This is a genomic window from Pedobacter sp. Leaf132, from assembly GCF_920984695.1.
Taxonomy (GTDB): Bacteria; Bacteroidota; Bacteroidia; order Sphingobacteriales; family Sphingobacteriaceae; genus Pedobacter.
The window spans coordinates 57,672-115,342 of the sequence record NZ_CAKLBO010000002.1; the positions used below are offsets into that span (position 1 = coordinate 57,672).

Genomic DNA, 57,671 nt, shown 5'->3' on the forward strand with positions numbered 1-57,671 from the left:
GTTACAATGATATTATTGGCAATTAGAGGCTTTAAATCTTTATCGATTATTGAATTTGTTTTAGCCCAATCTACCTTTCCTTCGCGGTATGTGTTATCGGTTTTAATGTAATTTCTGGCGTCAGTCCAAAGTGCCTTATTTCCGGTTTCGTTTAACCAGGCTGCAACAATTTTTGTTGAAACCACCTCGCCGATTGATACGATTTGATCGTAAATGTAATCCGGATCGTTATCGGGTTCATCTTCTAATAACCAATCAATTTCTACAAAAGTATTTGCTATATCATCATAAACGGGATTTTGTTTTCCTTCGAATAAAGCTTCAATAATCTCAAAATGGAAATGCTTAACCTCATCAAAAATTGAATGAACGTTTTCACTCTGATTTAAATATGCTGTATTAAGTTCTTCTAATTTGTTAGTGATTTTGCCCATTGCAGAAACTACAATCAATAATTCACCCTTTTTATAATCGCGAACAATACCTGCTAAATTCTTAACACCTTCTGCATCTTTTACAGATGCACCACCGAACTTAAAAATATCCATGGATTATAAATTTTTAAGCTGGTCTTCAGATAGGGCTACGTTTAACCAGCCAGCTTCGTAATTTGCAGCGTACTTATTGTAAAAATTAATGGCAGGTTCGTTCCAATCTAATACTTGCCAAACCATACCGCTATAATTACCATTTTTAGCCTGGTTAATAACGGCCTCAAAGAGGATTTTTCCAATTCCTTTACCTCTAAAGCTTTCAGTTACAATAAAATCTTCTAAATACAATCTGCAACCTTTCCAGGTAGAATAACGGGTGTAATACAGCGCAAAACCTACAATAATGCCATCAACTTCGGCAACAAAGGCTTTCCAAACCGGGTTTTTACCAAAACCTGCATCTATAAAATGATCCAATTTTACGGTAACCTCTTCAGGCGCCTTTTCATAAACGGCAAGCTCGTTTATTAACTCAAGGAGCCTAATACAATCATCTGCAACTGCAACTCTAATGTTTACTTCCATATTTAATTTTCTGATGGATTGGCTTTAAAATGTTTTATAATTCTTTTGCCAAAAATGCCGCTTCCTATTCTTACCATGGTACTGCCTTCTTCGATGGCTATTTTATAATCGGCACTCATTCCTGTCGATATTTCTTTAAAGTAAGCATCATCTTTAAAAAAGCTGTGTTTAATGCCATCAAAAAGCACTTTTAGCTCATTAAATTCGATGGTAATTTGTTTTTCATTCTTTGTATTGGTTGCTATAGCCATTAAACCGGTAATGCTTACGTTTTCTAATTTAGAAAATTCCTCCGAACGAAGAATTTCAATAATTTCATCGTAAGCTAAACCAAATTTGGTGTCTTCATCTGCTATGTAAACCTGCAATAAACAATCGATTACCCTTTTGTTTTTCTTTGCTTGTTTATCAATTTCCTGAAGTAATTTTAAGCTATCTACTCCGTGTATGAGTGAAATAAATGGTGCAATATATTTAACCTTATTACTTTGCAAATGCCCAATCATGTGCCATTCGATGTCTTTTGGTAATTCTGCTTCCTTATCTGCAAGCTCCTGAACGTGGTTTTCGCCAAAAATTCTTTGGCCGGCATTATAAGCTTCTAAAATAGCTTCATTAGATTGTGTTTTTGAAACGGCAATCAGCTTCACGTTATCTGTTTCTACCTCTGTTTTATATTTTTTAAGATTATCAGCTATGCTCATTTATACCTATTTTTGTGTAAAATTAACAACCTTGTCGCAATTTTGGCAAAAAATAACAATTAATTAAGCGTGAGAAATTTAATCTACTTTGTATTGGCATCAGCATTTTTATTGGCCTGCAAAGAAAAGAGACCAGAAAATATAACTCCTCCAGAAAAACTGCAGCGTATTTTGTATGATATTCATGTTGTAGATGGCTACATTTCAACAATAGCGAATTCAGATTCATCAAAGAAAGTTGCTTCAGCTTATTACAAGGGTATTTTTAAAAGGTACGGAACTGATTCTGCAAAACATGCTCAGAGTATGGCTTATTATTATGCACACCCAACAGAGTTGGCTGAGGTTTATAAAGTAATCTCCAATAAATTGGAGCGACAAAAGAAAGTAATGGAAAAGGCCGATTCTACCAGAAAAGCAAAATTGGGTATAGGATTGGAAGTGAAATAAGTATGTTATATCCCGAAAATTGTTTAGAGCGCTTAGGCTTTTTAGAAGTTAAGCAATTAATTAGCAGGCATTGCTTGAGTATCATGGGGCAAACTATGGTATCGAAAATGCAGGTTATGAATCGTTTTGACCAGATTGATAAATTTTTGCGTCAAACGAATGAGTTTAAAAGTATTATCCAAAACCAGGAGCCACTTCAAATTAATACCTTCTTTGACATCAAATCTTTAATTGAAAAAATTAGAGTTGAAGGCACTTATCTTTTAGAAGAGGAGTGGTTTCAGATTTATACCTCGTTGCAAACTGTTTTTTCTGTTTTAAGGTTTTTTGAAGAAAGAGCAGAAGTTTATCCAACACTCGAAGCCTTGTTTGAACACTTGCCAATTGAGAAAAATATACTTCGTAAAATTGAGCAGGTGATTGATGCGAAAGGAAAAATCAAGCCAAATGCTTCAAAAGAATTGCAGGATATTACTGCATCCATCGCCAAAGCAGAGCAAGATGTAAGAAAAAGAATGGATTCCATTTACAAGCAGGCAATTGCAAACAATTGGGTTGCAGATGGAAGTTTAACCATTAGAGATGGGCGGATGTGTATCCCTGTTCTTGCAGAAAATAAGCGCAAGCTGAAAGGTTTTGTGCACGATGAATCGGCCACTGGGCAAACCGTTTACATAGAGCCTGAAGAAGTTTTTGCTTTAAATAATAAGTTAAGAGATTTAGAATTTGATAAGCGTAGAGAAATAATCAAAATTTTAATTGCCTTAACGGATGAATTGCGTCCGTATTCTCCTTTGCTATTATCGTATCACGGGTTTTTAACGAAGTTAGATTTTGTTAGGGCAAAAGCATTATTCGCCATAGAAATTGAGGCAGAAATGCCGGGTTTATTAAAAGAGCCAAAGGCGAAGCTTATCAATGCCAGACATCCTTTATTGCTTTTATCCTTTGCAGTTGATAAAAAAACGGTAACACCATTAAATATTCATATTGATACTGAAACCCGAATTGTGTTGGTTTCAGGACCGAACGCTGGTGGTAAATCTGTGTGTATGAAAACGGTGGGTTTGCTGCAGATTATGTTGCAAAGCGGTTTGCTAATTCCAGTAGATGCGAATAGCGAGGTTGGTATTTTCGATAATATTTTTGCAGATATTGGTGATGATCAATCTATTGAAAGTGACTTAAGTACATACAGCGCCCATTTAACCAAGATGCGTTATTTTGTAGAACACGCATCGCCAAAAACGATGGTTTTAATTGATGAGTTTGGAACCGGAACCGACCCGCAATTTGGCGGGCCGATGGCAGAAGCCGTTTTAGAAGTTTTAAATAACAAAAAAGTTAGAGGTGTTATTACCACGCACTACTCAAATTTGAAGCTATTTGCAGGCAATACAAATGGTTTAGAAAATGCTTCAATGCTTTTCGATAACTCAAAAATGAAGCCTTTGTATATTCTTGAAATGGGTAAACCGGGAAGTTCTTATGCTTTTGAGATTGCTCAAAATATTGGCTTACCGAAAGAAGTAATCCAACTGGCGAGAGAAAAAACAGGCTCTAACCAAAACCGGATTGATACGATGCTGGTTGATTTGGAACGTGAAAAGAAAACCATTTACGATGCAAAAGTTAGTCTGGCTAATCAACAAAATAAAGCCAAAAATCTTGTCGCAGAAAACGAAAAGCTAAAGGCTTTCTTAGATGAAAACCGAAGAGTTTTGATTAAAGAAGCCAAGCAAGAGGCGCAAAACATCATCAAAAATGCAAATAAACTTGTTGAAAATACCATTGCTGAAATAAAAGAAAAGCAGGCAGATAAAGTTGCAACCAAAGAATTAAGGCAGAATTTGCAAAAAGAACTGGTAAAACATGAGGTAAAAGTTGAAAAACCTAAACCTCAGCCTGTGGTGTTAGGCGGCGAGATTGAAGTAGGAGATTACGTAAAATTTAATGATAGCGAAACCACGGGCCTTGTTTTAGAGATTAACAGAAACGATTTGGTTTTGGCTATAGGCGATTTGCGATCCAATGTAAAGAAGAGCAGGGTTCAGAAAATTAGTAACCGCGAAGCTAAAAAAGCAGTTCAAAGCTCAGGTAATTCTTTTGCCGGCAGAATGAACGATGCCGTTTCTGGTTTTAGAGCAGAATTAGATTTAAGAGGTAAGCGAACTGAAGATGCCCTATTTGAAGTTGAAAAATATTTAGATAAAGCAATAATGCTTGGTTTCCCATCTATTAAACTTATTCATGGAAAAGGTGATGGGATTTTAAGGAAAATGATTCGTGAATATTTACGTAAATATAGCCAGGTTGATAGGATGGAAGATGAACACGCAGATAGAGGTGGAGATGGAATAACCTATGTGTATTTAAATTAAGAATATTAAAGCTTTATTTTTTCTTGTTGCCTGGGCACTTTTTACAGCGTTTGCCTTTCTTAAATTTTTCGCAGCACTTTTTATGATCTGCCATGCAGCTAAAAATAAAGCCAATGCCCTTTTGAATTTCAGGATCTGTTGGAATAAAGGTGATGTCTTCTCGCTCGTAAATCATTGCGCTACAAAAATAGTTCTTATTTAGATTAATTCCAATTGATTATTCCATTATGGTGTCTTTATGTCAAAATGTAGATTTAAATTTATGTTTTGTAATTTAGCGACCTAACCAAAAATTCATAAAATGATAAACAAAGTTGTATCAGGCGCTGAAGAAGCAATCCGGGATATATCTGACGGTTCTACAATAATGCTTGGCGGATTTGGCCTTTGTGGTATTCCGGAGAATTGTATTAATGCATTAGTTAGCAAAAAAGTTAGTGATTTAACCTGTATTTCTAATAACGCTGGGGTAGATGATTTCGGAATTGGCTTGATGTTAAAGCAGCGTCAGGTAAAAAAAATGATTTCTTCATACGTTGGTGAAAATGCTGAATTTGAAAGACAACTTTTAAGCGGTGAACTTGAGGTAGAACTTATCCCTCAAGGAACACTTGCAACACGTTGTTTAGCGGCTGGTTATGGTATGCCTGCCATTTTTACGCCTGCAGGTGTGGGTACTGAAGTAGCTGAAGGTAAGGAAATCAGAAATTTTAATGGAAAAGATTATTTAATGGAATTTGCTTTTGATGCAGATTTCGCAATTGTAAAAGCCTGGAAAGGAGACACCGCTGGAAATTTAATTTTCCGTTCTACAAGTAGAAATTTTAATCCGGTTATGGCAATGGCAGGTAAAATTACCATTGCCGAAGTAGAGGAATTGGTTGAAGCCGGAACTTTAGACCCAGATTATATTCATACACCGGGCATTTACGTTCACAGAATTTTTCAGGGAAAAAATTATGAAAAGAGAATTGAACAGAGAACAGTGAGGAAGAGTTAATTTGAATCTTTATTCAATCATACTTTAATTCAAAATTCAATTATTCTAAAATTATGTCATTATCAAAAGAACAAATTGCACAGCGCATAGCTAAAGAAATAAAAGACGGATATTATGTTAATCTTGGTATTGGTATACCTACGTTGGTGGCAAACTACATTCCTGATAACATAAATATTGTACTTCAATCTGAAAATGGATTGTTAGGTATGGGTCCGTTTCCGTTTGAAGGCGAAGAAGATGCTGATTTAATTAATGCAGGTAAGCAAACCATAACCACATTGCCTGGTTCATCAATATTTGATTCGGCTATGAGTTTTGGAATGATTAGGGCACAAAAAGTTGATTTAACCATTTTAGGTGCGATGGAAGTTTCTGAAAACGGCGATATCGCCAATTGGAAAATCCCTGGCAAAATGGTTAAAGGTATGGGCGGTGCTATGGATTTGGTTGCCTCGGCAAAAAATATAATTGTGGCCATGCAGCATATCAATAAAGCGGGTGAAAGTAAATTGTTACCAGCTTGTACATTACCTTTAACAGGTGTTAAGTGTATAAAAAAGGTTGTTACCGAATTAGCCGTTTTAGATATTTTACAAGAAGGTGGTTTTAAACTTTTAGAGATTGCTCCTGGTGTGAGTGTAGATTTCATCAGGCAATCTACCTTGGGCAAACTTATTGTAGAAGGGGAAATTCCTGAAATGAAATTAGATTAGGTATTAAACAAAGGGCTTTAAACTAAATTGTTATCCTACCATTTCCTTGTCACGCTGAGCTTCCCGAAGTATCGGAAAAAGTCGTTGAAACGCCGTAAATAAAATTACGGTAAGTCCTTCGACAAGCTAAGGATGACAGGTCTTGATATCTCCCTTAATTATCAATTAATATTCTATTCCTTAAATCGACAGATATTTCCTCTGTAATCGAAATAATTTCATCGGGTTCATCGCTATTGTTAAATACGATTTTATTACAGTTATCCTTATAAGGCAACAAATATTCTTTGTAGGCTGGTAGAACATGATTGTGCCATTTATACAGAACGTCATCTTCAGGGTATCCTCTTTCCAAACCATCGCGTTTAATGCGTCTATCTAAAGCAACTTGTTCATCAGCATCAATAAAAATCATGTGGTCTAATAATGCTGCAATTTCTTTAAAATGTAAGATGAATAATCCCTCAACGATAATAATAGGGGCAGATTTTATTTCAAGTATTTTAACAACCGCTAATGGATTATTAAAATTATATTCCTTTTTATAAACAACTTCACCATTCATCAATTGTTTAATGTCCCGTAAAAATTGTTCACTATCAATGGTAGAAGGTAAATCAAAATTGTAAAGCTTGTTTTCTTCCTGGGTCATTTCTCCTGCCGGGATGTAATAATCATCCTGAGAAACCAATGTTACTTCATCTTGTTTAAAATGATGGAGAAAACAGTTTAAAAAGAAAGTTTTTCCGGAACCGCTTCCTCCGGCAATACCAATTATAAAGGGTTTTTTATTCAAGCTCATGCACACCGTACGTTAAATTGCAGTAAAATCTTTTATCTAATGCGCCTAAAGAATCTGCTACTGCTTTAGTCATTACAATGATAACATCTTTTGTCGATTCGTTCTCGGTAAATTTACCAACAACCTTGGCTAAGGCTGTACGGTTTGTCATAGGGTTAGTTAATTTTATTATCGTGCCAATTGGCGCTGTACGATGTAGAACCAACATTTTACTTGCGTCTAAATCCGGGTCAGAAATTGAAACAGCAGCTCCTTTTTCATCAATTTGGCTCAAGCCATATTTACTTGGAGCTCCGCGAAGTTTTGGGTCTTTAAATGAAGTGCTATCCGGGTTACTATCCTGATCTTCTTTTGCTAACTCTGCAACTGATTTAGGCTCCGGTGCTTTTGGAATTAGTAATTTTTGGCCAACAGTAACCGTATTATCATTCAGCTTGTTTGCAGTTCTGATTTGATAAGCCGTAAGATTGAATTTTTTTGCAATAGAAAAAATCGTTTCGCCAGCACTTACGTTGTAAATAAAGCTTTCTTCTTTTGGTGTTTCTTTAACGATTGGCGGTGCAGTTGTTTCTTTAACCGGAGGAATATCTGTAACAATATCAGATGGAATTTTTAAAACCTGACCCGTTGACAAATTATTATCCTCGAGATTATTATTTCTCCTGATTTGATAAGCTGTTAAGCCATATTGTTTTGCAATGCTGAAAATGTTTTCGCCTTGTTTAACGGTATGCGTGCCAACCGCATCTTTAATAACTGGTGTAACTTTAGTTATTGGCGTTTCAACTTTAGCTACAGGAACTTCTGCTGATGTAACTACCTTATTTTCGTCGATATTTTTGGTGGCAGGTATTTTTAACTTCTGGCCAATGCGTAAATTTATGCTACTTAAATTATTTAATCTTTTTATTTCATCAACGGTGGTGCCATATTTCTCAGCAATTTTGCCTAAAAATTCTTTCGGTTTAACCTCGTGCTCAATTAATGTTTCGCTGTTATTGTTTACAGGTTCTGCAGCAGCAGTTGCGGTTTCTTTTTTAACAGCAGAAACATCTGTTTTTTGAGCTGGCGTTGCTCCGTTTTTAACCGGAATTTTTAAAACCTGTCCAATTCTTAAATTTGTACTGGTAAGGTTATTCAGTGATTTTAATTCATTTATAGTTGTACCGTATTTTTCGGCCAGCATATTTAAATTATCCTTTGCCACTACAATATGTTCGCCAGTATTGTTTGGCGTTGTTTGTGTAAGGGTTGAAGGGTTAGTGTTTGTAAAAGGAACATTGGTTGGCACCTTAATAATTACACCTATCTGAAGATATTTATTATCGTTAAAGGCCATTATCTCTTTTGGAGCAACATTATAACGCCTGCCTATTGAGTAATATGTATCTTTTGCTGCAGCTTGATGAACAATTAACTTTTTTCCGTTGTTGTTTTCTACGCCTATTGAATCGATAACGATATGATTTGCCTTTGCTTTAGATGCATTTAGAGCAAGAAAAAGCAGTGCTGATAAACCTATTTTATACATTTATTTTTATCTAAATTTTTATAAAGGGTAGCAATTATACGAATAATATTAAAACCAACTGAACTTAGAATAGGTTTTTTGCGGTTTGAAATACGATTAAGTAATGCTTTTCCCAGATTTTTTATGAATTATATTTATGTAACAATGTGCTGTTTTTAGCAGCCATGATTATTAAACGAACATATAATTACGGTATTGTTTAAATTAAACTTTACGCGAAACTTTTAGTTTATTTGTTTGTTAGAGAGACATTAAATATAAATATAAAAATGGACGCTAAAGAGATAAGTTTAAATGAAAAAGAAGTAAAACCTGTGGTTGATCTTCTGAATGATTATTTGGCAAATTATCATATCCACTACCAAAAATTAAGAGGTTGCCACTGGAATGTTAAAGGTCAGAATTTTTTTACCTTACATGTAAAGTTTGAGGAGTTGTATACAAATGCGCAATTAACTATCGATGAAATTGCAGAACGTGTTTTAACCTTAGGCAAGCCACCTCATAGTCGTTTTGCCGATTACATCAAAGAATCGCAAATTAAAGAGGTAAACACCATTGGCATGAAAGACATGGATATGGTTGATGAAATTTTACAAGATATGGCAACTTTAATAGATATTGAGCGCCAATTATTGGATGAAACTGATAAAGCAGGGGATGATGGTTCAAACGATATGGTAAACCGCTTTATGCAATTTAAAGAAAAAAATACCTGGATGCTTCGCTCGTTTGCAGGTAAAAAATAAGATAATAGTATTTCATGCCACAGATTTGTAGATTTCGTTTTAAATCTGCTAATCTGTGGCTTTTTTGTTCTTCAGCATTTATCTTTGTGCATGGCGTATAAAAGTTTAGCAGAATGCATTACCGATTTAGAAAAGCATGGTCATTTACTTAGGATAAAAGAGGAAGTCGACCCATATTTAGAAATGGCTGCAATCCATTTACGCATTTATGAAAATAATGGTCCGGCTATATTCTTCGAAAAAGTTAAGGGAAGTCCTTTCCCGGCAGTTTCTAATTTATTCGGCACTTTAGAACGCTCCAAATTTATCTTTCGAGATACTTTACCGAAAGTTCAACAGTTGGTTGGGTTGCGTTCAGATCCAATGAAAGCGCTTAAAAAGCCTTTCAAATACGCTGGTTCGGCCCTTACAGCACTATCTGCTTTGCCAATGAAAACGCCTTCGGCAAAACGTAATTTCCTGAAAACAGATATCAGCAAATTACCTCAAATTGTAAATTGGCCAATGGATGGTGGTCCGTTTGTTACTATGCCTCAAGTTTACACCGAAGATGTTGATAAACCTGGTGTTTTAAATGCTAATCTTGGCATGTATCGCATTCAACTTGGTGGAAACGATTACATTCAAGACAAAGAAATAGGCTTGCATTATCAAATTCATCGTGGTATCGGTGTTCATCAATCTAAAGCTAACGCATTAGGGATTCCACTTAAAGTAAGCATTTTTGTAGGTGGGCCACCTTCGCATCCGCTTGCGGCTGTTATGCCATTGCCAGAGGGTTTATCTGAAATGACATTTGCAGGTGCACTGGGTGGAAGAAGATTCAGATACTTTTATGATGATGAAGGTTTTTGTATTTCAGCTGATGCAGACTTCATCATCACCGGAACAGTTTATCCAAATGAGAATAAGCCCGAAGGGCCTTTTGGCGACCATTTAGGTTATTATAGCTTAACGCATCCTTTTCCTTTAATGAAAGTACATAACGTTTACCATAAAAAGGATGCGATTTGGTCGTTTACCGTAGTTGGTAGACCGCCTCAGGAAGATACAAGTTTCGGTGCCTTAATTCATGAAATTACTGGTTCTGCCATTCCTCAGGAAATTCATGGATTGAAAGAAGTTCATGCGGTAGATGCCGCAGGTGTACATCCATTACTTTTTGCTATCGGTAGCGAAAGGTATACTCCATATCTGAAGGAGCGAAAACCTCAAGAAATTTTAACGATTGCGAATCATATTTTAGGTAAAAACCAGTTAAGCTTAGCTAAATATCTCTTTATTGCGGCGAAGGAAGATAATGAGGCGTTAAGCACACATCATATTGAAGAATTTATTCAGCATGTTTTAGAACGAATAGATTTAAAAACAGATTTGCACTTTTATACCAATACTACGATAGATACTTTAGATTATAGCGGCGCCGGATTAAATAGTGGTTCAAAAGTTGTTATCGCGGCAGCCGGGAATAAAAAACGAGCACTTTGGAATGAACTTCCTGACTTAGTTCTCGCTGAAGGATTTTCTAAGCCTAAAATTGCAATGCCTGGTGTTTTAGTTTTACAGGCTGATAAATATCAAAACGCTGAAAAAACTGCAGCAGAGATTGCCAAATTAAATATCTCTTTAATTGATAAAGATTTATCAGGCTTGCCGTTAATTGTAATTGCCGATGATTCTGAATTTACAGCTGCAACAACAAATAATTTGGTTTGGGTAGCATTTACAAGAAGTAATCCGGCAGCAGATATTTATGGTATTAATGATTTTACAATCGATAAGCACTGGGGTTGTAAGGGTTCGATGATTATTGATGCCCGTAAAAAACCACACCATGCGCCAGAATTGATTAAAGATGCAACTGTAGAAGCTAAAATTAATCGCATGGCAGAGCAGGGCGGCATTTTACAAGGACTTATTTAGTTTCCATTTATAAAATAATATGAGCATTTTTAAGCAACATCCAATTATTATATGCTTAAGAAATTACCTGTTTTTTTTATCATTTTACTATTTTCAGCAAAAATAAATGCTCAGGTAAATAAGGCCGATAGTATTGCAAATGTTTTAGATAGGTATTCCTCAAAAAACATTTTATCAACTCTTTTTATCCACTTTGATAAAAATGTATACACCAATAATGATCAGGTTTGGTTTACGGGTTATCTGCTAAAAACTGCGACCGATTTAAGCAATTACCACACTTTATATTTATCGCTGCTTAGCGATGCAGACAGTTCGATAGTGGTACAAAAGAAGTTTTTAATTGAAAAGGGCTTCGTTTTAGGTAATTTGAGGTTGCCAGATTCTATCCTCAACGGAAATTTTAAGTTTATTGCACACACTAATATAAAACTTAATGGCAAGCCAGATGTGGAGTTTGTACAATCCATTGCTATAAAATCTAATAAAGTAAATCCTTTAACCGCTAACTTGTCTGTTTTTAAAACTAAAGATGAAAAAACCGGCAATGGATCTGTTTTGCTGAAGGTACTAAGCGGTGATAATCGTTTTATTCCAAATGCAGAGGTAAGTTATGTAATTGGAAAGCAGCATCAGATTTTGCTTAGCGGAAAATCGAAAACCAGCATAATTGGTGAGGTTATGATTGATTTTCCCGCTGATAAAATTACTGCTGAAAATAATATCATCTCAGTTACTGTTAAAAAGGACAAATACATCCGGTATGCAAAAATTGAACTTCCATTTAATCAGTCGGTTCAATACAAGGTAAACTTTTATCCGGAAGGTGGATACATGGTTACCGGAATTCCAGGCAAGGTAGGGTGGGAGATAACTGATATTGAAGGTTCTGCCATCAGCGCAAAAGGTGTTTTGTTTGCCAATGATAAAGTTCTGGATACGATTGTAACTAAATCATCAGGTATGGGTTGGTTTTATTTATCGCCCGAAAAAAATGTAAAGTATATTGTTAAACTTATAAAAGATAAAACTCTGATTGGGAATTTTGAACTACCGCAAAGCTTAAATTCTGGTGCGATTGTTAAATTTCCTGCCGCATTTGGAAATGATGAGCTTAAGTTTTTTATCGAAAGTAATGTAAAAACCCAAGCGCATGTAGTTATCCATAATTATGAGCATCTATATTCGTTAGCCAAAATAAATTTAAGCCCTACAAAACCATCTAAAATTACTATAAAACTCGATTCTGTTCCTAAAGGCATTAATGTACTCACCTTATTAGATAGCCTGTATCGTCCAATTGCTGAACGGATTTTCTTTGCTCATTATGATAAAATAGAAAAGCTGGATATCGATGGGGCTAAAGAACAATATTTAACAAGGGATAGTGTTAAGCTTAATTTGAAACTAAATCCAACGGATAAAAGTCGTAATAAAGGATTAGTTTCTATTGCTGTTGTACAATCAAACAGGGTTAATCTCGCAAACAAGAAAAATATTGTTGATTATAATTATTTAGAAAATAATTTGGGTTTATTGCCTGTAAATGTTTCAGGCATAAAGCTTAATGACTTAAATTATCTGGAAGATGTTTTATTAATTAAAGGCTGGCGTAAATATAAATGGCCTAATGAAAAAGATATCGAAATAATGGCAAAAAACGATGTTTCTTCTTTAGAATATTCTGGTACGATTTCCAAAGGCAAAAATGTAATAAAATCTCCTATGCAACTTACCACAATTGCCGGAAGTAACATAAATCAAGTTTTTACCGATAGTTTAGGCTATTTTAAACTGCCTTACAATAGCTTGATTACTGAGTCTGCACAGAAAATTTGGTTAAGCTACGGAGGTAAAAATCCGGCTTTGTACAATGTTAAAATCAGCGACCCTTTTGATGAGATTAAAACCTTTTTAAAGCAATTTAAATTTGAAAATAGCTTCAATAAGATGGATGTTTTAGCATCGGCAGAAAATATATCTTCTTTTGATGGAATTAAATTAAATGAAGTAACCATTAAAAAATCTAACGATAATTCGATTGGTTTTCAAAATATAACAGGTGTAAATGAATGTGGCGATTATGTATGCCAATACGGAATTTTAAATTGCAATAATCATTCTTTTGGTACATTACCCATAAAAGGAAAAACTTATCCATCTAATGGCAGAACGGTTATTTATGCCGGGTGTTTGCAGAAAGAAACCAGTCCAAATTTTTTAGTGTTAAATGGCATAGAATTACCGAAAGAATTTTATGTTTCGGATATCACCAATAAAAATGAACCCATAAATTTTGCCACAATTTACTGGAGCTATCAAACTGTAATAGATAATAAAGCCGAAACACCATTAATTTTCACCACTGGTGATTTAACAGGCGATTTTAAAATCATTATTCAGGGTGTAACAGAAAATGGACCAGTATATAGCGAAAAGCTAATTTCTGTTAAAAAATAAAAGTCCTGATTTTCACCAGGACTTTTAAACTCAAATTTTATTCTTTTAAAATCTTACGCCGAAAGTTAAGAAAACATTATCTGCAGTGTTTTTCAAGTTTGCGGTCGGTCCGGCTCCTGTAAAACTATAATCAGGATAATCTGCTGAAATCGTGTATGGAGAATTTGTAGAATCCCATTTAGTATGTCTGTAAGTAACATCTAAATAATAGTTATCGAAACGATATCCTAAACCACCGCTATAGGCTTGCGTTGTAAAATCTAAATTTTTGTATGGGCTACCTGAATAAGAATATCCACCTCTAATCATAAACTGATTAACCAATTTAAATTCTAAACCTGCTCTGTAGTTAAAATTGCCTTTGTATAAAGCTTGAATATCACGATTTGTATTTATTGTTTCATTACTGAAGTTAGAAGAAAAATGAATACTGCTGTAATCAACATATTCAGCATCTGCTGTAATTAATCCGCTATTACCCAATATATAGGCTATACCACCATTAACACGGTAAGGCGTTCTAAGCGTGTATTCAGAATTATAGTTAGATAAAGGATTTGTGTATTCAGGTACATTCGTTCCATCAGCTCTCTTGAACCTGGTATTTAAGTTTTCTGAAAAATTATCAGTTAAGCTATACCACGTTGGTGTAATCAAACTTAAACCTAATCTTAATTCGTTTACTGGTTTGTAAATCACACCAAGTTTCGCGTTTATACCATTACCTCTGGTTTGTTGGATAGAGTTATAATTTAAACTGTAAGTTCCATTTACAAAAACAGGATCTTGACCGGCATATGTTAAATTATTACCATTTTCAGAGAATGCAATATCAGAATTGTAATTAACGTTTGTTAAACCTAATGATAAACCCAGATAAAGTTTATTGCCATAATTACCAGCCATACCAATATTTACTTCAGATTGAGAACCTGAGCGGGTAATGATATTTTGTTGATTATTATTTAAAGCAGTTGTTGGGAAATAGCCGGCAGGGTCATATTCAATTAAGAAATTATCATAAGCCATTTTTTCTAATGAGCCAGATGCTAAACTTGCCTCTGGTGTAGTGCCTGCAATGTTTGCGAAGTAATCAGCCATTGAGCTTTTTGTATTCCTACCACCATAGGTGATGTTTTGATTGAAATTATTGGTTTTGTTATAAGCAACACCAAAATTTACGCTAACCCATCCATCGTTCAAATTAGAACCTTTTGATTTATTTGTTGGAGAATAAAATACTAAACCAACCTGGTTAATTCCAGCTTTGCTTTTCTTATCAGATAAATTATTGCCTAAATATTCAGAACCGGTTTTAAAATTGTTAAATTCTGGAGTAAAGGTAAATTCAGATTTAGTGAAAAAACCTAAACCTGCAGGATTTCCTGATAGTGAACTAACATCGCCACCAAGAGCAGTTTGTGCACCACCTAAGCCTTTAAATCTTGAAGTTGTACCAAATTCTGGTTGCGAAAAGCGTAGCACATCACTTGTGTATTGGGCATATAAAGAATTGCTGGCAAGAACTATTCCTGCCACAATAAAAATTGATCTAAGTTTCATCTTATAAATTGTGTGAATGTGTTAATATTATCTGCCGCCACCTCTTGTTGGTCTGCCGCCGCCACCGCCGCCGCCGCCACTAGAACTACCGCCGCCACTGCTTCCTGATGATGATGGTGGAGGACTGTAACTTCCACGGTCTGGTCTGCTTTGTGGTTGTGGTTGAGATTGTTGAATTTGCGGTCTGCTGAAACCTTCATCACGAGATGGTCTTGAACTTGTACGTCCGCTTTGACCATTATTTGTAGTATTGCCATTGTTTCCGTTAGACCATCTTTCCGGGCGACCTGAGTTATTTGTAGAAACTGCTGGTCTGCCGTAATTGCCACCACTGATAGGCGTTCTTGAACCTGTACTTCCGTAAGAGCCACGGTTATCACCATCTCTATTTGGTCTTGGTCTGCCATTGCTAGAGTAACTTCCGCCACCGTAATAGCCGCCTCCAACACCAAACCAACCGGCACCACCGTACCAGCCACCGCCGCCCCAACCAAAGCGATCATAATAAGAGTTCATACCCCAGCCCCAACCAGAATTCCATCCCCAGTAAGGGTTGTAGCCAAAGTTGCCGAAGTTATAAGGATTGTTCCAGATGCTGCCATAGCCCCATCCGTTTCCATACCAACCACCGCCCCAGCCAAGGCCATAACCGTTATTCCAGCCCATGTTACCATAACCTAAATAATTGGTTATTCCATAACTACTGCCATACCCGAAGTTGTTTCCGTAAGCAAAGTTATCATAGTAAGGGTCATAGTATCCTCTAAAAGTAGAGCCATTATAAAAGCGATTTATTCTTGAAGAATAATCCATATCATAATAAGGATTACTTGTTCCATAATATTCATCGTAATCCTGATCGCCTTGAGCATACTGCTGTTGTTGCTGCTGCTGCGATGGTGCAGGTGCACGGTATTCAACTTCCCGAGCTTTCGCTACGGTGTTGTAAACATCATCATCAGCTGAAGAATTTTGAGCCAATTTTGGTGTAGAGCATGATGCAACCAACCCAGCGGCTGCAATCATTACAATGGGTAAAAATTTAATTGGTTTCATTGTGTTTATATTTAGTTGTGTGTGTGCTATAATTAATAAACGATATTTTCGATAAAAGGTTAGTCACTTAATTAACATTATAATTAATGCTTCATCTCAACAATCGTTTTGTAGGCATAAATTTATAAATTTGTAGCTTAATTTCACATTATTTAACACACAATTTACGTTCCAAATACATAACATGAGCAAAGAAATTACAAGCAGAGAAGCAGATTACTCACAATGGTACAATGATATCGTTATAAAGGCAGATTTGGCAGAGCATTCTGCTGTACGCGGTTGTATGGTAATCAAGCCAAATGGCTACGCAATCTGGGAGAAAATGCAGGCCGTTTTAGATAAAATGTTTAAAGATACGGGTCATCAGAATGCCTATTTCCCTTTGTTCATTCCAAAGTCATTTTTTTCCAAGGAAGCCTCTCACGTTGAGGGCTTTGCAACAGAATGTGCTGTAGTAACACACTATCGTTTAAAAAATGATGGTAATGGAAATATTGTTGTTGATGAGAGTGCCAAACTCGAGGAAGAATTAATCGTTCGCCCAACTTCCGAAACCATTATTTGGAACACCTATAAAGGCTGGATTCAATCTTACAGAGATTTACCAATTTTAATAAATCAATGGGCAAATGTGGTGCGTTGGGAAATGCGTACTAGATTGTTTTTACGTACAGCAGAATTTCTATGGCAAGAGGGGCATACGGCGCATGCAACATCAGAAGAAGCTATCGAAGAAACGGAACGTATGCTTCATATTTATGCTGATTTTGTTGAAAACTGGTTGGCGGTACCTGTTGTTAGAGGAAGAAAATCGCCGAACGAAAGATTTGCCGGTGCTTTAGATACTTATTGTATTGAAGCTTTAATGCAAGATGGTAAAGCTTTGCAGGCAGGAACTTCACACTTTTTGGGTCAAAATTTTGCTAAAGCTTTTGATGTTAAATTTACGGGTAAAGATGGTAAACTGGATCATGTTTGGGCTACTTCATGGGGCGTATCAACACGCCTGATGGGTGCATTAATTATGGCACATAGTGATGATTCTGGATTGGTAATTCCTCCTAAATTGGCGCCAATTCAAGTGGTAATCGTTCCCATTTATAAAAACGATGAAGACTTAGCTAAAATAACAGCTTATGTTAATGAGCTAAGTATGAGTTTGAAAGGCTTTGGTATTTCTGTTAAATATGATGATAGAGATACGCAGCGTCCGGGTTTTAAATTTGCAGATTACGAAATGAAAGGTGTGCCGGTTCGTATTGCAATTGGTGGTAGAGATATTGAAAACAAAACGGTAGAAATTGCCCGCCGGGATACAAAGACCAAACAAACTGTTCCGCAGGAAGGTTTAGATATCTATATTGCTAAATTATTGGAAGAAATTCAACAGGCAATGTTTGATAAGGCTTTAGCTTACCGCGATGCGCATATTACTGAAGCAAATAGTTACGATGAATTTAAAACGCTTCTTGATGATAAAGCCGGTTTTATCTCAGCACATTGGGACGGAACTCCAGAAACAGAACAAAAAATAAAAGAAGAAACTAAGGCTACAATTCGTTGTATTCCTTTAGATAATAAGTTAGAAGATGGAATCTGCATTTATTCTGGTAAGCCATCTACGCAACGCGTATTATTTGCAAGAGCCTATTAACAGATTTTAGAATTTAGATTTTCGATTGTTTGATTAAAACGTTAGTCTTAATACTTTATAATTATATCTTGATACTACTACAATAATGAAATTCGGAACAAAAGCTATACATGCAGGTCAAGAGCCTGACCCAACCACAGGTGCCGTAATGACACCAATTTACCAAACCTCTACTTATTGGCAAAAATCGCCTGGAGACAATAAAGGTTATGAGTATTCGAGAGGTACAAATCCAACACGTAAAGCCTTAGAAGATTGTCTTGCTGCATTAGAAAATGCGAAATACGGTTTAGCCTTTTCAAGTGGAATGGGTGCAACAGACGCGGTTTTAAAATTATTGCAACCTGGCGATGAAGTGATTACGGGTAATGACCTATATGGTGGTTCTTATCGGATTTTCACTAAAATTTTTACTAAATATGGTATAAAATTTCATTTCCTGGATTTATCTAAGCCAGAAAATATGCTGCCATACATCAATGATAAAACCAGGTTGGTTTGGATTGAAACACCTACAAACCCAACTATGCAAATTATCGATATTGAGGGTGTAGCGAAGATTACTAAAGAGAAAAATCTTATTCTAACGGTAGATAATACTTTTGCATCTCCATATTTACAAAATCCTATCGATTTAGGTGCAGATATTGTAATGCATTCGGTTACAAAATATATTGGCGGCCACTCTGATGTGGTTATGGGTGCTTTGGTAACCAATGATGAGCAATTGTACAAAGACCTTTGGTTTATTTATAATGCTTGTGGCGCAACTCCAGGTCCACAAGATTCGTTTTTAGTTTTAAGAGGTATAAAAACACTACACCTTCGTATGAAAGCACATTGCGAAAACGGTGAAAAAATTGCATATTATCTAAAAAATCATCCAAAAGTGGATAAAATTTACTGGCCTGGTTTTGAAGATCATCCAAATCACGATGTTGGTAAAAAACAAATGCGTGGTTTTGGAGGCATGATTTCCATCTCTTTAAAAGACGCAGATTTGCAGGAAACTTTCAGAATTTCTTCCAATTTTCAGGTGTTTACTTTGGCCGAATCTTTAGGTGGTGTAGAATCTTTAATAAACCATCCGGCTACGATGACACATGGTTCTATTCCTAAAGAAGAGCGTGAAAAAGTTGGTGTAACCGATAATTTATTACGTTTGAGCGTTGGTGTGGAAGATATTGATGATTTACTGGAAGATTTAGAAAATGCACTAAAATAACCAGCATATAATTTTAAGAATCCGGTGATTGAGGCTAAGCCTTGGCCACCGGATTTTTTTTAATCAAAAGAAATGGATTTTTTAGATCTCAAAAATTTTCTTGATGCAAAAGTTGAACAGTACAATCGACCAGATTTTATAGAATTTGATCCAATTTGTATCCCTCACTTATTTGCTAAAAAGCAAGATATAGAGATTGCAGGTTTTTTTGCTGCAATTTTAGCATGGGGACAAAGAAAAACTATAATAAATAAATGTAAAGAGCTTTTAGTTAGAATGGACTATGCACCACATGATTTTGTTTTAAATCATAAGGATAGCGATTTGAAGCGCCTGTTAAACTTCAAGCACAGAACATTTAACGATACCGATTTACTATATTTTATAGCATTTTTTAAATCTCATTACCAAAACTATACAAGCCTCGAAATGGCTTTCGTACCTAAGCAAAATGAATTTCTTAACGAGTTTTCATCAACAGATACCTCGTTAAATAGCATCGCTCCAGATTCTGAAAATTGCTTGCTGCCAAATTTGAATTTCACCATAGAACAAGGGTTAAATCACTTTAGAAACTATTTTTTTTCGCTTGAGGATTTTCCGCATCGGACTAAGAAACATATTTCTTCACCTCAGCAAAAATCTACCTGCAAAAGATTAAACATGTTTTTAAGATGGATGGTTCGGAAAGATAACAATGGCGTTGATTTTGGCATTTGGGAGATTTTAAAAGCCGAAGATTTAATTTGCCCCTGCGATGTACATGTAGATAGGGTAGGAAGGCATTTGAAATTAATTCAACGTAAACAAACAGATTGGCTTACCGCTTTGGAGCTGACCAAAAATTTGAAATTATTTGACACAGCAGATCCGGTTAAATATGACTTTGCGCTATTTGGTTTAGGCGTTGAGAAAATCTTATAATTAGATTTATTCTGCTAAATTTTATATTTAAACTTCTTTTTTAAATTCAAACTTATTATACTTACAGTATAATCTTCCTACAAACTAAATTTTAATTATCCTCTATTTTAATTTATGATTTTTGCTGATTTATCTGAAAAAGATAGATGGAGAAAATATAATGATGTTTCTCCGGTTATTAATGTTTTTAAAAATTTCAATTCTTTAAATAATGATATTGAAGAGCAGATTAATCAGCATACATTTCCGGTGCATTTTAAAAAAGGTAAATTTTTAATTTCTCCTTTAGATAGAAATGAATACCTGTTTTTAATTATAAAAGGTGTGGTTAGAGGCTTTATTAAAGATGGTAAGACCGAAATAACTACTTGGATTGCAAAAGAAAATGAGGTTGTGGGCACCATCAGGAATCTTTGGGTAGATGGAGATTCGGAAGAGTATTTGCAAGCGCTGGAAGATGTAGAATTGATAGCTATACCACATTCACTTTCAGAATATTTGTATGAAAATCATATCGAGGCTAATATTATTGGAAGAAAAATGATGGAATTGTATTATCGGGCTGCCGAAGAAAGGGCATACTTATGTCGTATATCATCAGCAGAGAAAAGATACAAGAGGTTTCTTGTTTCATTCCCCGATTTAATAAATAGGGTTTCGTTAAAATATATAGCTTCATTTCTTGCTATTAGGTTAGAAACTTTGAGTAGAATCAGAACGAAAATTTGAAAATCTTAGTTAACTTCAACATGTTTTTTTGAAAAATGTGATAAACTTTACTTTTACGAATAGCTTTCTTGATATAAGTCAATTCTATTTGTCTAATACTTTAGCTGATTTGTGTAATATTTTTTTTCATAATTAATTAAATACGTACATTTACATATACAAATAGAATAAATTAAAAAGTCTGTTTTTAAAATTAAATTCTATATTCCTATTGCGAAAAAAAAGTAAGTATATCATCCCAACATACCAAGCAATGAAAACTAAAAATACTGTAAGTACCCTTTCGGTACTTATTGCTGATGATCACGAAATTATTCGTCGTGGTTTGAAGAACCTAATCGTAGATTATTGGACGGGAGTTCAAATTCTGAATGCTTCCACTTTGGAGCAAGCCCTTGTAGAGATTGAAAAATCTCCAAGTTTGATTATTATTGATGTGAACTTACCAGGCGGAAATAACCTGAAGGTAATTGACCAAATCAAAACAATACAGCCCAACGCTAAAATTTTAGTATTTTCTTCATTAAATGAAAATATTTATGCTGTTCCATATTTAAAAGCTGGTGCATCTGGGTATTTAACAAAGAATGCAGAAGAATCTGAAATTATTACTGCCATAACTACCATCTTAGCAGGAAGCCGTTACTCGAGCAGAAATGTTAAAGAGAATATGTTTAACAGTATTTTGGGTAATGATGCTGATAACCCTTTTACAAAACTATCCGGAAGAGAACTGGAAGTTGCCGAATTGTTAACTAAAGGTGTGGGTGTTTTAGAGATTTCTAATCAGCTAAGTTTGCAAATGGGTACGGTTAGTACATATAAATTAAGGTTATTTCAAAAGTTAAAAATTAAAAGTATTATAGAATTAGCCGAAAAGATGAGCATTTACGAAAAATAATACATCTTCATCAATGCTATTTAGAGGAGCTGCCTTTGGCAGCTCCTTTTTTATTTGTGCTTATGTTTATCTGTAGTACCAAGACCACCTTCTTCAGCTTCGTTTGGTGTAGAGCCTGCTTGTCCGTATTTTTCTGAAGCCCCTTTTCCATTCTGATCAAAGCTTGCTTTTTCTTTCGATGTTCCGGATGTTTTCTCTTTATCGGATGTTTTTTTATCGTCTTTCATAGCTTAATTATTTAAGGTTACATCTATTCAACATTAATAAATACTAAAGGTTTTAGAATTATAAAAACTAATAATGTTAGTAAAATGTTAGTAATAATCCATCTTGTAAAGTTAAAATGCTAATAACTTTAGTTTAAATTTGTTTTGTAAGTGATAAGATTATGGAAGGAAAAAGTATTATTCACATGGATCAGGATGCATTTTTTGTTTCGGTAGAGATACGTAAAAATCCTGAATTGCTTGGAAAACCTGTTATTGTTGGCGGTGGTTCTGATAGGGGAGTGGTTACTTCTTGTAGCTACGAAGCCCGAAAATTTGGAGTTCATGCGGCAATGCCTGGCAGATCGGCCAGATTATTATGTCCGCAAGCCATTTTTGTAAGAGGCAACATGGATGATTATTCAAAGGCATCTCATGAAATTACAGAAATTATAGCGCAACGTGTTCCGCTCTTTGAAAAGGCAAGCATTGATGAGCATTATATTGATATGACCGGGATGGATAAATTTTTTGGTTGCATGAAATTTGCTTCAGAGCTGCGTCAAACTATTATTAAGGAAACGCGTTTGCCAATTTCTTTCGGCTTATCGGTTAATAAAACAGTTGCTAAAGTAGTTACAAACGAATGTAAACCCAACGGAGAACTCGAAATTCCTTTTCCTAAAGTTCGTCCGTTTTTAAATCCCTTATCTGTACATAAAATACCTGGTATTGGCCAGGCAACCTATAAAAAGCTTAGTGAAATGGGTGTGAGGAAGATAGAAACGCTTGCTCAAATCCCTCAGGAATTATTGTATAAAATATTGGGAGAACATGGTACCAGCTTGTGGCAAAAGGCCAATGGAATTGATTTATCGCCTGTAGTTCCTTACCGTGAGCGGAAATCAATTGGTACACAAACCACCTTCGAAAATGACAGTATGGATATTCATAAAATGAAATCAATACTTACCGGAATGGTAACCAATTTAACTTTCGAATTGCGTAGCCAACAGAAATTAACAGCTTGTATCACCGTAACCATTCGTTATTCTAATTTTGAAACCGTAACACAACAAGCCCGTATACCATACACTGCTTTAGATTCTTTCCTTATTGCAAAGGCACATGATTTATTTAAGAAACTTTACAGTAAACGAATGATGCTGCGTTTAATCGGCGTAAAGTTATCTCATTTAGTTAGTGGTTTTGAACAAATTGGTCTTTATCATACATCAGAAGAAGAATATGATTTATATCAGGCAATGGATAAAGTTAGGCAAAGCTATGGTGTAGAATCGGTTGTAAAAGCATGTATTGTAAAACAGCCCGAAAAAGATGCAAATGGCAAGGTTGTAAAGTATAACCCCCGGTTAAAGAAAACTGCAGATAAAGAAGAGGAAAAGAAAAAATCACGAATCAGGACTTTTATTAATTCTGATGTTTCACAGACCAATAAATTAAGCGATAACTAAAATGTTTCTGAATGTTCACTCTTCATATAGCTTAAAATATGGTGTAATGGATATTGATGCCATAGTTGCCCAGGCCAGAATTTTAAATATCCACCAATTGGTATTAACTGATATTAATAATTCTACAGGTGCAATTGAATTTATCAGAACCTGCATAAATCAGCGTATTTATAAAAAAGCCGATGATGTGCAAAAGGGTAACATCTCTTACGAGTTAAAGCCAATTACAGGTATTGAATTTAGGAAGGATAACAGCTTACTTTATTTTGGAATTGCCAGAAACAAGGAAGGCATGAGGGAATTAAATGAATTTTTAAGTTATCATAACATCAATGATGTTCCACTGCCAGACAAGGCTCCGAAATTTAAAAATGTATTTATTATTTATCCATTTGAAAGGGAATTTACACATGCTTTGGCAGAAAATGAATTTGTTGGTATTCGTTATACACAGTTAAATTACCTCTACAAGCATCCTTTGTTAAAGCAAAAAAATAAACTGGTGGTTTGGCATCCGGTAACGGTTGCAGATAAAATTTCGCACCGTTTGCATGAATATATGCGGGCAATAGATTTAAATACGCTATTAACTAAAGTGCCAGCAGAATTAAAGTGTTTAAAAGATGAAACTTTAATTTCAGAAGAGAAGTTAAAAACATACTTTGAAAACTATCCTTTCATCATCCAAAATACCCAAAAATTACTCGATAATTGCGATTTATCTGAATATTACGAAGCAAAGGCAAAGTCTAAAAATAAGTTCTACTATACCAAAGGTGGAGAGGAAATGGATATTAGGTTATTGCGGCGGATAGCATTAAAAGGGTTGGAATACCGATATGGAAAAGATAATCCTGTTGCTTTAAAAAGGCTGGAGAAGGAGTTAAGGATTATTGCTTTTAAAAAGTATTCGGCTTATTTTCTTATTACTTTCGATATTGTGCGTTACGCGATGGGTAAATGTAAGTTCTATCACGTTGGGCGTGGTTCTGGTGCGAATAGTATTGTAGCTTATTGTTTAAGGATTACAGATGTTGACCCTATTGAATTAGATTTGTATTTTGAACGTTTTTTGCATGAAAAAAGAACCAGTCCGCCCGATTTTGATATCGATTTTTCTTGGGATGAAAGGGAAACGATTCAGAAATACATCTTTAATAAATACCCCAAAGGACACGTAGCTTTTTTAGGTACCATGAGTACTTTTAAAGATAGAGCGGTTATTCGGGAAATAGGGAAGGTTTTAGGTTTGGCGAAAGAAGAAATAGATAGTTTTAGCGACCAGACCAAAGAATGGCTGAATTCAAAAAATCCTAGCTATCAAAAAATAAGACTTGTTTATCAGCTGATGCAGAAAATGCCTAATCAGCGCTCTATTCATGCAGGTGGTATTTTAATATCTGAAGAACCAATTACCTATTACACCGCACTAGATATGCCGCCTAAAGGTTTTCCAACCGTACAATGGGATATGTATGAGGCTGAACTTATCGGTTACGAAAAATTCGATATTTTAAGTCAGCGGGGCATAGGCCACATCCGAGAGGCCGTTCGTCTTATTGAAAAAAACAAAGGCGACTTTGTGGATATACACGATTTCAAAAATTTTAAGGATGATAAAAAACTTAATCAGATATTAAAAGAAGGGCAGCCAATTGGCTGTTTTTATATCGAATCGCCGGCAATGCGACAATTGCTGAAAAAGCTTAAATGCGAAAATTACCTAACCTTGGTTGCAGCCAGTTCTATTATACGGCCCGGTGTTGCCAGTTCAGGAATGATGAAAGCTTTTATCGAGCGTTACCATGCACCCGAGAAAGTTGAATATTTGTGTGAAGAAATGAAAGAGCAACTTAAAGAAACTTATGGTGTAATGGTTTACCAGGAAGATGTAATTAAAGTATGCCATTATTTTGCCGGTCTTAATTTAGCCGATTCGGATGTGTTGCGCAAGGCGATGAGTGGTAAATACCGTTCAAAACTTGCCTTTGATGAATTGGTAAATAAGTTTTTTATTTCTGCCAGGGCACAAGGACATGCTGAAGAATTGATTAAAGAAGTTTGGCGGCAAATTTCATCTTTTGCCGGATATAGCTTCTCAAAAGCACATTCGGCCTCTTTTGCTGTAGAAAGTTACCAAAGCTTATATTTAAAAACCTATTATCCTAAAGAATTTATGGTAGCCGTATTAAATAATTATGGCGGCTTTTACACACGTTGGGTTTATGTTCACGAGCTTCAAAAAACGGGTGCGAAAGTGCATTTACCTTGTGTAAACCACAGCGATGCTATTGTAAATATAAGGGGTAACGATGCTTACTTAGGCTTTGTTGGGGTGCAAGGGTTAGAGCATAAGTTTATCGAACTTATTCCAGAAGAGCGGCAAAAGAATGGACTGTACCTTAACCTGGAACAATTTGTAAAAAGAACACAGATAACTTTAGAACAGGCGATTTTGTTAATACGCTTAGGAGCATTGAGGTTTACCGGAAAGGATAAAAAAACGCTGCTTTGGGATATTTACACCTACCTCGGGCACAATCAGAAAAAGTTAAACCACGCCGAATTATTCAGTATTCAGCAGAAAGCATACCATTTACCATCTTTAGAAAATTCGAAAATTGAAGATGCTTATGTAGAACTCGAACTGCTCGGTTATCCTTTAAATTTTAATATGTTCGATTTTTTAAAAACGAGTTATCGTGGGGATATTATGGCTGCTGATTTGCACAAGCATGTAGGCCAAACGATAAAAATGGTTGGTAACTATGTTTGCGAAAAAACCGTTCACACGGTTAAAAAGACGAAAATGTGGTTTGGTACTTTTTTAGATAATAACGGAGATTTTTTTGATACCATACATTTTCCTAATTCAACACCAATGTATCCATTTAAAGGAAAGGGATGCTATTTGATTTTAGGTAAAGTGGTAGAAGATTTTGGCTTTCAAAGTATTGAGGTTTTAAATTTTGCCAAGCTGGATATACACATGAATCCGGTGGCGGTTGATTAATATGATAAATGAAAATTTTATTTCTTAATCCATAAATATATTGTTTGCTAATTGAACATTTTTGCCTGTTTATTTTATATTTAATTATGAATTACTTTAAAGCTGAAATAGAACGTTTTGAAAAAATGGGTGACAAAACCGGATGGAGTTATGTTTTTATTCCAAACGCTATCGCTGATAAAATAAAGCCAGGTTGTAAAGTTTCTTTTAGAGTGAAAGGGAGAATTGATGAAGTTTTAATCAATGGAATGGCTACAACACCAATGGGTGGAGGCGATTTTATAATTGCCCTTAAAAGTGAACTCCGTAAACAATTAAAAAAGGAAGCTGGTTCTGCGGTTGAACTTTATCTTGAGGAAGACAAAGATTTTAAAATTGATATGCCCGAAGATTTAGAAATTTGCTTATCAGAAGAGGAGCACCTCATTAGTAATTTCTTGAAACTGGCAAAATCACACCAAAATTATTTTATTAAATGGATAAATGAAGCTAAAACAGAAACAACAAGAACAAAACGTTTAGTAATGACGGTTAGTGCAATGGATAATCAGCAGGATTTTGGAACAATGATTAGGGCAGAAAAATCGAACAGATAATTATCGCTTGTAATTTCTGAACCAACTCCAAACTTTCATTTGTATCACCCCAATAAAAGCCTCCCTAAATATTCTGGTGCTCATTTTAGAAGTTCCCTCTGTTCTATCTGTAAATATAATCGGAACTTCTACAACATTAAATCCATATTTAATGGCCGTAAACTTCATCTCAATTTGAAAGGCATAACCAACAAATTTTATTTTATCTAACGGAATAGTTTCAAGAACAATTCTGCGGTAACATTTAAAACCTGCAGTAGCATCCTGGATATTAATTCTAGTTATTAACCTAACATACATTGAGGCAAAGTAAGACATCAATACCCTTCCCATTGGCCAATTTACCACATTTACACCCTTAACATATCTTGAACCAACCGCAACATCGGCATCATTAACACAGGCTTCTCTTAAGCGTATTAAATCATCCGGGTTGTGAGAAAAGTCTGCATCCATTTCAAAAATATAGCTGTAATCTTTTTGTAAAGCCCAATTAAAGCCATATATATAGGCGGTACCCAGGCCTAATTTGCCCGAGCGTTCTTCTATATGCAAACGCCCTTGAAACTCATTTTGTAAAGATTTTACAATAGCAGCAGTGCCATCCGGAGAACCATCATCGACAATTAGTATATGAAAAGGATGAGTTAATGAAAACACCTTCCGGATAATTTTTTCAATATTTTCCTTTTCGTTATAAGTTGGTATGATAACTAAACTGTCTGACACGTATATTTTATTTATGGTAAACCTCGAAGTTTGCACTTAAACTTTCAAGCAGCGAAAGTAAATATTTTAATGATAAAAACCCGTATCAAGCTTGTTGATACGGGTTAAAATAAGTTAAAAATGCATTTTATCTAACTTCCTGCATTAATTTTTTTATCAGTTGTGAAAATGCGATTAAGAATATTCCGGCAATTAAAGAATATAACGCCAGGGATTTATAACCTTCGGTATAAGAGGTTAGTTTAGTCATTAACGAAGCATTTTCTATGCTCGACATTTCTGCACCCAATTTACCTGCAGCTAATTGTCCGAATGCGCTAAACAAAAACCACATCCCCATCATCATTCCAAACATCCTTTTAGGTGATAATTTGGTTATGATTGACATCCCGATAGGACCAATACAAAGCTCACCCAGCGTTAATAATAAATAACCGAGTGTAAAAATATTCAAAGAACTTATGCCTTGCTCATTCGCAAAGAATCTTGTTGCATAAAAAACATAAAAACTCAACGCTAAGAAAATAAAGCCTAAGCCAAATTTAATAACTGTATTTGGTTCAATTTTGCGCTTGTGCATACCAATCCACAGTAAACCAACCAAAGGACTAAAAACGATAACAAAAAATGAGTTTACGCTGTTATTTACAACATTAGGATCTATTGAGAAAAACAGAAAATTATGGTTAAGATTATCTTTAGCAAATAAGGAAAGAGAACCGCCGCTTTGCTCAGAAATCGCCATAAAAATGAAATAGCAAAGTATAAATATAAATGCTGCTAAAAGCTTGTACCTGGATTTAATTTCCTTTATGGCAAACATTTCGTAAAAGAAATAAATTAAGGCAACAATGCCAATCGTGTACATGAAGTAATCCGTGTATGCCGTGTTTCTAACCATTATAAAAATTAATGGAATGCATAACAAAGAGCCTGCATAAGTGGCTATTTCATACGTTTTTTGCTTGGTTTTTTCGAGGTGTAAAAGTGGTGAATTGCCAATTGGGCCTAAATATTTTTTTGTAAAAATAAATGTGCCTAAGCCTATCATCATTACCAATGCTGCAGAAAGAAAACACAAATGCCACGATACGTACTTGCCTAAATAGATACACATTGCGCCACCCAATAAGCCACCAACATTTATGCCGGCGTAAAACAAACCATATCCGGCATCTCTTCTATTATCTTTTTCATGGTAAAGTTCGCCAACCATTGATGAAATATTTGGCTTGAAAAAGCCAGTGCCGATAATTGAAAGGGTTATTCCAACGTAAAATAAATCTTGTGGAGAGAAAGCTAACACCAGGTTTCCAATAATCATTAAAGAACCACCCCAAAAAAGAGATTTACGAAAGCCCAAAATTTTATCGGCAAAAATGCCACCAATAAAAGTGAAGGCGTAAACAAAAGCTTGTATTGCTCCGTATTGTAAATTAGATTTCTGATCAGTTAAGCCTAATTGGTCAACCATAAAGAAAGCTAAAACACCACGCATACCATAAAAACAGAAGCGTTCCCACATTTCTACTAATGATAAATGCCAAAGTTGTTTTGGATATTTACCGTCAAAATTTTGTATTGCTTCTAATGTTTCTATAGAAGGCGTTTTTTCTGTAGCTATTTCCATTTTATTTTACGCCATGCATTAATTTTTTAACAACAGGATGTAGGGCTGCAATTAGTATTCCTGCAGAAATTGGGACAATGGTAAAGATTAAAAAGAACGTTGTTAAGCTATATTTTTGGGTAATTTCTTCAATCATACTTCCTGATACACCTGCCAATTTATTACCCATTGCTAAAAACAGATAGTAAACGCCAAACATAAAACCAATCCATTTTGCTGGTACAAGCTTGCTTACATAAGATAAACCTACCGGAGAAATACAAAGCTCGCCAAGTGTGTGGAATAAATAGGCAAATACAAGCCAGGCCATACTTACTTTAATTTCTGGCGAGGTGATTGCTGTTGAGCCATAAGCCAAAAAGCCAAAACCAATACCAAGTAAAGTTAAGCCTAAGCCGAACTTTAATGAGCCTGGAAGGTTGTATTTACTTTCCCACCATTTAGAGAAAACGGGCGCAAAGCAAATAATAAATAATGAGTTAAGTATGTTAAACCATGAAGCTGCAATTTCTGTAGTTTGTGCAGAAAATTCGCGTTCTACTTTCCATAATACTATAGCCCATATAATAATGAAACTTGATGCTAAAATTAAATTACCAAGTTTGTATTTAGATATGGTTTGAGAGAATAGTTTTACCAACACGTATGATATAATTCCGAGTGGTACAATTGTTAACAAGGCATCAACTATTTTAAAAGTTAAACCTGCACTTCCTGTTAAAATACGGGTTGTATTTTCTTTTGCAAAGATGGTCATACTACCACCGGCTTGTTCAAATGCCGCCCAAAAGAAAACCGTAAAAATTGAGAAAATAAATACAACTATTAGTCTATCTCTTGTAATGTTCGCTGGAACTTTTTCTTCTACGATTTCGGATTTAGCATCACTTTGTGCTTGTTGTAATCTCTTTTCTTCTTTTGGTAATAAACCAATGCTACCGAAAATATTTTTTGTGAAATAAAATTGCAACATCCCCAAAAACATAAATATTCCGGCTAAACCAAAACCCCAGCTCCATGAAATTTTTTCACCAATATAGCCGCAAATCATAATGCCTAAAAAGGCTCCGGCATTAACACCCATATAAAATATCGAGTAAGCGCCATCTTTCTTTTCTGGATGATCTTTATAAATTTTAGAAACTATTGAAGTCATATTTGGTTTAAATAAACCATTTCCAATCATTAAACAGCCTAAACCAATATATAAAAAGATTGGTGTCTCTATGGCCATACTGGCGTGGCCGATAGTCATAATCAAAGCGCCTAAAATTACTGCCCAACGATAGCCTAATAATCTATCGGCAATTAAACCACCTAAAACAGGTGTAAGATAAACGCCCATTGTGTAAGTTCCATATAAAGAGAGGGCATCTGCTTTTGACCATTCCCAACCACCTGCAGCGATGGTAGATGTTAGAAATAAAACAAGTAGGGCACGCATACCGTAGTACGAAAATCTTTCCCACATTTCCGTAAAAAAAAGCACAAAAAGTCCGGCCGGATGACCTAATACCTTATTGCTAAAGAAATCGTCTTTGGTTTCAATGGATGTTTGCATAAAACATTTGTTCGTTTTAGTTTATGAATTCAGAATTTGTGTGTTCTAAAGTTGGTTTTACAAAGCGCAATATAGCGAGCAGAGGTGATTCTAACAAATTTTTAACTTATGTGTAAAGTAATGAATACGTTAGGGAAAGATAATGCATTAAAATTTTCTGATGGGCTTTATATTTTTAGCCGGATCGGCATATAATGCATCATTTGCATTGGCGTCATTATTAATAACAACATTTTCTTGAAGCTTAAGTCGGCCACCAATAACCTTAAATGCATCGGTATTACCATCAGAACCATAAAATTGAAATTTGCCAACCATTTCAGGATCGAAAGGAGCGAGGTGATCGAAAACAATTAAGCCGGCTTTTTTATCTGTTTTTAAAACCATTGCATTCTGCTTATTATATTCAAAAATCACACGGTTTTTACCTTTTAATTCTTTGCCGTCAAAAACAGGCATTCCAAAATTTACATTGTCTCTATCAAATGATAATATTTCGATTACTTTTTTAGTTGATTCTAAGGTATTTCCTTTCCAACCTAATAAAACATAATATGGTTGTTTACCAGAGGATGTTATTGGAATAACTTCATAATAACGGGCACCATACCATTTTTGGTTATTGGTAATCATATTTGCATCGCTAATATTCTCTGTTTGGTCTATCAAAGGAAACAATTTTAAACCGCCTTTATTATTCATTTGTATAGTTCCGAAATATCTGTAGGTTCCATTTTCGAAAGGAAGATACCAGGAAATAATTCTAAATACCTGATCACTTGATTTTACTACAGAAACATTTTTTAATGAATCGAAATTATAATTATAAGAATTAGGTTGCTTTAAAGCTTCGACTAAAGTTTTTATAAATTTTCCATTTGAAGCAGTTTTAACCTCATCATTCGGCGTGCTGTAAATTGCCTTTGTAATATTGATAAGGCTATCTTGAAAAACATCAAGTTTATCGAAATTTTGCTGAGCAGCTACAACAAAGGTTTGCAGGCAAAGTAAAATGATTAAATAATGCTTGATGTTTTTCATTTATTGAATTTATAATTTCTCTAAAACTAATGCACTTGCCCCGCCGCCACCATTGCAAATACCAGCTACACCGATTTTGCCATTAGTTTGTGCCAATACAGATAATAGTGTAACCACAATACGTGCACCTGATGCGCCTAGTGGGTGACCTAAAGAAACTGCACCACCGTTAATATTCACTTTATGTTCATCGAGATTTAAAATCTGATTATTTGCAATTGAAACAACAGAGAAAGCTTCATTGATTTCAAAAACATCTACATCCTTAACCTCAAGATTTGCTTTTTTCAATGCCAAAGGGATTGCTTTTGATGGTGCGGTAGTAAACCATTCTGGTGCCTGTTGCGCATCGGCATAACTAATTATTTTTGCCAACGGTTTAACATTTAATTCTTTTGCTTTATCAGCACTCATTAATAGTAGGGCAGCTGCGCCATCATTTAATGTAGATGCATTTGCAGCGGTAACTGTTCCGTCTTTTTTGAAAACTGGTTTTAAAGCTGGGATTTTATCAAATTTCACAGCTGTGGGTTCATCATCAGTATCAACAACTGTTACTTCACCTTTTCTGTCTTTTACTTCAATGCTTACAATCTCTCCTTTAAACTTGCCGGCAGTTTGTGCTGCTTGCGCTCTCTTATATGATTCTATTGCAAAATTATCCTGATCTTGTCTGCTGATGTTACAATCTGTGGCACATAATTCGGCTGCAGAGCCCATGTGATAGTCGTTGTAAACATCCCAAAGCCCATCTTTAACCAAGCCATCAGTAATTTGTCCGTGTCCCAATCTGTAGCCATTTCTAGCCTTATCTAAATAGTACGGAACATTGCTCATGCTTTCCATACCGCCGGCAACAATAATATCGTTATCGCCATTGGCAATGCTTTGGGCTGCTAACATTATAGCTTTTGTACCGGATGCACAAACCTTATTTATAGTTGTAGCAGGTAAATCTGGTAAACCGGCTAATTTTGCCGCCTGGGTTGCTGGTGCCTGTCCAAGATTTGCAGAAAGCACGTTTCCCATGTAAACCTCCTGGATTTGCGACAACTCTAATCCGGCTCTTTCGATGGCTGCTTTAATTGCAAAACCGCCAAGTTGCGGTGCCGAAAATTGAGCTAATGTGCCACCGAAACTTCCAATCGGGGTTCTTACTGCCGAAACAATTACAACTTCTCTCATGTAAACTATTTTTTATGAATTTTTGGTTAGGCCGCTAAGTTATATATTTTTTAATATTAGATAAACGATATATTGTGTTTTCAATTGCGTTAGAATATACCCATGAATTTTAACCCTGTATTTTTTGAAGGAATTAATGGTATACGATGATGAATCAAATACTAAACATAATCACATAATTACTCCTCTTTACTTTTTCCTTTTTTTCTTGATTGTAAGGCTTGCGTTAGTAAAAATTCTATTTGGCCATTTGTGCTTCTAAACTCTTCACTTGCCCATGCTTCAATATCTTTCAACAAAGCCGGGTTAATTCTCAAAACAAAAGCTTTTTTATCTTTTTCTATCATTTCGCTATCTTATTGCTTTAATATTATGCCTTGTTTTAAGGTTAATTAGAAATAACTCTAATTCATCAACTTTGTTGGAGCTAAACAATAATTTCCTGCCATTTTTTAAAATGAATTGTAGCCCTCTTGATTTATCGTTCATTAAATATGCCTTATCCATAAATTTAAACCAAAGCCTCATTTTTACACCATACCCGCCATATTCGGAAAATGCATCATATTTTCTTATATATGCTTCCTCTATATCATCCCATAAATGAGTAACAAGTTTTTGCTGGAAAGGGAAATACCGATAGGAAAAGCCTTTGCTATTGATTTTTAAGGTAAGTTGGTTTTTCTGGATGATGAAGATAATAAGAAAGGGAAGTAGAAGCAGGCCAACAGGAACAAAATACATCGCTTTCAATTCCTGCATGCTTGGTCCACCCTCATAAAAAAATAGTATAGCAGCTGTTGGAAATATGGTTAAGCCTGTAATCAAGTACAGCCACCAAATTTTCAATCCCTGCTTTTCAATAAATTCCATTATATTTTAGTTATAAAGCGTGCCAGTGTTTACAACAGGCTGTACATTTCTATCTCCACAAAGTACAACAAGTAAATTGCTAACCATTGCAGCTTTACGTTCTTCATCTAAGTTTACGATATCTTTTTCTGATAATTTCTCTAGAGCCATTTCTACCATGCCTACAGCGCCTTCTACAATTAATTTTCTTGCAGAAATAACTGCTGTAGCTTGCTGACGTTGTAACATTGCACTTGCAATTTCTGGTGCATAAGCTAAGTGAGAAATACGAGCTTCTAAAACTTCTATGCCTGCTCTTGATAAGCGCTCATTAAGCTCATTCTCTAAAAGTTCACTTACCTTTTCAGCACCATCTTTTAAAGTAATGCTATCTTCCTCACCCTCAGCATGGTCATAAGGAAAAATATTGGCCAGATGCCTTACTGCGGCTTCACTTTGTATGGTAACATATTGCGTGTAATTTTCAACTGAAAAAATTGCCTTTGCCGTTTCGTTTACTTTCCAAACTACAACAGCGGCAATCTCAATTGGGTTACCTAATTTATCGTTTACTTTTAGTTGTTGACCATTTAGGTTGTTTGCTCTTAAAGAAACTTTACGCTTGCTTGTAAGTGGATTAACCCAAAAGAAACCATCAGTTTTAACGGTTCCAACATATTTTCCAAAAAGTGTTAATACTTTCGATTCATTGGGGTTGTTAATTATTAACCCAGGTAAAACCAGAAAAAAATTGAAAGACAATACGCTGCCTCCCCAAATAAAATGTTTGGTTACAAAACAGAAGACAGCGGCACCTAAAAGTGCTAAAAATAATGCGAATGTTAAATAACCCGATGGTGGATTAATGATTTTTTCTTGATACATAATTGATATTAATTTGATATCATAAATTAAAATATAAATATTGGTAATTGCAAAAAAAATCAGTAAAATGTATATTAGATAAAAATGTTATTTTTGAAAACATCATAAAGGGAGCGTTTTGGCTAAAATCAAGAAAAATTCACATAAAATTCTGTACCGTAAGTATTCATCGAGCTTTAAATATTTAATGATGATGGTTACGGTTTTCATTATAACCTTATTTTTACCTAAGCAACCACGCTTTCGTTATGAGTTTGAAAAGGGAAAAGTTTGGATGAATAAGGATTTGATATCTCCTTTTCCTTTCGCAATTCTTAAAACCAATCCGCAAATTAATTCAGATAAAAAGGATGCTTTAAGAGATATTCTGCCAGTTTATCAGTTTGATAACGACATTAAAAAGGATGCTTTAGAAGCCTATTTAAATGAGTTCGATATAAAATGGCGTTCAACCGGGCTAGATGATAAAGAGAAATTGACTTACAGAACTAATTCTTATAAGTTATTAGATTTTCTTTACACCAAGGGGATAATCGGTTTAAATGTAAAACACCAAACTGCCGGAAAGAATTATGATTTTTCCCTTTTAGAGAATAATATTTCAAAACTTCAAAACACACAAGATGTTTATACAGCAGAAAGCGCTTTGCTTTATTTTAAGCAGAATTTTGAGGTTACAAATCAAGTTATAAAAGATTTAATAGATAACCTGGCGGAAGATCACATTACGCCAAATTTAATATTTAATGAAAGGTTAACTGAAATTATAAGAAATAATACTGTTAAAAATGTTTCTACCACTAAAGGAATGGTGCAAAAGGGCGAACTTATTGTAGCCAAAAGCGATATCATCGACGAAGAAATTTATCAAAAACTTGAGTCGTACAAAGCTACATACGATGCTCAGACCAAAACGATTGGCAGCCGAACACTTGTATATTTAGGTCAGGTTGTTTTAGTTAGTTTTGTGCTAGCAATATTAATGTCGTTCCTCTTTTTATTTAGGAAGGATATTTTTTCTGATAACAGACAGCTATCCCTTATTTTAATTGTTACAACAGGTATGTTGCTCTCCCTTACCTGGGCGTTAAAAATGAATATTGCCAGTTTGTATTACATACCGTTCTGCGTTGTACCCATAATTATCCGAATTTTATTTGATACCAGGCTAGCGCTTTATTTACATATGCTCGTTATTTTAATTGCAGGCTTTTTCGTTGCAAATAGTTTCGAATTTGTTTTTTATCAGGTTACAGCTGGTATGGTTGCAATATTTAGCATAAAAAACTTTGTAAAAAGGGAGCGGTTTTTGGTTTCAGCTTTATTTATTCTTTCTGCATACTTTGTTGCATTTGTAGGTATAGCGCTATTACGGGAGGGTACATTTAATGAGATTGAATGGATTAATTTTGTTCCATTTATATTTAGTGTATTACTTTCTTTATTGGCTTATCCATTAATTTACATTTTTGAGCGTGTTTTTGGTATCACTTCGGATGTAGCTTTGATAGAATTAACCAATACCAATAATAAATTACTTCGAGAGCTTGCTTTTAAAGCACCAGGAACCTTTCAGCACTCGCTTCAGGTGGCTAATCTTGCCGAAGCTGCTATATTTAAAATTGGTGGTAATTCTGTCTTAGTTAGAGCAGGGGCTTTATATCATGATATTGGCAAAGTAGATAACCCGCAATATTTTATAGAAAATCAAAATACTGCAATTAGTCCTCATGATAAACTACCCTATGAGCAAAGCGCTCAGATTATTATTCAGCATGTGCATAAGGGGATAGAGATTTTAAGGAGAAATCAAATGCCAGAAGCTATCATCGATTTTATCAGAACGCATCATGGCAATACCAGAGTTGATTATTTTTATCAATCATTTCTGAAAAATTCTCCTGAAAAATTTGTTGATGAGAATATCTTCCGCTACCCAGGACCAATTCCTTTTAGTAAAGAAACTGGTGTATTAATGTTAGCCGATTCGGTAGAAGCAGCCTCAAGATCGCTTAAAATTCCGGATGCTCAGAACATAAATGACCTGGTTGAACGGATAATTAACTACAAATTGGAGCAAAATCAATTAGATAATTGCGATTTAACATTAAAAGATATAGAAACTATCAAATTGATTTTCAAGACGATGCTGATGAGTATCTATCATGTGCGTATAGATTATCAACAAGTTTTATAATTTTTTTTTGTGGAATAACTTGTTTTACTATATTTGCAGACCTCAAAACAAGGTCGGTATGACAAGTTGAAAGGAAAAAGGAGAGGTGCCTGAGAGGCCGAAAGGAACAGTTTGCTAAACTGTCGTACTGGTAACGGTACCGCGGGTTCGAATCCCGCCCTCTCCGCAAAATTAAATTGGCAAATAAATGGAATTATCATTTTAAAACCGTTACTTTGCCACCCCTTGTAAAAAGGGAAACAGATACCAAGTTCGGGGTGTAGCGTAGCCCGGTATCGCGCCTGCTTTGGGAGCAGGAGGTCGTAGGTTCGAATCCTGCCACCCCGACAAAAATTTGCAGATGCACTTGCGAATGTTTTACAAAAAAAGATCGATGCCATTTTCGGGGTGTAGCGTAGCCCGGTATCGCGCCTGCTTTGGGAGCAGGAGGTCGTAGGTTCGAATCCTGCCACCCCGACATAACATTATTGATGTTTAAAAGAACCCTTTAAATAATAAATTTAAAGGGTTTTCTTTTGCTTTTAATTCTTTATATCTACATCTCATTTGTGTCTGCCTTAAAATTTGATTTCTACTTTGTAAATCAATGATTATTATTTAAAAAGAGAATACTTTTTAAATAATAATTTTCAGTTCTATTTCAGAAATTCTAATGAATCATATTCAGAATTTATTAAAATATATCAAAAACATTTTTTACTGCGTAATGCATGTTGCTTTATTAAGATTATACCTCCACTACATTATATGTGTAGAATTAATCAATAATCGTTCGGTATGTAGTTTTAAGATTACTAAGTTATCTGTTTTATATTACCATTACATAATGGTTATTTATCTAGTCTTTAGCAGTTTAAATAATAATTAAACGTTTAATTATAGCCCTATCGGGCTATTGATTACACTTACGGTAAACTTCAATTTTATATTATGAGTTATGTAAGCGTGAATTGGAAAAAAACAAGACATTTTTATTTGTATTTAGCATCCTAAAAAGCAGTCATTTTTAAGTTATTCTCCTTATTAGCTCTTATCACGCCTTTTTTTGTTTGAAGAACATGGAGAGAAAAAATACTATTGCTAAACGAATTAGGAAAAAAATTTTAATCGTTGATAATGAGATAAATATATTAAAACTTTTAGGATATATTCTAGCGCCAGATTATGATTTAGCTATTAAAACAAATGCAGTTGCGGCATTCCACTGGCTTGCAGATGGTAATGATCCAGATTTAATTATCTCTAGTTTGCGCATGCCATATTTAGATGGCTCTTGTTTTATTAAGAATCTAAAAATTAGTGGTTATTACAGAAATACACCTGTTATAATTATTTCTGGTGATGAAAACCTGGAAAGTATTGTCAAATCCTTTTCTTTTAAGGTTGAGTCCTATATGGGAAAACCATTTAATCCGATTACCCTTAAATACAATATTGAACATTTGACAGCTTAGTAGGCCATAAATTCTGCTCTATGGTAATTTCTACAATTAATCCCTCGCAAATAAACACAAAGGTTGTTTATTTTGGACATCTATTAAAAAGTTTAATTAAAGATGAACTCAATCAATATCTAAACAATATCATCTATGTTGAAAATTTTAAACATTACTTTGATAATGAGCCATTACTCAGCTTACCAGATGTAATCATTATTGAAGCTGATGAAAATGATGATTGTTTTGATCAAATTGATTATATCCGTAATCACCCATTTCTACGTGGTTTAATTATAATACTGCTTGGCATTAGAGATGATAAGGCAATGAGAAAAGCAGCTATGGAACTTCATGTTGATGACTATTACTATTATCCTTTTCAAACTGCTCATTTAATAGAGCGAATTAATTTTTTGGTTAAATTTAAATTGATTAGACCTACGCTTGTAGATTTAACTGACAGATTTGACCAAAGATATAAAATACCCATTCAAAAAAGGATTTTTGATGTAGTGGTTTCTGGCTTATCTCTTTTTGTGCTCTCACCATTATTTTTGCTTATCGGCTTAATAATAAAATTAGAATCAAAAGGCACTGATCTTTACAAAAGCCAGCGCGTAGGCGCTGGTTACAAAATATTTGATTTTTATAAATTTAGGTCAATGTGTAATGATGCCGATAAATTGATAGATACCATATCTGACTTAAATCAATATCAAACAACCCCAGGTTGTAAACAATTTAAAAGTACTTTTGTTAAGTTCAAGAACGACCCACGTATAACAAAGTTTGGATCGTTTTTGAGAAAGACCAGTATTGATGAGTTGCCGCAATTATTTAATATTCTTATCGGAGATATGTCTTTAGTAGGAAATAGACCACTGCCACTCTATGAAGCAGAAAATTTAACCACGAATGAATGGTCTACAAGGTTTTTAGGGCCGGCCGGATTAACAGGTTTATGGCAAATTAGTAGACGTGGAAAGGAAGAAATGTCTGAATTGGAGCGTAAAGAATTAGATAATTTTTACTCAAAAAACTACAGTATTTTTCTTGATATTGAAATAATTGTGAAAACTTTCACTGCACTAATTCAAAAGGAAGAAGTTTAATTGTATATTTATGCGTTTTTTGTTTCATTCCAAATTTATCAAAATAAAAAAAAATTAAAACAACCCTATTATTGATGAAAACTCTAAAAAAAATTACGCTTGGTCTCTTGGTATTTTTCAGTGTGAACGCTGCAGCACAAGAAACAATCATTCCGGAAATTAAATATTCTGATTTAGAAAAATATATTGAATTGGCTAAGCAAAACTTTCCAAGGAAAAAAATCTATGACGAGCAAAGAGAATCTGCTAAAACTGCCGTACCTGTTGCAGCCCTATCTTTTTTAGACCCATTTAGTGGATCTTATTTTTATAGACCACAAGGTAGAGCTGTTTTAGATCCGCTTAATCCTTATAACGTAAATGGCTTTCAGTTTGGTATTAATGTTAATTTAGGAGCGTACTTACAAAAACCTTTTATCTTAAAAAAGGCAAAGGCTGATGCCAAAATTGCTGATTTACAAGCGCAAGAATATAATCTTGCCATTGGAGTTGAGGTTAAAAAGCGTTATTACGATTACATTCAAGCAATTAGCCTGGTTAAATTAACTACGCAAATGGCACAAGAAAATAAAGGTGTTGCAGAAAGTTTAAGAAATAGATTTGAAAAAAGTGAAATTACCCTTGATGCATATAATCAATCTCGAATTAATCAGTTCAATTCTTACCAAGGTAAAATTCAGGCAGAGTCTACTTTTTTAAAGGCAAAAGATTCATTAGAAGAAATTATTGGAGTTAAGCTTACTGACGTAAAATAGACTATTACAAATTAAATGGATATCAAATCTTTCCTTAGAGTAGTTAAAAAATACAAATGGCTACTAATTTTAGTTCCAATTACTGTTGTAGTTATTACCTATTTTTTAGTACAAAATTTACCAAAAGAATACAGTTCAACAGTTCAAATCTCAACTGGTTTGCTCGATCCTTCTAAAAAGGTAATTACTAATGAAAATGTCGACTTATACCAAGTTAGTCAACAATTTAGTAGCATCATAGAGAAATTTAAAATGAAAAGAAACATTAATTTGCTTTCTTATAATTTAATTTTACATGATCTTCAAAATCCTAAAAAGAGTTTTAGAAAGTATAGTGATAAAATTGACTCTTTGAATGCAAATCAAAGAACTGAAGTTATCAATCTTTTTCAGGAGAAATTAGTAACTAAATCTATATTAACCTTGGCTGATAATAAGGGTAAGTATAAACTATATGATTTAGTTGAATCTATGGGATATGGTGAAGAAACCTTTAGGAAAAATATCGATATCTCACATTTAGAGAATAGTGATTATATAAACATTGAGTATGTTTCCGAAAATCCAGAATTATCTGCTTATGTTGTAAATAATTATGCCGCTGATTTTATCACGAATTACAGCGGAGAAGTTTCTGTAAATCAAAATAATTCTATGGGTTTATTGGATTCCGTGTTAAAACAGAAGGAATCTATCATGAACACAAAGAATAATTCACTGGCATCTTTTAAAAGAAATAAAGGTGTTTTGAATCTTGATGAGCAATCGGCGACTGTATACGGTCAAATCAATACTTATGAAGCTCAAAAGACTGAATTGCTTAGGTCTATACAATCTACCCAAAGTGCTTTATCAGTAATTAATGGTAAACTTAGGGGTAATGATCCATTAACGGCTGGAAGTTCAAGAGCTGATAACCGGGAAATTGTGAGGTTAAAAAAGGAACGCGAAAATGCGACAAGTGTATGGGTTAGTAACGGTTTTAAAGCGAACGATCAAGCAAAGGTAGATTCTTTGACTCGTATAATCCAAGATAAGAGTAATACTAACTATGATGAAAATGTTTATGACCCAAGGGCATCTAAACAAGCTTTGGGTACTCAAAAAACAGCGTTGGAGCTTCAGTTAGCACAGGCTGAAGCAGGCGTGAGTACAATAGATAGACAATTATCAGTTTTAAGAGCCAGGTATAATAGTATGGTTCCCTATGATGCGGATATTCAAAATTACCAGCGAGAGGCAGATTTGGCTACTAAAGAATACATGACTGCTTTGGACCAATATCACCAGAATGAGGCCGGAAGAATTGCAGGTTTGCAACTTAAAATTGAACAATTAGGTCTTCCTGGTAATGCTGAACCATCAAAAAAGATAATTTATTTAGCAGGTTCTGGATTTGGTAGTTTTTTTCTATGCCTGGGTTTTGTAGGATTGATATTTTTTCTGGATGACAAAATTGTATCATCGAGACAGCTTGCAAGCGCTACCAATTCGAAATCAATTGGTGTACTTAATAGGATAGAGGGTAATGAAAGAAGCATCCGCGAAATCTGGAATGATAAATCGGATAATTTAAATTACGACATTTATAGAGATATGCTTCGGTCACTTCGATTTGAAGTGGATAGTTTAATGTCGGCCGATGACAGTAAAATTTTAGGTATCACAAGTTTAGTGTCTGGAGAAGGAAAAACTTTTGTTGCCTATAGTTTAGCTTATGGCTTTGCTATGACGGGTAAAAAGATTTTACTAATTGCAGATGATGCCCCGGTTGTAAAATCTGATAGCAAAGCATTAGCTGTAAGTCAGAATTTTCAAACGTTTTTAATTAAGAAAGAGATTCAAACGGAAGATTTAATCACCATAATGAATAAAAATACATCTGGTAATTCTTTATTAGAAATGCAGAGTATTAAAAATCTTCATGCAGGTTTCGATGTTTTGCGTAACCAGTTTGATATGATAATTATTGATGTAAATAGCCTAAGGGATATCAATATAGCCAAAGAGTGGTTATTATTTACTGAAAAAAATATTGCTGTTTTTGAATATGGTAAAGAATTAAGAGATACTGATAAAGAACTGGTAGATTATATCAAGAAAACACCTGGATTTTTAGGATGGGTTTTGAATAAAGTTCACCTCAACAGTTAAAATTGATTTAATCTTAAAGATTTGGTTTTCTTCCGACCTCTTAACTCAGAATAATGGCTGCGAAACGTGTATTGCATTTATTGGTAATTTATTGTTTTATATGCTGGTTATTAACACGTGAATCTGGCGTTAGTTTCCCAATAGGTATACTAATCGAGGTATTACTTGTTATTACCATTTTGATTGCTATAGTAACGGTAAAGAAAGAAGTTTGGAAAAATTTAAATACCGATCTTTTTTATCTCTTTTTATTTTGGTTTATCATCAGCATTTTAGAAGTTTTTAATCCATACGGAGCTAGCACTATTGGCTGGCTTAAAGAAATAAGATCTGCTGCAGAGTATCCCTTATTAATTGTAATGGTATCATCTGTGGTTTTTACAACAAAAAGAGATTTGGATGTATTCCTTATTATTGTTGTTGTTTTTTCTACTCTAGCCGCATTAGATGGTATCAAACAACTACATATTGGCTTATCTAAAGGTGATCAAGCTTTTTTGCAATACGGAGGGTCTACACATTTACTTTGGGGAAGGTTACGCGTTTTCTCTTTTTACACGGAAGCAGCTCAGTTCGGTGCCTCTCAAGCACATATATGTTTGGTTGCATTAATTTTAGCTTTGGGCCCAGTCAAGAAAAAAGTTAGGATAATACTACTTATTTGCTCTGCTTTGATGTTTTATGGAATGCTAATATCGGGTACTCGAGGGGCATTATTTGCCTTGGTTCCAGGAGCATTTGTCGCTATTGTATTGAGTAAAAGATTTAAAATATTATTTCTTGGTGGAACCATAGCTGTTTTATTTTTGTGCTTTCTAAAATTCACAACAATTGGAAATGGAAACTATCAAATATATAGGTTCAGATCAGCACTAGATCTTAATGACCCTTCTCTAAACGTTAGGTTACATTCGCAGAGAATATTGAAAGATTATATGGAAAAAATTCCTTTTGGAGGAGGATTGGGTGTAACAGGTTCTAATGGTATGGGATATAATCAAGACAAATTTCTATCTAAGGTTCAACCAGATAGTTATTGGGTTAAGGTATGGGTGATGTATGGTATAGTTGGCTTCATTATTTGGATTAGCATGATGATGTACATTTTGGGTAAGTGTTGTGCTATAGTTTGGAGGTTAAATGACGAAGACCTAAAAGTAAAAGCAATTGCATTAACTTCTGGTTTTGCTGGTATTTTAATGTGTAGTTATGGAAATGAGGTTATTAACAACATGCCAAGCTCTATTATTATTTATATTTCTCTTTCATTTATGTATTTGATGCCTAAATTTGAACAGAAGATTAAAGAAGATAACTTACTAAAAGCTTAAAATATGCCTTGGGAATTATTTGTTTTACCTGCAATTATATTTTTTATTATTGGCGTTGTTAACGGTTCACGATATTTAAAAAATGAAGAGGAAGACTTTTAATATTATTAAATATGTCAATTATCTCAAAGATAAAAGCCGATAAAAGGTTAAAAAAACTAGCATTAGCGCTACTTATTCCGATGAATGACCATCGGCCAAGGCTTTGGGTACGAATATTTTTAAATCCATTTAAACATAAGCGAGGTAAGCGATCCATAATTAGATTTAACACAAGGCTTGATGTTTTTCCTTTCAATGAGTTTCAACTGGGCGATAATTCCGTTATCGAAAGTTTCACTACTATTAATAACGGGGTTGGAAACGTAATAGTTGGAAGCAAAACAATTATTGGAATGAGCAATGTAATAATAGGTCCGGTAAAAATTGGAAATAATGTAATGCTTGCTCAAAATATTGTTGTTTCAGGTTTGAATCATGGATATGAGGATGTGAATATTTCTCCTGCTTTTCAAAAAGTTTCATGTAAAGACATTACTATTGCTGACGATGTATGGATTGGTGCGAATAGCGTGATAACAGCAGGAGTATCTTTGGGTAGGCATTGTATTATTGGCGCTGGAAGTGTTGTAACTAAAGATGTGCCAGAGTTTTCAATTGCTGTTGGTAACCCAGCAAAGGTTATAAAGAAATATAACTTTACTACTTCAACATGGGAGAAGGTTAACAATCAAACACTCTAATTATGACAAAAATCGCAACAAACTTTCATGATATTACGCTGCTAGTTACACATTATAATAGAAGTAAATCTCTGGAGCGGTTACTTATTGAAATGAAAAATGCCGGTTGTGAGTTTTCTGAAATTATAGTTTCTGATGATTGCAGTAGCAGCGAACATCTAGATTATATCCTCACCCTTGAAAAAAAATTCAATTTTAGGTTAATTTCTGGTGCACAGAATAAAGGGCTTGGAAATAACCTGAACAAAGGTATGAGTGCAATAAAAACTAAGTTTATATTATACATTCAAGAAGATTTTATACCATTAACTAATTTTGTTATCAATTTAAATAATGGCTATGAATTGCTAAAATCTAATCCTGATTTTGATATGGTAAGATTTTATGCATATGAAAAGTATCCGTATTTAAAACCAGTTGGAAACGGTTTCTCTGAAATGATATTTAAATGGTGGTATCCCGGATTGAAAAAATTTGCTTACTATAGTGACCATCCTCACCTCAAAAGGAATACATTCCAACAAAAGTTTGGTAAATATTTAGAAGGAACTTCTGGTGATAAAACTGAATTTGGTATGATGATGTCATTTATTAAAAATAGGGGAAAATCCTTTTTTTTCGATGAGCATAAAACAGTTCTTGAGCAGGCTAACTCGTCTGAAGAGCCAAGTACGATGAAACGAAATTTTTGGCGAAATAGTGATAATTTTTTTATCAGACAAGTTAGATTAGTTTATCGATATACCAATTACTACACAGCCTTATTTTTAATAAAAAATTGAGTAAGATTAATATGAATGAAATCTTCACAAAACATGATTTTGTTATAATAGGACAACAGGCCTGGGATACCGAGATTGGAAGTAATTGTAAAAATATAGCACTTGAACTAAGCAAAAATCATAGAGTTTTATATATTAATTCTCCTTTGGATAGAGTGTCTTTAATGAGAAACAAAACCGATCCAAAAATTATAAAGCGATTGAATGTTATTAAAGGAAAGGAAGTTGGGTTAATTAAAATAAAAGAAAATCTGTGGAATTACTATCCTGACTGCCTCGTGGAATCAATAAATTGGATTAATTCTAAATTTCTATTTAATTGGTTAAATGTTAGAAATAATAAAAAGTTTACTAAATCTATAAAGAAGGCATTACTTAACCTAAATTTTAAAAATTTTATATTATTTAATGATAATGAAATGTTTAAGGGATTTTATTTAAAAGATTTCTTAAAACCAAGTTTGAGTATTTATTATTCAAGAGATTATATGGTAGCGGTGGATTATTGGAAAAAGCATGGAGAAGTCTTAGAACCAAAATTGATTGCAAAAAGTGACTTGTGCTTTGCCAATTCAACATATTTAGCAGATTATTGCCTAAAATATAATCCGAAATCATTTTACGTTGGGCAAGGCTGTGATTTAGAAGATTATCAAAACCCTGAAAATTTGTATAAACCCAATGAATTAAAAAGTCTAAAAGGCAAAATTATAGGATATGTTGGCTCTTTGAATAGTCTTCGATTAGATATAAATACCATTGAACATATTGCACTCAATTATCCTGAATATAATATAGTTTTAGTTGGGCCCGAAGACGAAATATTTAAGAGAAGTAATTTGCATCAACTTAAGAATATTTATTTTTTAGGTCAAAGACCAGTTAATTTACTACCATCATATATTAATGCTTTTGATGTATGTATTAACCCCCAAGTTATTAATGAAGTAACTATTGGAAATTATCCTAGAAAAATTGATGAATATTTATCATTGGGAAAACCTGTTATAGCAACTGCTACCAAAACTATGGAAGTTTTTAAGAAGCATGTATATCTAGCAAAATCTGCAAAAGATTATATTGAACTAATACAGCTTGCTTTTCAGGAGAATAGTATGGTTAAAATACAAAATAGAATTGAATTTGTATCTACCCATACATGGGAAAATAGCGTTAATGAGATGCTAAGCCATATTTCTTCTTTTTTAATAAAAAATCATTAATGAGTACAATAAATATATTTTGGATAGTTATACAAGTTTTAATTGGCTATCACCTTGTATTGCCAATTATTCTTTTCCTATTTTATAAATTTAAGCGTAATACGGGAAAACCCGGGGATATTACACCTACTTTTTATGAGAACGATTATGCTATAATTGTTACGGCATATGAGCAGGTAGACCTTTTGCCGGCCGTAGTGGAATCACTTTTGAAAATAGACTATAATAATTATCTAATTTATATTGTTGCAGATAATTGTGATATCACCAATTTAAATTTTGTCGATGATAGGGTGATATTGCTGAGGCCGGAAACCATACTAGCAAGTAATACAAAATCACACTTTTATGCCATTAAAAATTTTAAAAGAAAGCATAACATACTAACAATTATTGATAGTGATAATATTGTAGATAAAAATTATCTTAAACAACTTGATGCTTATTTTGAGATGGGTTTTGAAGCGGTTCAAGGGATAAGAGCGGCAAAAAATTTAGACTCCACATTTGCATGTTTGGATGCAGCTAGAGACATCTATTATCATTTTTATGATGGAGAGATTCTTTTTAAACTTGGTTCTTCTGCAACTTTAGCTGGTTCTGGTATGGCATTTACTACAAGTTTATATAAAAATTGCTTAGAGAATCTTAATATCAGTGGTGCAGGATTTGATAAAGTTTTGCAGGCACAAATTTTAAAGCAAGATAAAAGAATAGCATTTGCAAAAGATGCTATCGTTTTTGATGAGAAAACTAGCCAATCTGAACAATTGGTAAATCAACGTTCTCGATGGATCAATACCTGGTTTAAATATTTTGGATTCGGTTTTAATATTTTGGGTTTAGGATTAAGAAATTTAAGCATTAATCAAATATTATTCGGTTTAATTTTACTTAGGCCGCCATTATTTATGTTTATTCTTTCAGCAATTTTGTTTGGTTTTATTGATTTATTTATTTTTCCTCTACAATCTATTTTATGGTTTATAGCTTTGATAATTTTTGTAATAAGTTTTTATATTTCTTTGAAAAATTATCCAACTGATGCTAGAATTTTCAAATCACTACTAAACATTCCTAAGTTTATCTATTTTCAACTTATTTCATTGTTAAACGCGAGGAATGCTAATAAAAGATCGGTAGCTACCAAACACAGAAGTAAAAACTAACTTATATATTTTTTTATTCTGCTAATTGTTGCTTTTTTAAAACCTCCGTCTATTAGGATTTTTCTATCAGTTGTCCATACAATACTTCTTTCTTTAGTCATCCAATGTAATTTTCCAAATCCTTTATCTCTTAATTTCATTGCAAGCCAACCATCTTCATTTGTACCATCAGGATGATTAAACCCATCTACATCAAGACATTGTTGCCTTCTGCAAGCAGAATTAAAACCATAAACATTTAAAGCTTCTTCTTTAAAGGATTTATTAATCACTCTATTAAAGTCAGCCATATATTCAAAAAGAAAATATAGAAACCTGGAGGTTTTTTCCAGAGGGATAAATGAAAATCTTCCATAGGTTAAAGCTATATCTAAATTTGATATTAATGGAGATATCATATCGTCAATCCAAGATTCTGGATATATTGTATCAGCATCTGCATTTATAACATATTTTCCTCTTGCAATCGCCAATCCCGAATTTCTTGCGATAGTGATGCCTTGTCTTATTTCATTAACACATATTACACCACATAGCTTAATAAGTTCTTCAGTTTTATCCTTCGAATTATTATTCACAACTATAACTTCTAAATTATGATTAGTATTTGTCCTGGATAATGAATATAAAGTTTTTAGAATATTTTCCTCTTCATTATATGCTGGAATAATAATTGATATTTCGGGTGTTTTACTGTACAATTTCCTGAAATTTTGAACAATTTCTGGTATAGCTGATTTTAAAAGCTCTGAGTTCTTATTATATTTTAAAACACTTTGTGGAATTGAGATTGGCCTCATTAATTATATTTTTTTTAGAGATATTCGCAATAAATATAATTCAAAAACTTTACATGTATATCAAAAAAAAATATACAATCAAAAACTAGCGTTTTTGGATGATTAATATTTATATTTACCTTCTTAATTATCCAAACAAAATTAGTGAATAGAAGGACAACTATAAAAGGTATTTTGGCTTTAAGTTTTGTAGGTGGATCTTCCTTTTCTCTTTACAGATGGATAAGCCTACACAACGCATTTAACGAAAAAACACTTTTATCCTCTGGGGATTTAATAGCAGATTTAGCCGAAACAATAATACCATCTTCTGATACTCCAGGTGCAAAAGAGGCCAGTGTACATAAATATATAATAAATGTTATAACGCATTGTACAGCTAAAGTAGAGCAAAATAAATTCTTAAAAGGGTTAGAGTCTGTTAAAACCTACAGCAATGAAAATTTTGGTAAGTCTTTTAGTAATTGTAATGAAACCCAAAAAAATAAAATTCTAAGTTATTTTGAAAAAAATGATACTTATGATACGCCTATCTTCAATAAAATAAATACAAAGCTATTCGGTAAATCATTTTTTACCCAATTAAAAGAATTAACGGTTGATGGTTACTGTCTTTCGCAGTTGGGGGCTACCAAGGGATTAGCATACGATTATATTCCAGGTAACTATAAACCTTGTATTGCCCTAAAAAAAAATCAAAAATCTTGGGCCACAAAATAGCGATGAAAGATTTAGAATCTAATAACACATATGACGCCATTGTAATCGGTTCAGGCATAAGTGGTGGATGGGCAGCAATGGAACTTTGTAAAAAGGGTTTGAAAACTCTTCTTCTTGAACGTGGTAGAAATGTTGAGCACATTAAAGATTATTCAACCGCTATGCTTAATCCATGGGATTTTAAAAATGGAATGCATAATACAATCTCTGACCGTGAAAATGATCCCATACAGAGCAATGCTTATGATCCTTCAACCAAGCATTTTTATATAAGTGATAAAGAAAACCCTTACATACAGGAAAAGCCTTTTAATTGGCTTCGAGGATATCAGGTTGGAGGCAAATCGTTACTATGGGGCCGGCAATGTTACCGATGGAGTGATTTGGATTTCGAGGCTAATAAAAATGACGGATTTGGTATAGATTGGCCTATAAGGTATAATGATTTGGAACCTTGGTATGATTATGTTGAATCTTTTATAGGTATTAGTGGTCAGGCAGAAAAATTACCGCAATTGCCTGATGGTAAATTCTTACCACCTATGCAACTAAATTGTATAGAAATGCATTTAGCTGACTCACTAAAGAAGACTTCAAATGAAAGAATTCTAACAATTGCAAGGGTAGCCAATCTAACAAAAGGATGGGATAATAGGGGGCCTTGTCAAAATCGTAATCTATGCAGTAGGGGCTGCCCATACGGAGGATATTTTAGCAGCAATAGCTCTACTATTCCAGCCGCTACTGCTACGGGTAATTTAACTCTTAGACCATTTTCGATAGCTGCTGAGATTATTTATAATGACCAACTGCAAAAAGCTACAGGTGTAAAAGTTATTGATGCAAATACAAATGAAACCTTAATGTTTTATTCGAAGATTATTTTTGTAAATGCTTCAACAATACCTACAACTGCATTATTATTAAATTCAAAATCTGAACGGTTTCCAAATGGATTAGGAAATGATAGCGGACAATTGGGGCATAATTTAATGGATCATCACTCTTCTGCTGGTGCTTACGGTGAATATGATGGATATAACAATATGTATTATAAAGGAAGAAGGCCTTGTGGTTTTCTAATTCCTAGATACCGAAATTTAAAAACTGATGAAAGTTTAGACTTTAAGCGAGGTTACAATATCCAAGGTGATGGTGAAAGACAAGAATGGGAAGATAGGCAGTATGAAGAAGGATTTGGTTTAGATTTTAAGGCAAAGTTAACTCAACCAGGAACATGGACAATTTGGATGGCCGGATGGGGTGAATGCCTTCCATATTATGATAACCAGATTTCGCTAGAGAATGAAAAGAAGGATAAATGGGGACTACCATTGGTAAAAATTAATTTTTCATTTAAGGAAAATGAAATGAAAATGATGAATGATATTCAAGAAACCTCTGCTGAAATGTTACGTAACGCAGGTTTTTCTAATGTAAGTTCATTTAACTATCACAAACCTGGCGGTTCAACTGTACATGAAATGGGAACCGCCAGAATGGGACATGACCCGGCATCATCTGTCTTAAATAGTTTTAATCAGATTCACTCCGTTAAAAATGTCTTTGTTACTGATGGAAGTTGTATGACATCATCTGCTTGCCAAAATCCATCTCTTACATATATGGCATTAACTGCTAGAGCTTGTGATTTTGCGGCAAAAGAAATAGCAAGCGGAAATTTATAATTACCAGAAATATTAGCAGTAACTACCCATGATAAAAACTATAAATAAGGCTTTAACCATTTTTAAAAATATGCATTTTCAGTCTCTATTGGCAAATGGGATGATGGCATTATTTGGAATGATTACGCTTTCCATTCTATACCGAAGTTTGACCGTTACAGATATTGGAATTTACATTTTCTTCTTAGCTATAATAGGCTTAATGGATAACTTACGTGCAGGATTTTTAACCATAACTATAGTTAAATTTTTTTCAGGCACGAGCGAGGAAAGAGGATTAGAAGTTGCGGGCTCTGCTTGGTTACTAGCTTTAGTTGTATCGGCAACTTTTATTATTATCAATATACCAACTTACTTCATTGCAAATTATGTTTCTGATAAAGGCTTGGTTTTATTTTTAAAATATTTTTCTATAATATCACTAATCACATTACCCTGTTTTATGACCGATTGTATCGTTCAGGCTAGTAAACGTTTTGATAGGTTGTTATGGCTTAGGGTCTTTAATCAGGGAGCATATACGGTTTCAATATTTGCATTTGCATTCTTAGGGAAGTTAAATTTAACGACAGTAATGTATACATTTATTGGCTCAAACTTATTTGCAGGCATTATTGTTTTAGCGTTAAGGTGGACAATGATTTCATCGGTTTTTAAAGCAAAATCTAACACCGCTTGGGAACTGTTTCATTTTGGCAAGTATAGTATGGGCACTAATATTAGTTCGAATTTATTTGGTGTTACAAACACTTTCATAATAAATTTCCTTATAGGTCCTGCGGCATTAGCTATGTATAATTTAGGAGGAAAGCTTTTACAAATTGTAGAAATACCACTTTTGAGCTTTGTGACCAGTGGAATGCCACTTTTATCAACAAATTACAACAATGGAGAAAAGGCAAGGATGGTTTATACTTTAAAAAAGTTAGTAGGAATGCTTACAATAGTGCTTATACCTGTAGTAATCCTTTCTGTTATATTTGCCGAGCCCATTATAAATTTGCTTGGAGGAAAAGGATATGTTGCTAATGAGGCACCGAATCTATTTAGAATTTTCATGATAATTGCGTTGTTATATCCTGCGGATAGATTTTTTGCGATTGGTGTAGATATAATTCATCAACCAAAAATTAATTTTTATAAAATAATAGTTATGTCACTCGTCAATATTGCAGCAGTTTTTGCCTTTGTTGGTATTTATCATTCTGTTTATTCTGTAGCAATTGCATCGGTTACGCCAATTTTAGTAGCGATATACATGACTTATAAACCACTAAACAATTATTTTAAATTTAATTTTTTTGATATTTATAGAGTTGGTTTTAAGGAAGTTAAAAATTCATCTATTGTTTTATTAAATAATTTTAGAAAACACTAAATGTTTATTTGTTTGATTTGTAATTTATGTGCTGGAGCAATTGGCATGGTTTATTTAAAATAATATGAGTAATATAAATAATAGAATAAGTATCGTTTTAGTTTGCGATGATTATTACGCAATTCTTTTAGGTGCGTTCTTAAAATCAATCGAGTTAAATCATAAAACAGAAGAAATAATTGATGTGTATATTGTTGATGACAATATATCTGCCAAAAGCAAACGGAAAATTATCGAGTCTTTAAACTCTGATAAAATGAAGCTCAATTGGATGTTAATGAAAGATATTATTCCTGAAAACATTCAATTGCCATTGGTTAGCAATTCTTATCCAATAAATACTTACATAAGAGTTTTAATCCCATATTTTATTCCGCAACATATTGATAAAATAATTTTCTTGGATGTTGATATGATTATGCTCGAGGATATAAGTAAACTCTGGAATATTGATATTGGTAATAAAATAATTGGCGCTGTTAGCGATACAATAGGTCCTATAGTTAAGACTATTGGAGCAGGTATTGAAAACCATGTAGAGCTTGGATTAGATGCTAATGAAAAATATTTTAATGCTGGTTTAATAGTAATAAATGTTGATAAATGGAAAGCAGAAAAAATCACGGAAAAAACTTTTGAAGCAATTAATAATAATAAAAAATATGCGGCATTAGGAGATCAGTACGGCCTTAATATTTCGCTAATTGGTCAGTGGTATCACGTAGATCCGCTTTGGAGCTGCTTCTCTGTAAATACAATAAAAAAACCCTATCTTGTTCATTATTTTAACATAAAGCCCATATTTAAAGATTATTCTTATAATTATCGGGAAGAGTTTTTTTATTACCTAAATCAAACCGCTTGGAAAGGTTTTAAACCGAAAGGTAAAATAAGCCGTAAAATTAAAAAAGTAAAAAATTTAATTCAAAAAGCCAAAATATTCTTGTTTAAATAACTTGCTTAAAGTTAATTACCTATAATTTATGAAAGATAATAATAACATTTCTATAGTAGTTGCCAGTGACAATCACTACGCGATCTTGATTGCTGCTTTGCTTAAGTCTATAGATTTGAACCATAAAACAAGTGAACATATTGATTTTTACATCATTGATGATGGTATTGCTGCGAGCTTTAGAAAAAAATTAGAATCAATAGTAGATCCAGATAGAATTACCATAAAATGGTTTAAGAGTAAAGAAATTGTACCTGCGGATATAACTATTCCGGTTGATAATTCTGCTTTTCCTTTAACTGCCTACATGCGTGTGTTTTCTCCTTATGTTATTGATAAGAATGTGGAAAGGCTTATTTATCTAGATGTAGACACAATTGTACAAGATGATATTTCTAAACTTTGGAACATCGACTTAGGGGATTACACTGTAGCTGCTGCTCAAGATGTTGGTAAAACTGTAGACTGCAAATGGGGTGGCATAGCAAATTATGCTGAACTAGGGCTTACTGCTGATACTAAATATTTTAATTCTGGTGTGTTGGTTATAAATCCAATCAAATGGCGGGAAGAAGGTATATCTGAAAAAGTAATCGAAGCGTTAAGAATCCATAAAAAATATGTTCAATTAGCAGATCAGTATGGCTTAAATGTTGTTTTAGCAAATAAATGGCTTCAACTAGACCCAAAATGGAATTGGTTCGCATTTAAGGAAAATGAGTCACCATCTCTTGTTCATTTCCTTGATATAAAACCAATCTTTTCTACATATAATTCTCAAGAAGTTTATAAACAAGAGTTTTATAGATATCTTTCTTCAACTCCATGGAAAAACTTTAAACCTATTAATGGTAATCAAAGACATGCGAGAAAAATAGTCAATAAAATAAAAAAGTTCTTTCTTAAATTTTAGTTATACGTAATAATTCAAATGTTTATTTGTTGGCGCAATTTTTTATAACCGCATTCATAGAAAACATTCTATATTAAACAATCAATTGAATGTTTGACATTCAAAATAAAAATTAATGCCTCAAAAATCAGGGTTTTTGAGGCATTAATTTTTAAGATAGTTACGTTAAGGTTTTTAACAACAACAACTATATTCCACTAGCGCCAACGCCTGGACTTAAAGAGATGAATGTAGATATGTTTGAAACAGCAGCTGATTGCTGAGTAAAATATTTGTTATTCTCTTCCTTGATAATTTTTGTATCACTCATATTATTAAGCATATTAGTAATACCTTTGCTTCCATTTAAATCGAAGCCAAGGTTGTTATAATACTCTAATGTGCCCCCATAATTATAAAGATCTAAAACCTGGCCTTCCCAATCTTTGGAAACATTCATTTTACCCACTGTATTATTATAAACTTTAGCATTTCCAAAAGTAGTTTTGCCTGCAATCAAGTTTCTTGAGAATCCTTGTAATTCAAAGGCACCATACTTTCTTGTATTATAACAAATGTTGTTGTAAATCTCTAAAGTGGCAGGACTTGATCCGCGTGAATAAACCCACATTCTAATTGAATTACCTTGATAATTTGTTAATTTATTATCATGGAACTTTCCATTTCCTTGCATGAAAAATACTCCATTATGGTTGTTATTATTTTGGTTTACATTGTTGACAACATTGTGATGGATATTATAATCTTGAACATTTGTAAAGCTGCATACTGCACCAGCATCTGAATTTTCAAAAGAGCAATAAGCAATCTCAACATCTTTAAAAAAACCACTATCTTCAGATTCGTTAAGGTTGCCGCCAAAAGATATCGTACCAGTATTATCGAATGAACAATTTAGAATTTTGAAATTTTCTGTTCTAGTTTGTGATGTTCCATCGTATTTTAACCTACTATCGTTACCGCTATTTCCTGCAATTACAAAATCAGAAACGTTCTTAAACTTCATGTTCTTCAACGTAATTCCATTCATCTTTCCATTTAAGCTAATGGCTCGATATGAAATATTTTCAAATTTAAAACCATAAGTTAATTCTGGATCATTATCCCCGGCAACAACTACATTATTAACATTTTCAGTTTGCATGGATTCAGTTAATGAAACCTGACCAATGTTTTTGATTACTATTGGCTGAGCAGAACTTCCAGAAATATTTTTGATGGTTATCCATCTGTATGTGCCAGTTTTAATTTTAATGAGTTTGATGGTTGATAAGTCCAAAGATTTACCATCGATTGTTAAATCACCAGACCCATTTCCAACTTCGTAAAAGGGAGTAACTGATACAGGAGTTGTTGGTGTGGGTGCTACTGTAGGCGGGGTTATTGGTGTTTCAGCTTCAGGTTCAGTTACTAAACCATTCTTTTTACAGGCAGTTGCAAAAACAAGAAAAACCAGTGCAAATAAAATTTGCATTTTTTTAAACTTTTTCATTTCCTTAATGTTTAAAGATAAACTAATAATTGTTTGTTGACCTTAAAACGGGATAACGCTGGATTATTGTGCAATTAAATTCTTGCTTTGTTTTAGTTTTTGGCAAGCTTTTATTCATTTTAGTTGTTAGTTTATGGTTGAACACAGTATTTTGTTTGTAATGTTTGCTATGTTTTTGTTTTAGCATGCTGTTTTTATGACACTAATATTACAGAGTAAAAAGGATTTAATAAATGCTTTATAATTGCATTTCAACCCTATTTTTATGTTTTGTAGTTGTATTTTAAATGTCTACGTATTAAAAATAATACACGAAAGCTAATATTGGTATGTTTTTAGTGGTTTGCTTAGTATATTGCAATATATGTTATTTTATGTGATTAATCATGTAAAAATCATTAAGTTTTTATAATCTTATTAAAGATTTCATTTTTTGCATAAATAGCAACCAGTTACATAGTTACTTTTTCTCGTTTTGCTTGGCACGAAAGTGTAGGTGTTTTGCAGAGTATCATTTTTTTATCGAAAAATTGATATAATCTGAAATAGTTTTTATTATTTTATTGAAAATTTGTCCCTCTATATATAGTTGAATTCATGAATAAAAACCTGGTGCTGTTGTCTTACGGCGGCGAAACCGAATATAAAAGAGCCCTATTTTGTATTCATAGCTTTTTTGCATGGAATTTTGACTCTGAGAATGTAAGAATTATCGTTTATACAGATTTACCATCTTTCTTTGTTGAGTATATTGATAATCCCTCTGTAGAATATATATTGTTAACTCCCGAACTTTCTATAGAACTACAAAGAAATACAGACTATATACATTTAAAAAAGGTTGGAGTTATTGAAATGACTTTTCAGAAATATCCAAATGATGATCTATGTTTTATTGACACCGATACTTTCTTTATCCAAAATCCTGCACATATTTTTAATAATTTTGAGAGTAGAAAATCTTTTTTGCATAAAAAAGAATATCAATTATGTGATGCGGTAGAGCAATTTTCTTCTTTTGGACAGGGTCATTTCCCCCAATCTTTTATGAATTTTATATCAGGCAAAAAATTTATTGTTGGGGGTGAAGAAGTTATTTTTGATGGTACTTATTTTAGCTGGAATACAGGTGTGTTGGCCTTGAATAAAGATTTTGCAAATTTGATGGATGATGTTACAGATTTGACCATCCAATTTCACGAAAACTCCAGATGGTTTGTTAGTGAACAGTTGGCATTCTCTTTAGTTCTGCAAAAAGTTACAGAAATCCGTTCGGCTGAAAATATTGTTTGCCATTATTGGGGCAAGAGGCAAAAAGTAATGATGGATATATTTTTAACTAAATTATTTCGTGATAAATCTGAGCTCGCACAATATTTTATAAATTTTAACGAGAATAGTAAAAAACTTTTGATACGTATCGAAAATGATTTATCACTAGAACAGATAAAAATTGCTAAAGTACAAAATAATTATTTTTATGCATTCAAGCAGATTTTAAAGCTCTTTTTGAGAAGGCCTTTTCAGAAAGATATCTATAAGCAAATCTATCAGGAAATTGTTTAAAGGCTAAATTAGCTATTCTGCAAAAATAAATAGGAGTATGGATTTGCTACAGGACTTTTGTAAGGGTCAAACAATCCTATATATTTTACAGGTTTGGTAGTGTCCATTCTATTTAAAAAGAAATCTGTTGAAAGTAAATAATATTTTAAAAGATCATTAATATTATTAGAATCAAACGAATTATATCTACCGAAGTATAGCGCTTTCCACTTTAAATTTGAAACAACATTATTTGCAGAACTTCCAAAGTAATCGTTAATATAATTGTTTATTCCTTTTTTATCCAGTTTC

Annotated in this window: 50 protein-coding genes and 3 tRNA genes (2 of these 53 cut by a window edge); 34 read left to right on the forward strand and 19 right to left on the reverse strand. The window is 33.6% G+C overall.

The genetic code is table 11. The features are described from left to right. The 3 genes in view from LUA86_RS04015 to LUA86_RS04025 are tightly spaced (at most 3 nt apart) and all read right to left on the reverse strand, a layout consistent with a single transcriptional unit that may run on beyond the window. Window positions 1-548, reverse strand: partial view of an aspartate kinase gene (locus LUA86_RS04015; RefSeq protein WP_231459307.1) — the 5' portion only. It extends 721 nt beyond the left edge of the window; 548 of the gene's 1,269 nt are visible here — the first part of the coding sequence; the start codon lies at window positions 546-548; the stop codon falls past the left edge of the window. Window positions 549-551: 3 nt separating this feature from the next. Continuing rightward, window positions 552-1,019 carry a GNAT family N-acetyltransferase gene (locus LUA86_RS04020; protein WP_231459308.1) on the reverse strand — a complete coding sequence of 156 codons (468 nt, stop codon included), beginning with the start codon at window positions 1,017-1,019 and terminating at the stop codon, window positions 552-554. Window positions 1,020-1,021: 2 nt separating this feature from the next. Continuing rightward, on the reverse strand, window positions 1,022-1,723 hold the full coding sequence (locus LUA86_RS04025) for a YggS family pyridoxal phosphate-dependent enzyme (RefSeq protein ID WP_231459309.1): 702 nt from the start codon (window positions 1,721-1,723) through the stop codon (window positions 1,022-1,024). Window positions 1,724-1,792: 69 nt separating this feature from the next. Here LUA86_RS04025 and LUA86_RS04030 point away from each other — a divergent pair, with 69 nt between their 5' ends. The 4 genes from LUA86_RS04030 (at window position 1,793) to LUA86_RS04045 (ending at window position 6,270) form a co-directional block, all read left to right on the forward strand. Then, window positions 1,793-2,173, forward strand: a complete 381-nt coding sequence (locus LUA86_RS04030) for a DUF4296 domain-containing protein (RefSeq protein ID WP_231459310.1) — start codon at window positions 1,793-1,795, stop codon at window positions 2,171-2,173. A gap of 2 nt (window positions 2,174-2,175) precedes the next feature. Further along, on the forward strand, window positions 2,176-4,554 hold the full coding sequence (locus LUA86_RS04035; protein WP_231459311.1) for an endonuclease MutS2: 2,379 nt from the start codon (window positions 2,176-2,178) through the stop codon (window positions 4,552-4,554). A gap of 301 nt (window positions 4,555-4,855) precedes the next feature. Further along, a complete protein-coding gene (locus tag LUA86_RS04040; protein ID WP_231459312.1) occupies window positions 4,856-5,554 on the forward strand; it encodes a CoA transferase subunit A in 699 nt (232 codons plus the stop codon). Window positions 5,555-5,607: 53 nt separating this feature from the next. Then, complete coding sequence (locus LUA86_RS04045) at window positions 5,608-6,270, forward strand: CoA transferase subunit B (protein WP_231459313.1); 663 nt, start codon at window positions 5,608-5,610, stop codon at window positions 6,268-6,270. Between the two features lie 154 nt (window positions 6,271-6,424). On the opposite strand, the gene LUA86_RS04050 is transcribed toward LUA86_RS04045, so the two are convergent. Together LUA86_RS04050 and LUA86_RS04055 are read right to left on the reverse strand one after the other, a co-directional pair. Next, window positions 6,425-7,066 carry a uridine kinase gene (locus LUA86_RS04050; protein WP_231459942.1) on the reverse strand — a complete coding sequence of 214 codons (642 nt, stop codon included), beginning with the start codon at window positions 7,064-7,066 and terminating at the stop codon, window positions 6,425-6,427. After that, window positions 7,059-8,603: a LysM peptidoglycan-binding domain-containing protein gene (locus LUA86_RS04055; protein WP_231459314.1), complete on the reverse strand. Its 1,545-nt coding sequence runs from the start codon at window positions 8,601-8,603 to the stop codon at window positions 7,059-7,061. The genes LUA86_RS04050 and LUA86_RS04055 overlap by 8 nt, the downstream gene beginning before the upstream one ends. 269 nt (window positions 8,604-8,872) lie before the next feature. On the opposite strand from LUA86_RS04055, the gene LUA86_RS04060 reads away from it, so the two are divergent. The 3 genes from LUA86_RS04060 to LUA86_RS04070 all read left to right on the forward strand — a co-directional run bounded on the left by LUA86_RS04060 (window position 8,873) and on the right by LUA86_RS04070 (window position 13,735). After that, window positions 8,873-9,352 (forward strand): Dps family protein, encoded by a 480-nt coding sequence (locus LUA86_RS04060; protein WP_231459315.1) that lies wholly within the window; start codon window positions 8,873-8,875, stop codon window positions 9,350-9,352. A gap of 90 nt (window positions 9,353-9,442) precedes the next feature. Next, the gene (locus LUA86_RS04065; RefSeq protein WP_231459316.1) at window positions 9,443-11,275 is read left to right on the forward strand and encodes a UbiD family decarboxylase; all 1,833 of its coding nucleotides are present in this window, start codon (window positions 9,443-9,445) and stop codon (window positions 11,273-11,275) included. Between the two features lie 51 nt (window positions 11,276-11,326). After that, on the forward strand, window positions 11,327-13,735 hold the full coding sequence (locus LUA86_RS04070; protein WP_231459317.1) for a hypothetical protein: 2,409 nt from the start codon (window positions 11,327-11,329) through the stop codon (window positions 13,733-13,735). A gap of 45 nt (window positions 13,736-13,780) precedes the next feature. Here LUA86_RS04070 and LUA86_RS04075 read toward each other — a convergent pair whose 3' ends face one another. Further along, window positions 13,781-15,298 (reverse strand): OmpP1/FadL family transporter, encoded by a 1,518-nt coding sequence (locus LUA86_RS04075; RefSeq protein ID WP_231459318.1) that lies wholly within the window; start codon window positions 15,296-15,298, stop codon window positions 13,781-13,783. A 27-nt stretch (window positions 15,299-15,325) separates the two neighbouring features. Then, window positions 15,326-16,354: a hypothetical protein gene (locus LUA86_RS04080; RefSeq protein ID WP_231459319.1), complete on the reverse strand. Its 1,029-nt coding sequence runs from the start codon at window positions 16,352-16,354 to the stop codon at window positions 15,326-15,328. A gap of 184 nt (window positions 16,355-16,538) precedes the next feature. Here LUA86_RS04080 and proS point away from each other — a divergent pair, with 184 nt between their 5' ends. The 5 genes from proS (at window position 16,539) to LUA86_RS04105 (ending at window position 21,790) form a co-directional block, all read left to right on the forward strand. Beyond that, window positions 16,539-18,011, forward strand: a complete 1,473-nt coding sequence (gene proS, locus LUA86_RS04085) for a proline--tRNA ligase (protein ID WP_231459320.1) — start codon at window positions 16,539-16,541, stop codon at window positions 18,009-18,011. 85 nt (window positions 18,012-18,096) lie between these two features. After that, entirely contained in the window at window positions 18,097-19,236 is a 1,140-nt protein-coding gene (locus tag LUA86_RS04090) for a cystathionine gamma-synthase (protein WP_231459321.1), read from the forward strand. 72 nt (window positions 19,237-19,308) lie between these two features. After that, window positions 19,309-20,160, forward strand: a complete 852-nt coding sequence (locus tag LUA86_RS04095) for a TIGR02757 family protein (protein ID WP_231459322.1) — start codon at window positions 19,309-19,311, stop codon at window positions 20,158-20,160. A gap of 114 nt (window positions 20,161-20,274) precedes the next feature. Next, window positions 20,275-20,889 carry a Crp/Fnr family transcriptional regulator gene (locus LUA86_RS04100; RefSeq protein ID WP_231459323.1) on the forward strand — a complete coding sequence of 205 codons (615 nt, stop codon included), beginning with the start codon at window positions 20,275-20,277 and terminating at the stop codon, window positions 20,887-20,889. Between the two features lie 253 nt (window positions 20,890-21,142). Continuing rightward, complete coding sequence (locus LUA86_RS04105; protein ID WP_231459324.1) at window positions 21,143-21,790, forward strand: response regulator transcription factor; 648 nt, start codon at window positions 21,143-21,145, stop codon at window positions 21,788-21,790. Between the two features lie 50 nt (window positions 21,791-21,840). On the opposite strand, the gene LUA86_RS04110 is transcribed toward LUA86_RS04105, so the two are convergent. Then, window positions 21,841-22,017, reverse strand: coding sequence for a hypothetical protein (locus LUA86_RS04110; protein WP_231459325.1), 177 nt, complete (start codon window positions 22,015-22,017; stop codon window positions 21,841-21,843). A 161-nt stretch (window positions 22,018-22,178) separates the two neighbouring features. On the opposite strand from LUA86_RS04110, the gene dinB reads away from it, so the two are divergent. From dinB to LUA86_RS04125, 3 genes are all read left to right on the forward strand, one after another. After that, window positions 22,179-23,471: a DNA polymerase IV gene (gene dinB / locus LUA86_RS04115; protein ID WP_370634301.1), complete on the forward strand. Its 1,293-nt coding sequence runs from the start codon at window positions 22,179-22,181 to the stop codon at window positions 23,469-23,471. A gap of 1 nt (window position 23,472) precedes the next feature. After that, on the forward strand, window positions 23,473-26,484 hold the full coding sequence (gene dnaE, locus LUA86_RS04120; protein ID WP_231459326.1) for a DNA polymerase III subunit alpha: 3,012 nt from the start codon (window positions 23,473-23,475) through the stop codon (window positions 26,482-26,484). 86 nt (window positions 26,485-26,570) lie between these two features. Further along, on the forward strand, window positions 26,571-27,080 hold the full coding sequence (locus LUA86_RS04125) for a YdeI/OmpD-associated family protein (RefSeq protein ID WP_231459327.1): 510 nt from the start codon (window positions 26,571-26,573) through the stop codon (window positions 27,078-27,080). Here LUA86_RS04125 and LUA86_RS04130 read toward each other — a convergent pair whose 3' ends face one another. From LUA86_RS04130 to LUA86_RS04165, 8 genes are all read right to left on the reverse strand, one after another. Continuing rightward, window positions 27,081-27,809 (reverse strand): polyprenol monophosphomannose synthase, encoded by a 729-nt coding sequence (locus LUA86_RS04130; protein WP_231459328.1) that lies wholly within the window; start codon window positions 27,807-27,809, stop codon window positions 27,081-27,083. Window positions 27,810-27,936: 127 nt separating this feature from the next. Further along, on the reverse strand, window positions 27,937-29,439 hold the full coding sequence (locus LUA86_RS04135; RefSeq protein ID WP_231459329.1) for a peptide MFS transporter: 1,503 nt from the start codon (window positions 29,437-29,439) through the stop codon (window positions 27,937-27,939). 1 nt (window position 29,440) lies between these two features. Beyond that, a complete protein-coding gene (locus tag LUA86_RS04140) occupies window positions 29,441-31,000 on the reverse strand; it encodes a peptide MFS transporter (RefSeq protein WP_231459330.1) in 1,560 nt (519 codons plus the stop codon). A gap of 147 nt (window positions 31,001-31,147) precedes the next feature. Beyond that, window positions 31,148-32,041 (reverse strand): hypothetical protein, encoded by an 894-nt coding sequence (locus LUA86_RS04145; RefSeq protein WP_231459331.1) that lies wholly within the window; start codon window positions 32,039-32,041, stop codon window positions 31,148-31,150. Between the two features lie 9 nt (window positions 32,042-32,050). Then, entirely contained in the window at window positions 32,051-33,226 is a 1,176-nt protein-coding gene (locus LUA86_RS04150) for an acetyl-CoA C-acyltransferase (protein ID WP_231459332.1), read from the reverse strand. A gap of 179 nt (window positions 33,227-33,405) precedes the next feature. After that, on the reverse strand, window positions 33,406-33,573 hold the full coding sequence (locus LUA86_RS04155) for an Arc family DNA binding domain-containing protein (RefSeq protein ID WP_231459333.1): 168 nt from the start codon (window positions 33,571-33,573) through the stop codon (window positions 33,406-33,408). Window positions 33,574-33,577: 4 nt separating this feature from the next. Further along, complete coding sequence (locus LUA86_RS04160; protein ID WP_231459334.1) at window positions 33,578-34,099, reverse strand: hypothetical protein; 522 nt, start codon at window positions 34,097-34,099, stop codon at window positions 33,578-33,580. 6 nt (window positions 34,100-34,105) lie between these two features. Beyond that, window positions 34,106-34,963 carry an SPFH domain-containing protein gene (locus LUA86_RS04165; protein ID WP_231459335.1) on the reverse strand — a complete coding sequence of 286 codons (858 nt, stop codon included), beginning with the start codon at window positions 34,961-34,963 and terminating at the stop codon, window positions 34,106-34,108. Between the two features lie 118 nt (window positions 34,964-35,081). Here LUA86_RS04165 and LUA86_RS04170 point away from each other — a divergent pair, with 118 nt between their 5' ends. The 13 genes from LUA86_RS04170 to LUA86_RS04230 all read left to right on the forward strand — a co-directional run bounded on the left by LUA86_RS04170 (window position 35,082) and on the right by LUA86_RS04230 (window position 47,868). Beyond that, window positions 35,082-37,160 carry an HD family phosphohydrolase gene (locus LUA86_RS04170; protein WP_370634302.1) on the forward strand — a complete coding sequence of 693 codons (2,079 nt, stop codon included), beginning with the start codon at window positions 35,082-35,084 and terminating at the stop codon, window positions 37,158-37,160. A 79-nt stretch (window positions 37,161-37,239) separates the two neighbouring features. Further along, a tRNA-Ser gene (locus LUA86_RS04175) sits at window positions 37,240-37,326 on the forward strand. Window positions 37,327-37,413: 87 nt separating this feature from the next. Continuing rightward, window positions 37,414-37,487, forward strand: a tRNA-Pro gene (locus LUA86_RS04180). 56 nt (window positions 37,488-37,543) lie between these two features. Next, window positions 37,544-37,617 (forward strand) — tRNA-Pro (locus LUA86_RS04185). Window positions 37,618-38,218: 601 nt separating this feature from the next. Next, complete coding sequence (locus LUA86_RS04190) at window positions 38,219-38,614, forward strand: PleD family two-component system response regulator (protein ID WP_231459336.1); 396 nt, start codon at window positions 38,219-38,221, stop codon at window positions 38,612-38,614. A gap of 20 nt (window positions 38,615-38,634) precedes the next feature. Then, a complete protein-coding gene (locus LUA86_RS04195) occupies window positions 38,635-39,711 on the forward strand; it encodes a sugar transferase (protein ID WP_231459337.1) in 1,077 nt (358 codons plus the stop codon). 74 nt (window positions 39,712-39,785) lie between these two features. Continuing rightward, window positions 39,786-40,466, forward strand: coding sequence for a TolC family protein (locus LUA86_RS04200; protein WP_231459338.1), 681 nt, complete (start codon window positions 39,786-39,788; stop codon window positions 40,464-40,466). A 15-nt stretch (window positions 40,467-40,481) separates the two neighbouring features. Then, window positions 40,482-42,620 (forward strand): GumC family protein, encoded by a 2,139-nt coding sequence (locus tag LUA86_RS04205; protein ID WP_231459339.1) that lies wholly within the window; start codon window positions 40,482-40,484, stop codon window positions 42,618-42,620. Window positions 42,621-42,673: 53 nt separating this feature from the next. Then, window positions 42,674-43,951 (forward strand): O-antigen ligase, encoded by a 1,278-nt coding sequence (locus LUA86_RS04210; RefSeq protein WP_231459340.1) that lies wholly within the window; start codon window positions 42,674-42,676, stop codon window positions 43,949-43,951. A gap of 113 nt (window positions 43,952-44,064) precedes the next feature. Next, window positions 44,065-44,694, forward strand: a complete 630-nt coding sequence (locus tag LUA86_RS04215; protein WP_231459341.1) for a DapH/DapD/GlmU-related protein — start codon at window positions 44,065-44,067, stop codon at window positions 44,692-44,694. Window positions 44,695-44,696: 2 nt separating this feature from the next. After that, a complete protein-coding gene (locus tag LUA86_RS04220) occupies window positions 44,697-45,476 on the forward strand; it encodes a glycosyltransferase family A protein (protein ID WP_231459342.1) in 780 nt (259 codons plus the stop codon). 11 nt (window positions 45,477-45,487) lie between these two features. Next, window positions 45,488-46,699 carry a glycosyltransferase gene (locus tag LUA86_RS04225; RefSeq protein WP_231459343.1) on the forward strand — a complete coding sequence of 404 codons (1,212 nt, stop codon included), beginning with the start codon at window positions 45,488-45,490 and terminating at the stop codon, window positions 46,697-46,699. Beyond that, window positions 46,699-47,868, forward strand: a complete 1,170-nt coding sequence (locus LUA86_RS04230) for a glycosyltransferase (RefSeq protein ID WP_231459344.1) — start codon at window positions 46,699-46,701, stop codon at window positions 47,866-47,868. Before LUA86_RS04225 ends, LUA86_RS04230 begins: the two co-directional genes overlap by 1 nt. Here the strand turns inward: LUA86_RS04230 and LUA86_RS04235 are convergent. After that, window positions 47,865-48,668: a glycosyltransferase family 2 protein gene (locus LUA86_RS04235; protein WP_231459345.1), complete on the reverse strand. Its 804-nt coding sequence runs from the start codon at window positions 48,666-48,668 to the stop codon at window positions 47,865-47,867. The two genes, LUA86_RS04230 and LUA86_RS04235, sit on opposite strands and share 4 nt — an antisense overlap. Before the next feature lie 144 nt (window positions 48,669-48,812). On the opposite strand from LUA86_RS04235, the gene LUA86_RS04240 reads away from it, so the two are divergent. From LUA86_RS04240 to LUA86_RS04260, 5 genes are all read left to right on the forward strand, one after another. Further along, window positions 48,813-49,388: a gluconate 2-dehydrogenase subunit 3 family protein gene (locus LUA86_RS04240; protein ID WP_231459346.1), complete on the forward strand. Its 576-nt coding sequence runs from the start codon at window positions 48,813-48,815 to the stop codon at window positions 49,386-49,388. Between the two features lie 2 nt (window positions 49,389-49,390). Continuing rightward, on the forward strand, window positions 49,391-51,076 hold the full coding sequence (locus LUA86_RS04245; protein ID WP_231459347.1) for a GMC oxidoreductase: 1,686 nt from the start codon (window positions 49,391-49,393) through the stop codon (window positions 51,074-51,076). A 28-nt stretch (window positions 51,077-51,104) separates the two neighbouring features. Then, a complete protein-coding gene (locus LUA86_RS04250; RefSeq protein ID WP_231459348.1) occupies window positions 51,105-52,454 on the forward strand; it encodes a lipopolysaccharide biosynthesis protein in 1,350 nt (449 codons plus the stop codon). A gap of 64 nt (window positions 52,455-52,518) precedes the next feature. Further along, window positions 52,519-53,409 (forward strand): glycosyltransferase, encoded by an 891-nt coding sequence (locus tag LUA86_RS04255; RefSeq protein WP_231459349.1) that lies wholly within the window; start codon window positions 52,519-52,521, stop codon window positions 53,407-53,409. A gap of 28 nt (window positions 53,410-53,437) precedes the next feature. After that, window positions 53,438-54,322: a glycosyltransferase family 8 protein gene (locus tag LUA86_RS04260; RefSeq protein WP_231459350.1), complete on the forward strand. Its 885-nt coding sequence runs from the start codon at window positions 53,438-53,440 to the stop codon at window positions 54,320-54,322. 187 nt (window positions 54,323-54,509) lie between these two features. Here the strand turns inward: LUA86_RS04260 and LUA86_RS04265 are convergent, their stop codons facing one another. Continuing rightward, window positions 54,510-55,814 carry a hypothetical protein gene (locus LUA86_RS04265; RefSeq protein WP_231459351.1) on the reverse strand — a complete coding sequence of 435 codons (1,305 nt, stop codon included), beginning with the start codon at window positions 55,812-55,814 and terminating at the stop codon, window positions 54,510-54,512. A 597-nt stretch (window positions 55,815-56,411) separates the two neighbouring features. On the opposite strand from LUA86_RS04265, the gene LUA86_RS04270 reads away from it, so the two are divergent. Further along, window positions 56,412-57,380 (forward strand): hypothetical protein, encoded by a 969-nt coding sequence (locus LUA86_RS04270; protein ID WP_231459352.1) that lies wholly within the window; start codon window positions 56,412-56,414, stop codon window positions 57,378-57,380. 8 nt (window positions 57,381-57,388) lie between these two features. Here LUA86_RS04270 and LUA86_RS04275 read toward each other — a convergent pair whose 3' ends face one another. Next, window positions 57,389-57,671, reverse strand: partial view of a hypothetical protein gene (locus LUA86_RS04275; protein WP_231459353.1) — the 3' portion only. Its footprint extends 134 nt past the window's final position; the window shows 283 of its 417 coding nt (coding positions 135-417); its start codon lies off the right edge, out of view — the gene reads right to left on this strand; it ends in the stop codon at window positions 57,389-57,391.

What these genes read in the sequence shown, in the direction of transcription:
- LUA86_RS04020 (WP_231459308.1), bottom strand. Translation starts at nt 1,019, where the DNA reads ATGGAAGTAAACATTAGAGTTGCAGTTGCAGATGATTGTATTAGGCTC.
- LUA86_RS04025 (WP_231459309.1), bottom strand. Translation starts at nt 1,723, where the DNA reads ATGAGCATAGCTGATAATCTTAAAAAATATAAAACAGAGGTAGAAACA.
- LUA86_RS04035 (WP_231459311.1), top strand. Translation starts at nt 2,176, where the DNA reads ATGTTATATCCCGAAAATTGTTTAGAGCGCTTAGGCTTTTTAGAAGTT.
- LUA86_RS04040 (WP_231459312.1), top strand. Translation starts at nt 4,856, where the DNA reads ATGATAAACAAAGTTGTATCAGGCGCTGAAGAAGCAATCCGGGATATA.
- LUA86_RS04045 (WP_231459313.1), top strand. Translation starts at nt 5,608, where the DNA reads ATGTCATTATCAAAAGAACAAATTGCACAGCGCATAGCTAAAGAAATA.
- LUA86_RS04055 (WP_231459314.1), bottom strand. Translation starts at nt 8,603, where the DNA reads ATGTATAAAATAGGTTTATCAGCACTGCTTTTTCTTGCTCTAAATGCA.
- LUA86_RS04060 (WP_231459315.1), top strand. Translation starts at nt 8,873, where the DNA reads ATGGACGCTAAAGAGATAAGTTTAAATGAAAAAGAAGTAAAACCTGTG.
- LUA86_RS04065 (WP_231459316.1), top strand. Translation starts at nt 9,443, where the DNA reads ATGGCGTATAAAAGTTTAGCAGAATGCATTACCGATTTAGAAAAGCAT.
- LUA86_RS04070 (WP_231459317.1), top strand. Translation starts at nt 11,327, where the DNA reads ATGCTTAAGAAATTACCTGTTTTTTTTATCATTTTACTATTTTCAGCA.
- LUA86_RS04075 (WP_231459318.1), bottom strand. Translation starts at nt 15,298, where the DNA reads ATGAAACTTAGATCAATTTTTATTGTGGCAGGAATAGTTCTTGCCAGC.
- LUA86_RS04080 (WP_231459319.1), bottom strand. Translation starts at nt 16,354, where the DNA reads ATGAAACCAATTAAATTTTTACCCATTGTAATGATTGCAGCCGCTGGG.
- proS (WP_231459320.1), top strand. Translation starts at nt 16,539, where the DNA reads ATGAGCAAAGAAATTACAAGCAGAGAAGCAGATTACTCACAATGGTAC.
- LUA86_RS04090 (WP_231459321.1), top strand. Translation starts at nt 18,097, where the DNA reads ATGAAATTCGGAACAAAAGCTATACATGCAGGTCAAGAGCCTGACCCA.
- LUA86_RS04095 (WP_231459322.1), top strand. Translation starts at nt 19,309, where the DNA reads ATGGATTTTTTAGATCTCAAAAATTTTCTTGATGCAAAAGTTGAACAG.
- LUA86_RS04100 (WP_231459323.1), top strand. Translation starts at nt 20,275, where the DNA reads ATGATTTTTGCTGATTTATCTGAAAAAGATAGATGGAGAAAATATAAT.
- LUA86_RS04105 (WP_231459324.1), top strand. Translation starts at nt 21,143, where the DNA reads ATGAAAACTAAAAATACTGTAAGTACCCTTTCGGTACTTATTGCTGAT.
- LUA86_RS04110 (WP_231459325.1), bottom strand. Translation starts at nt 22,017, where the DNA reads ATGAAAGACGATAAAAAAACATCCGATAAAGAGAAAACATCCGGAACA.
- dinB (WP_370634301.1), top strand. Translation starts at nt 22,179, where the DNA reads ATGGAAGGAAAAAGTATTATTCACATGGATCAGGATGCATTTTTTGTT.
- dnaE (WP_231459326.1), top strand. Translation starts at nt 23,473, where the DNA reads ATGTTTCTGAATGTTCACTCTTCATATAGCTTAAAATATGGTGTAATG.
- LUA86_RS04125 (WP_231459327.1), top strand. Translation starts at nt 26,571, where the DNA reads ATGAATTACTTTAAAGCTGAAATAGAACGTTTTGAAAAAATGGGTGAC.
- LUA86_RS04135 (WP_231459329.1), bottom strand. Translation starts at nt 29,439, where the DNA reads ATGGAAATAGCTACAGAAAAAACGCCTTCTATAGAAACATTAGAAGCA.
- LUA86_RS04140 (WP_231459330.1), bottom strand. Translation starts at nt 31,000, where the DNA reads ATGCAAACATCCATTGAAACCAAAGACGATTTCTTTAGCAATAAGGTA.
- LUA86_RS04145 (WP_231459331.1), bottom strand. Translation starts at nt 32,041, where the DNA reads ATGAAAAACATCAAGCATTATTTAATCATTTTACTTTGCCTGCAAACC.
- LUA86_RS04150 (WP_231459332.1), bottom strand. Translation starts at nt 33,226, where the DNA reads ATGAGAGAAGTTGTAATTGTTTCGGCAGTAAGAACCCCGATTGGAAGT.
- LUA86_RS04155 (WP_231459333.1), bottom strand. Translation starts at nt 33,573, where the DNA reads ATGATAGAAAAAGATAAAAAAGCTTTTGTTTTGAGAATTAACCCGGCT.
- LUA86_RS04160 (WP_231459334.1), bottom strand. Translation starts at nt 34,099, where the DNA reads ATGGAATTTATTGAAAAGCAGGGATTGAAAATTTGGTGGCTGTACTTG.
- LUA86_RS04165 (WP_231459335.1), bottom strand. Translation starts at nt 34,963, where the DNA reads ATGTATCAAGAAAAAATCATTAATCCACCATCGGGTTATTTAACATTC.
- LUA86_RS04190 (WP_231459336.1), top strand. Translation starts at nt 38,219, where the DNA reads ATGGAGAGAAAAAATACTATTGCTAAACGAATTAGGAAAAAAATTTTA.
- LUA86_RS04195 (WP_231459337.1), top strand. Translation starts at nt 38,635, where the DNA reads ATGGTAATTTCTACAATTAATCCCTCGCAAATAAACACAAAGGTTGTT.
- LUA86_RS04200 (WP_231459338.1), top strand. Translation starts at nt 39,786, where the DNA reads ATGAAAACTCTAAAAAAAATTACGCTTGGTCTCTTGGTATTTTTCAGT.
- LUA86_RS04205 (WP_231459339.1), top strand. Translation starts at nt 40,482, where the DNA reads ATGGATATCAAATCTTTCCTTAGAGTAGTTAAAAAATACAAATGGCTA.
- LUA86_RS04210 (WP_231459340.1), top strand. Translation starts at nt 42,674, where the DNA reads ATGGCTGCGAAACGTGTATTGCATTTATTGGTAATTTATTGTTTTATA.
- LUA86_RS04215 (WP_231459341.1), top strand. Translation starts at nt 44,065, where the DNA reads ATGTCAATTATCTCAAAGATAAAAGCCGATAAAAGGTTAAAAAAACTA.
- LUA86_RS04220 (WP_231459342.1), top strand. Translation starts at nt 44,697, where the DNA reads ATGACAAAAATCGCAACAAACTTTCATGATATTACGCTGCTAGTTACA.
- LUA86_RS04225 (WP_231459343.1), top strand. Translation starts at nt 45,488, where the DNA reads ATGAATGAAATCTTCACAAAACATGATTTTGTTATAATAGGACAACAG.
- LUA86_RS04230 (WP_231459344.1), top strand. Translation starts at nt 46,699, where the DNA reads ATGAGTACAATAAATATATTTTGGATAGTTATACAAGTTTTAATTGGC.
- LUA86_RS04235 (WP_231459345.1), bottom strand. Translation starts at nt 48,668, where the DNA reads ATGAGGCCAATCTCAATTCCACAAAGTGTTTTAAAATATAATAAGAAC.
- LUA86_RS04245 (WP_231459347.1), top strand. Translation starts at nt 49,391, where the DNA reads ATGAAAGATTTAGAATCTAATAACACATATGACGCCATTGTAATCGGT.
- LUA86_RS04250 (WP_231459348.1), top strand. Translation starts at nt 51,105, where the DNA reads ATGATAAAAACTATAAATAAGGCTTTAACCATTTTTAAAAATATGCAT.
- LUA86_RS04255 (WP_231459349.1), top strand. Translation starts at nt 52,519, where the DNA reads ATGAGTAATATAAATAATAGAATAAGTATCGTTTTAGTTTGCGATGAT.
- LUA86_RS04260 (WP_231459350.1), top strand. Translation starts at nt 53,438, where the DNA reads ATGAAAGATAATAATAACATTTCTATAGTAGTTGCCAGTGACAATCAC.
- LUA86_RS04265 (WP_231459351.1), bottom strand. Translation starts at nt 55,814, where the DNA reads ATGAAAAAGTTTAAAAAAATGCAAATTTTATTTGCACTGGTTTTTCTT.
- LUA86_RS04270 (WP_231459352.1), top strand. Translation starts at nt 56,412, where the DNA reads ATGAATAAAAACCTGGTGCTGTTGTCTTACGGCGGCGAAACCGAATAT.